The organism is Hafnia alvei, from assembly GCF_964063325.1.
GTDB classification, from domain to species: Bacteria; Pseudomonadota; Gammaproteobacteria; order Enterobacterales; family Enterobacteriaceae; genus Hafnia; species Hafnia alvei_B.
In genome coordinates this window covers 1,205,395-1,263,065 of record NZ_OZ061315.1, presented here as the reverse complement: position 1 = coordinate 1,263,065, position 57,671 = coordinate 1,205,395, and the positions used below count along the sequence as shown (strand labels likewise).

Here is a 57,671-nt window from a genome sequence, read left to right as displayed (position 1 = left end):
TGGGCCTGCGTTACGTGGTGATTACCTCCGTTGACCGCGACGATCTGCGCGACGGCGGTGCTCAACATTTTGCCGATTGTATTCGTGCCATCCGCGCCAAAAATCCTACCATCCGCATTGAAACGCTGGTGCCTGATTTCCGTGGTCGTATGGAACGTGCGCTAGATATCCTGACGGAAACGCCGCCGGACGTATTCAACCATAACCTTGAAAACGTACCACGTATCTATCGCCAAGTGCGCCCAGGCGCAGACTATAACTGGTCGCTGAAACTGCTGGAAAACTTTAAGGCTGCACACCCAGAGATCCCAACCAAATCGGGTCTGATGGTGGGCTTGGGTGAAACCAATGCGGAAATCATTGAAGTAATGCGCGACCTGCGTGCGCATGGCGTAACGATGTTAACGCTAGGCCAGTATTTACAGCCAAGCCGCCATCATCTGCCGGTGCAGCGCTATGTTAGTCCTGACGAGTTTGAAGAGATGAAGGCCGAAGCGATGGCGATGGGCTTTACCCATGCGGCCTGTGGTCCGTTCGTGCGCTCTTCTTACCATGCTGATTTGCAAGCCAAGGGCATTGAAGTTAAGTAAAGTTAAGTCTGTTTCCGTAGAAATATTTTTTTACAAGAGAACGGGCTGACAGCCAAGATTCTGAGGTATCGGCGAGACTCACTGCAATCTCAATACTTGGTAAACAGAATAGAAAAAACCGTAGAGGGCTCACTCTCTACGGTTTTTTTATTGGTCACTCAGCAGACGCTGAAAAACCGAATTAGTCTTTATGGTCAACGCGAGGTGCGGCGCTATCGGCATCCGCACTTGGTTTAGCTGTGTCGTCATTCATCGCTTTCTTAAAGCCTTTCAGCGCGGCACCTAGGTCACCGCCCAGAGTGCGCAGTTTGTTTGTACCGAACAGCAGAATAACCAGAACCGCAATCACCAACAATTTGGTAATACTGATACCTTCCATAAACACCTTCTTAATGAATACATCAGACGGCAGTACCGACTGACTAAAAAACGGTCGTAATAATGTGTCTATTAATATCCAATTTGTCCCTATTAGCAATGTGAATATGTAACAGAGTTAAACGTATTCTGACCAATAGAAATTGCTCTCAACCACAATTAACCATAGACGAAGGGCATACGCGTTGCAGCATTTTGGGCGGGATATAGAGTAAAAAGCCGCTCATCATGAGCGGCTTGGGTATCACGTCAGTCAGGTTTTCCCTTAGTGGGTCTCTGGCGCCGACACCGAAGAAATATAATTATTAAATGCAGTCGCCTCCTGAGCTAAAGCCTCAATATGCGCTCCAACCATCTTGAACTGCTTTAACAGCGGATTATTTTCTGGCAAAGAGCCCATTTCAACCAGCTTGCGTGTCAGCTGTTCATTCTTAAGCAGGAGAGCAGCTTCGCGCTGACGCGCCTGTTCGAGCTGCATGCGTATTCCTTCGCATTCTTGTTGCCATACGAGACGCTGTTGCTCAAAGCTTTCTTTAAGATCATCTAAAGCCGCTAGCGAATTACGCAGTTGCACTTCCAAATCAGACATCGCGTTTCTCATCCCTCGACAGGTTAGCCATAGAGTATACCTAATGGCCTCCGACGCACCAAAAAATAGATTGTACCCAGCATAATTCGAATTGCATTAAAGAGCTTCATCAGCGATTAGAGTGTGTGAACACAGCCAATAAAAATGCAGTTTGGAGCATGATAGGTATACGTTGGCAATCATAAATAGCTTATTAGCTAAAAGCTAATTTTGATTAAGGAATTTTATTCTCATAAGAAAGTTCTTATATTTCATAGTATTCCTTCAATATGCTGCAATTTCCATTGGCTGTCATACACATCGCAATAACCTCCTGCTTTTAAATGCTTTTGTGATCGCCATCGGCCCAACCTGCTAAATTCTGCCATCCCTACACCTTGTGCGGCAGCTATCCGAAGGTGTGAAATCTGCACACTATTTAGACTCCTATCGTCAAAGAAGTGGCGCCCTACACACTGATGCACCCCATTGCCGCTTCTCACCAATAACAAAAAGGATAGGACCAATGAACGACTCTATTGTTTTGGGAATCATCTGGCATCTGGTTGGCGCGGCCAGTGCAGCATGCTTTTATGCGCCGTTTAAACAGGTAAAAAGTTGGTCGTGGGAAACCATGTGGTCCATCGGCGGATTTGTATCGTGGCTGGTTTTGCCTTGGTTAGTGAGCTACATCCTTCTGCCTAACTTTTGGGCTTATTACGGATCGTTTAGCTTCTCGGTGCTGCTTCCGGTATTTCTATTTGGCGCCATGTGGGGCATCGGCAATATCAACTACGGCCTAACAATGCGCTACCTCGGCATGTCGATGGGGATCGGCATTGCCATCGGTATTACGCTCATTATTGGCACCTTAATGACGCCGATTATTCAAGGCCGCGTTGACGTTCTATTTGGAACTCCCGGTGGAAGAATGACGCTGTTGGGCGTGTTAGTTGCTCTTATTGGGGTAGCAACGGTCAGCTATGCGGGGTTACTCAAAGAAAGAGCCTTAGGGATCCGCGCTGAAGAGTTCAATCTGAAAAAAGGCCTGATTCTCGCCGTCATGTGCGGAATTTTTTCTGCGGGTATGTCGTTTGCCATGGATGCCGCTAAGCCAATGCATGAAGCCGCAGCTGCGTTGGGAATCGACTCTCTTTATGTCGCATTGCCGAGCTACGTGATCATTATGGGTGGCGGAGCCGTTATCAACCTCGGTTACTGCTTCATTCGCCTTGCTACGCTCAAAAATATCTCGGTCAAAAACGATTTCTCATTGCCACGTAAACTTATCATCACCAATGTGCTGTTCTCCATGTTGGCCGGTCTCATGTGGTATCTACAGTTCTTCTTCTATGCATGGGGACACGCCAAAATTCCAGCCCAATACGACTATATGAGCTGGATGCTGCACATGAGCTTCTACGTATTGTGCGGCGGAATTGTTGGCCTGTTGCTCAAAGAGTGGAAATGCAACAGCAAAAAACCGGTCAGCGTACTGTGCATTGGCTGCCTGATCATTATTTTAGCGGCCAATATCGTTGGCCTAGGCATGGCCTCGTAGGAAATCGCACAATGAAAAACCCTCTGAATATTTTACTTTTTGGGATTGGGCTTGATACTTATTGGCCACAGTTTCATGGTTTAAAATCACGTCTCGAAGGCTATGTGGGTGAGATTGAACAATGGCTGATGAACCAGCATCACGTTCGCAACGGCGGACTTATTGACTCCATCTCCTCGGCTGATGCCTTGCTAAAAACAGCTCGCCACCAGCCCGTTGATGTCGTTGTGCTTTATATTAGCACCTACGCCCTCAGCGCTACCGTATTGCCTCTGGTACAGGCGCTGGGCAAACCAGTACTCGTGCTCGCATTACAGCCTGACCTCGGTCTGCCCTATCAGCGCATTCGGGAAATGAGCGATCGAGGGCATCGAACAGGTGAATGGCTGGCGCATTGTCAGGCCTGTAGTGCCCCGGAACTGGCCAACGTTTTTAACCGTGCCAATATCAGTTTTCAGCTTTTAGTTGGCGCGCTGCATGACGATAAAGAGGTCTGGTCTGAGCTAGAAGAGTGGCTAAGGGCATACCAGATACGAACCGCTTTAGGTCACACTCAAGTCGGTCTGCTTGGGCACTATTATGACGGCATGTATGACGTTTACAGCAACCTAACCAACCTGTCTGCTCGTTTAGGCGTGCGCTTTAAACCACTAGAAATGTGCGAGCTAAATCAGCTACGACAAGAAACCACTCAAGCGGCCTTGAATAATAAGCGTGCTGAAATGGAGCTAGCATTCGTTATTGATGATCAGTGTTCTGATTCTGAGGTAACGCGTGCGGCCCACACCGCTTGCGCATTGGATTCTCTGGTAGAACGGCATCAACTCGGCGCACTGGCTTATTACTATGAGGGCAAAAACGGTAACGACTATGAAAATATCGTCACCTCTGTGATTGCGGGTAATACGCTGCTGACCCAAAAATCAATTCCAGTTGCTGGCGAATATGAAGTTAAAAATGTGATAGCGATGAAAATATTCTCCCTGCTCGGTGCAGGCGGTTCGTTCTCTGAACCGTATGGCATCGAATTTAGCGATGATGTTGTGCTCTGGGGCCATGACGGCCCAGCACATCCGCTGATGGCTGAAGGCGAGGTGAGGCTTGTTCCTTTGCCCGTTTATCATGGCAAACCGGGCTGTGGCGTATCCATTCAGATGTCGGTAAAAAATGGGCCGGTCACATTTTTATCTGTTATTGAAGAGCGCAACGGTGACGTCGTTTTACAATATGCCGAAGGTGAATCTGTCGCGGGAGAAACGCTAGATATCGGCAATACCAATAGCCGTTACCGTTTCAGTATAGGGGCAAGAAACTTCACTCGTGACTGGTCGATGGGAGGCCCCGCTCATCACTGCGCGATTGGTTTGGGTCACTGGGGATCACAGTTAGAAAAATTGGCTTCTGTCTTAGATATTCGCACCCAGCAAATCGCCTAGTCAGATGAGGGACTGAGGGCGATATTTTTCCGATACAAACGCACGGGCTGGTCAGGATAGTCCAGCCCGTCGCCAATATACTGCCAGCCAAAACGTTCGTAATAATCGGCAAAGGTCGCGTAGAGATAAAGTTCTTTAAATCCGGCTCGGCGGCTAAAGTCCTCCACGTAACGCTGTAGCTGAATGCCTAATCCTCGGCCTCGCTGGCCTTCATCAATATAGAGTGCGGCCAGCCATGGAAATAGGTCTTGGCGGCTAATCAAATCACAGCGCCATAATCCCACCGTCCCCACTGGCTTATCGTCTTGCAAAGCCACAAAAGTTATCGGCAAACCTTCAGGGCGCAGGCTACTACGCACAATGCTGGCAAAAAAATCTCGGCTATTTTCACTGCCAAAAGATTTGAATAACCAATCAGTTATCAACTCACGGTGCTCTGGAACTTCAGACAGCGGTAATATTTGGATCATATGAAATTATGGTTAGAAAACAATCAAGGTGAAGATACTACGCCGCATTGATTGAAATGCGAAATAAAAAACAGCCTAGAGGGCTAATCTCTGACTGATGCACACACAACGCCTGCCACCTAAACTTATGGCCGCTCGTAACCCACAGTACGAACAAATGCATAACAACGTGCGCGGTAGTCATATTCACTGCGCACGTTGCCATAAAAAAAGGGACACCTTTCATGCTTTGTCAGAAAAGCATCCCTCTCATTAGCTCAATGTTATAAAAGTTAAACAAGCTCTTACTTAGCAACTTTAACATTAATGCTCGATTAGGTTTTTATCAAAGTCATCAAATGAAATCTGTAAATCATGAATAAAGATTGTAAATTCTAGTTAGCATTCTCATCTTGGCTGATGAAAAAATAAATATGGCATCTTTTAATATTTACATTTCAGAAAAAACACATAATAACAATATTAAATGTACCTGAAACATGCTAACGACATTGCGTCACTTGGCAAAAATCATAAAATAGGAACATTCTTGTAAATCTGCGAGATCTTCATTATTTGATCTTTTTATATTAAGGTAATGATTCCGAGTTACCCTTCATTGTTGCAAACAAAAAACCGCCTTGTTAGAATCATTTGCAATTTCTACAGGCTCTTCAGATAAAAACCACCGATGGTGTTTTTGCATTTTATCCCTAGCAATCCTCCCCTCTTTTTCCAAAGGAAGAAGCAAATGCCTGACTCTATAAATCGAGACTTCACATAGTTCGGCTAATTGCCTTGTAGACAGCCCCTCTGTTCTATCTCTTTCTAATAAACGGAGAATCAATCCCTGTTCCGGCACGCTAACCATCATGTGGTTACTTAAATTCATTGCTGCCGCCAACACTCTAAGATTATCCTGTGGAACACGTTGTCCTTGGAACAATAAAGAAGGATGAGAAGAATAAGATTCAAGTTTCATTTGCCGAGCTCCTTGTTATCAAATGAGCCCCAGTATGCTTCCCGCCTGCATAGGCAGCAAGATTAGCCCAGGAAATCAATAATAACGATATTTTTACCTGATATTTATGTGTTTTTTATATTAAAAACCTAACCAAGCTAAAAAAACTTGATTTAGTATGGAGATTAACATGAGGTTCGATATAGAGGGATTTGTCACCTTTGATACTGAAGATGCGTCACTGGTCAATATTATTACCGGAGATTGTATCGAACTATCGCAAACCTCTAATCGTCTACTTACTGAGTTACTGCAGCACCGTAGTGATATTCTCTCTCGCGGGGAAATATTTCAGTCCGTATTTGACAAATATGGTGCTAGAGCATCTAACAGCAATCTAAACCAGTATATCTCTACGTTAAGAAAAAATATGAACCATCTCGGCATTCAAAAAAACATCATCATTACCGTGCCAAGAATTGGTTTTAAAATTGCTGAAGATGCCATCATTACGTGCGATCAAGAATACAATTCTTTTTTTACACCTACACCAATAAAGCAAGAAAAAACTGAAAAAATGGATTCTTGGTTGCGCCCTATAGCAATATCAGCAACAATAATCACCCTTCTTTTTTTGTTACTCACGGTTATTATTAAGTTCACAAATAACAATAAAGAGGTAGGAATTAAAAAGATCACAAAAGAAAGCTGTATTATATTTATACCTTCAAACCTTCCGTTTAATGATGTGATAAATAATGAGCAGTTGGGACATTTGTCCTTAGATAAGCTTGACTGTTCGAGTAAGAAAAAGCTCTACATTTATAAAAAACAGAGAAATAGTGTTCTAGGAACCAACATCCAGATTTTCATTACAGAATGTGATGAAGAAAAAAACAGGTGTACAAGTCACTATTATAGAGAAAAGAAAAATGCATAAGAAAATTTATCTATCTATCATATTTCTCTGCTCTACGGTGGTGATTTTATGGGCCGTATTAAAATATCATGCACCAGATAGTTTTATCTGCGACGCAGACTTCTCTATTGAGCAAAACATTAACGATATGCATACCATTTCAACAGGTATGCTCTCGATAGAAACATCACAAAACTATCTCTTTATTAATGTTGATGGTTTATTAACCCGCAACAATGAACGATACATTATTTCCCGAAGCATTCAGGTTACCTACAAAGCCTACAACAAAACCTTTCACCTCTATAAAGTGACGGCGATAAAGACCTCTCGATACGACTCCGACAACATTGATGATAATACCGCCTCTGAACTTTTTTTTAGTAACAGCGATAAAAACCGCATCATTTACATTAACAAATCTTATGATGGCGTCATGCTATTCGGTAACTCAATTTTTCCACAGTATGGTTGTCACGTAAGATAACTAGTTATTAATTAAAAGAAAAAACATAAAAACCACTCACCTCAAATAAAAATAATCATGGATATAAACCTAATACACACATTAGCCTGCATATCGAAAACCATTGATATGATAAACCCAAAGCTGAACATGCATCATGTTCGAACGGCATTCATTGCTTGGCATTTAGCCAAAGAAGCGTCGTTCTCACCCGCAAGCTGTCGTCAAACGCTTCTGGCTGCGCTGTTACATGATATCGGCGGCCTGAATGAGCAGTCCAGACTAGCGCCGCTCAGCTATTATGATAATGATCATAACAATCATGCGCTTATAGGTGGTTTGTTATTAGCTCATATTCCACTATTCAAACCGCTTAGCGATTTTGTTCGCTATCATCACACCAGCTGGGATTACGGCACCGGCAGCATTATTGACGGTGAGCAAGTGCCCGAAGAAAGCCACATTATCTACTTGGCCGATCGTATTGATGTGCTGCTGGCACAATATCGACACCAAGATCTGTTTGCTCTACGCGATGTGCTAACAAAGAAAATTCAGGAAGGCATCAATGTATTGTATAAACCTGAATTTATTCAAGCCTTTACGAAAATCGCTGCACGTGATGATTTTTGGTCTGTGATTCAATCCTCTAACTACCTAGATTACATTAGAGAAATCCCCCGGATTCATAACAATACAATCTCGTTGCATAACTTCCGCGATATTATGAATTTGCTGGCTTTTATCATCGATCAATTCAGCGAAGATGATGATTGCCATTCACTGGTAGTGGGACGTCTGGCGGGTTATCTGGCAAAAGAATCAGGTATTTCCCCCACACAGTGTCTAAAAACAGAAATCGCTGGCTTTTTGCACAACATAGACAGCCTCGATCGAAGTTCACCAAACTCCCCTCAGCATATTTGGGAGATACTTCAACCGATTGAAGGAATGAGTGATATCGCTGAATGGTGCATGTTGCTGTCATCCTCTAAAGAAGAAAGAACAAGCGGCTCTGCCGAACAAGATATTTTATCCGTCAGCCATCGAACCGCTTTGGCGCTAGAAAAAAAGCTTTCTACCCATGAACTTATCGCTGATTTAAAACTGGCCGTACGGCAAAGTGAAATACCACCAGCTCTTTTTCGTCTAGCCTGCGATCGCGCCGCCATGTTGGTGCAAATTTATCAGGTAACGACGCGTGAAAGACGCGCATTGGTGCAACATATCGATAAACTCAACCACGCGTTAAATCGCGAAAAGCACGAATAAAAACATACTTAGTGAATCGATATGCTCAGGCCATTAAGCGGACAGCCCGCCATCGAGAATAAGCGTTTGTCCCGTTAAGTAATGGCTATTTTCACCAATTAAAAACTCTGCCGCTTTAGCAACTTCATGCGGATGCCCTAAACGGCGCAGCGGGATCTCCTGTCGCATGGCTTTCAGCTTAGATTCAGGCATAGCTTGAGTCATACCGCTATCGATAAGCCCCGGCGCCAAGCAGTTGACCCGAATGCCAAAACGCCCCACTTCGCACGCCAACGAACGCGCAAGCCCCATCATTGCCGCTTTGCTCGCCGCATAGGCGGTCTGACCACGGTTTCCCTTGATAGCGCTCACCGAAGACATCAACACCACCGCCCCCTGCCCTTGCAGCATCATCGCCGGAAGCAATATGCGGTTCCAATTGATAATCGCCACCAGATTGGTCTCCAATACATCACGCCAAATCTCAGCGTCTTGATGTATATGCAGTGCGTCTCGCGTCACTCCAGCATTGTGAATAATGGCGCTCGGTGCGCCAAATTTATCGACTAATCGTTGGGCCAGCAGGGCAACCTGTTGTTCATTTTTCCCATCGCAGGCATAGCCTTGTACCCAGGTGTCAGTTTGAAGATTTTCGGCTCTTCTCTGCGTTCCCACCAAGCTTTCCGCGCTGCGACCCGTAAATACCACATTCCAACGGGGCAGTAATTCAGTGACCAGCGTCTGCCCGATTCCCCGACTGCCGCCGGTGATCAATACCCATTTCTGCGTCATGTTAGGCCACTGACTCCTTATCGATAAATTCACACACTTCGCGCAGCGTAATATTTGGATGCTGAATAAAGAGTTCGGCGGTTAGCGTCACACCGAATTCTCGCTTGGCTAAGATGATCAGTTCCACGTAGTCCAAACTATCCAAAGAAAGAAGCGCAAGAGGCGCATCGGGCTGTATCTCTTCGCACTCTAAATCTTTGGCATCGGCAATCATCTCACTCACTTTTTCATAAATAACATCATACTGACTCATATTTTTCCCTTATTATTCAGCGGCTAATTAGCCAATTTTTAACGTAATCGCATTGCTGATAAACGCATTCTGATAATGCGTATGGGCGGCAATACGCACCAGCGCGCTGCCCGGTGCATCGTTGATGAGTAACGCCGGCTCAATGTGGATAACCAGCGTTTCAGGTGAAATCGGATTGGCCCATGAAGCGAGCAAGCGACGATCGAACACCAGTTCCTGATGAGTCTGAACCACCGGAAACTGGGTAAAAATAGCCTCAAATGACGCCAGCGCATTCTGGGGGAAATAGTGGCAAAGCACCTGCTGGCGCAGCAGCCCACTATCATGAATCAGATAACGAAACAGCAGCGCGTCCAAAAATTGCCACTGCTGGGCATATGGCTGTAAGGAAGCAAACGTCTGCCCGTGGCGGATGATATCTTCAGCCTCAAGCGTTCCACTTTCTCCCTTATCACCATCGACCAGAGACTGCACCGCGCTCACCTGACATGACATGCTCGCCGTTCCTGAATCAGGATGAACGATGGAAGCCTTTCGTCCCGTACCGATCAGTTGATAGGGCGTATCGCACCACACCGGCTGGCGTAATCGCGCGACGCAGCGTAGATAAGCCGCCGACTCATCCAAGCCCAAAGCCGCACGCGCAATCTCCTGCTTGATGTCCAGCAGTGCGCGCATACCATGAACCCTAAGGCCTTCACCGCGCTGCCGCGCTAGCTCAAGATCAAAATGAATCGGGTTATAGTCACCGGAGAATTCGGCCCAGCGGTTGGCATCTGCCAAAGTGTATTGAACGGAAGTCACGGATGTTGCTCCAGAATCAATGCCGCATTCGCGCCGCCAAAGCCAAAACTCAGGTTCAGCGCACGCGCCACTCGCCCAGCCCGGTGTCCTTCAGCGATATAATCAAGATCGCACAAAGGATCAGGCTCCGTCAGATGCGCGGTTGCGGGCATAATCTGGTGCTGCATCGTCTGTAAACAGATAATGGCTTCAAAAGCGCCTGCGGCAGCAATCAGGTGGCCTGAATATGATTTGGTGCTCGACGTTGGGATCGCATACGCCGTTTGGCCTAAAGCCAGCTTCAGCGCTTGGGTTTCATTGAGATCGTTAAGCGGCGTAGAAGTGCCATGGGCATTGATATAGTCCAGATCTTCCGGTGCCAGCCCCGCTTGCTCTAACGCATGCTTGATCGTGGCCACACGGGCAACGCAGTCTTCCGCCGGAGAGGTGAAATCAAAGGCATCGGAGAAATTACCGTATCCGGTGACTTCGCCTAAAATGGCGGCCCCTCGTGCCAACGCGCTTTCTCGCTCTTCCAAACACAGCACGCTGGCGCCTTCTGAAAGCACAAAACCGTTGCGCTGGGCGCTAAATGGGCAGCTTGCACGCAGAGGATCGCTCGGCTCGTGACACAAAGCGCCGAGCACGTCGATGTTCCACACAGCACCATCGCCCGTTAAAGATTCACCGGCACCGGCGAGCATCATATTGGCGCGGCCGCTGCGGATAACCTCGAAAGCATCGCCAATAGCGACCGTTCCCGTTGCGCACGCGGCCACAACGGTATTTTGATAGCCACGCAGATTCCAATATTGGCTGCATGCAGCCGACGTCACGTTCGGCATGGTGTAAAAGCAGTTGAACGGAGAGGAAACGCCCTGCAAGGCAAACTCTCTGGCAGCATAATAGCTTTCGTCGAGTCCACCCCAGCCGGTTCCCATAATGGCGCCACACATCAGGGGAGAGTAGAAATCGAGCGGCGAATTTTCACCAAACGCCATGCTCATGGCCTCACGCGCGGCGCCTAGCGTCAGCCGAGCAAAACGCGGCAAACGCCGACGGATCGCGGCCGGAACGCCTTTTAGACTGGGTTCTTCCGCGATAAGCCCCAGAAAGTGCGCCTTGATACCCAGTTCGGTTTTATCCACGTAGCCATAGCCCAACTGATAATCCATGATGGCCTGCCAGCTGGCCTGCGCATTTGAGCCCAGCGGCGTGATTGCGCCATAGCCGGTCACCACAACGCGCTTCATCTCATTATTACGCTGCATTTTTGATTGTCCTTGGTTGCGAATTCCCGCCGCCCTGTGCCAGCCACAGCTGTAGCGTGGCATAGAGATAGTCGTACTGAGCCTGCGTCAGGCTGTTTTCCAATGTGAGCTGCACATCCTGCGCATCGAGCAACGTTTGGTAGTCCACTGCACCTGCTCGATAACGGCTTTCAGTTAACGCTAAACGCTGTTTTCCTAACGCTATCGATTGGTGTAAACGGCCACGCTGTTCATCTGCACTCAGCCGCTGCTCCATGGCGTTATCCACTTCAGAAAGCGCGGTATAAGCCGTCTGGCGAAACGCCACCGCCGCCTGCTTGATCTGCAAATTCGACTGCTCGATGGTGAGCTGCACGGTGTTCCACTGAATAAACGGCAACGCGACAGCGCTGCCCACGGTGCGGGTCGGATTGTTAAACCACTGACTGAAAACCTGACTTCCGGCGTTCATGGTCGCGTCCAGCGAGAGCGAAGGATAAAAACTCAGACGCGCGGCGTCGTAGCCCGCCAGCGCCGCTCGTAAACGAGACTCGGCTGCCTGAATATCAGGGCGCTGGCTAATGACCGCCAGCGGCGTGACCGCAGCGATAGCGACCTGTTGTTCGGTATTAAGCGTGGCGAGTTCATCGGCATGCTGTTCTGCGGGACGGTTAAGAAGCAGTGCCAACGCATTGCGAGAGGCTTCGCGCTGCTGCAACAGCGCCCGCAATGAATTCTGGCGACTTAAACACGTTTGGCGCGCCTGCAATACGTCGAGCAAACCGACTTTGCCCACCGCATGCCAAGACTCAATCTGCGCCAGCGTTTGCTCGGCAATTTCCAAACTATCGCGCAAATTACCGATCTGCTGATTAAGCAACGCGATAGTCCAGTAGATTTGCGCGGTTGTCCCAATGGTTGATAGCACCGTCGCCCGATAATCTTGCTCGCTCGCGGTGGCCTGCCACTCGCCTTGCTCACGTACCCGAGCCAATTTCCCCCACAAATCCAGCTCATAATTGATCGACAAAGACGCCGCGTAGCTCTCCTGCGCCGCCGAATGATGGCGCACCGATTGACTATTGCTGGCCGATCCTCCGAGCGAAACGTCTGGGGTTAAATTGGTGTTGGTGAGTCCAGCTGCTACCCGTGCCTGCTGAAGCGTAATCGCCGCGGCGGCTAAATCGTTATTGCTCGCAAGAACTTGGTTAACCACCCGCGTCAGACGCGGATCGTTAAACCCTTGCCACCAGTTTGCCGAGCCCGATGCCAACACGTTGGGATCTTGCGCCATTTTTTTCTGCCACTGCGTCGGATAAGAGATCTGTGGACGCTGATAGTCACTGCGCGTCAGGTTTCCGCATCCAGATAGCAGCAAAATGATGGAGATAACGTAATGAAGTTTCATTCGCGAGCCAGTGCCTCTGTGGGGTTGAGCTTCGCCGCACTGCGTGCTGGAAAATAGCCGAAGGTCAAACCGATGAGCGCAGAGAACGCGCACGCGATCGCCACGGGAAGCCACGTAAACGCCATCGAAAATTCATCGGTGATCAGAGCAAAAATCTGAGCCGCAATCCACGAGCCACCTACGCCGACAAGGCCGCCCAAGGTGCAAATCATCACGGCTTCGATTAAAAACTGGTGCATGATGTCGGAGGGACGCGCGCCCACCGAAAGCCGGATCCCAATTTCATGGGTTCTTTCCGTTACCGAAACCAACATGATATTCATCACTCCGACGCCGCCCACCAGCAGTGAAATAGCGGCAATCGCGGTGATCAGCAGCGACATCGAATCAGAGGTTTTCTGCATCGCCTTGGTGAGCTGATCGTCGGTTTGAGAGAAGAAGTCTTTCTTGCCGTGCTCACGCGTCAGCAGATGCTCAACGGTCTGCATCGCATCCTGAGGCGTTAGGGATTCTTGAAAGCGCAGAACGATGGCTTCTAAAGGTTTGTCGCCGGAAATACGCTGTTGCAGCGAAGTATAGGGCAGCCATCCCGCCATAAATCCGCCCACCACTTTTGGCCCTGGCTTCACGGCCACCCCCACCACGCGCCATGATGCACCAGCAATCTGCACAATTTGGCCGAGAGGATCTTCGCCATCTTGAAACAGGGTGTCGCGGCTGGTTTCATCCAGCACCAGAACCGGTTCTCCCTCGGCAACATCACGAGCGGTAAACCCATTGCCTTGAATAAAACGAATGCCCTGTAGCGCAAAGAAATCCTGTGATACGCCGGATAACATCATCGACGAGTCGTAGCCTTTGCGTACTGCGGTCGCCATGCTGCTCACCTGCGGAGATACGCCCTCTGCCCACGGCTGCTTTCGCAGACTCGCTACGTCATTGAGCGACAGCGCACGTTCCATATCGGGTCGCTTGCTGCCCCAGCCAGTACCCGGCCGAATTTCTAGCGTGGTGTTACCTAACTTGCCAATTTCATTCATGATGGTTTGGCGCGCCCCTTCCCCCACGGCCATTGAAGACACCACCGATGAAATGCCAATGATGATGCCAAGCATGGATAAAAAAGTGCGCATGCGATGCCCCAGCAGAGAACGCCAAGCCATCCGCATCGATTCATGAATGCTGCGCCACAGCGAAGCTCGACCATTATCTCGAACCACGGGAATATGCTGCGCCAAACGCTCTTCGGGGCAGGACTGATTGATTTCATCCGCGATAATGCGGCCGTCGCTGATTTCAACGATGCGCTGCGCCTGTTTAGCAACGCCGTGATCGTGCGTGACAATAATGACCGTATGACCATCCGCATGCAGCTGATGAAGAACGCCCATCAAAGCCTTACCGCTAACGCTATCCAAAGCGCCGGTAGGCTCATCCGCGAGGATCACCTGCGCGCCATTGATTAACGCGCGGCAAATGCTTACGCGCTGCTGCTGCCCGCCAGAAAGCTGCGCGGGGCGATAGCCCAAGCGACTTTTCAAACCCAATTTTTGCCCCAGCATCTGAATACGCGCTTTGCGTTCACTTTCGGGCATGGCGGTATACAACGCGGGGATAGCGATGTTTTCTTCTGCGGTCAGATAGGGCATTAGGTGATAGCGCTGGAATATAAACCCGAGATAGCAGCTGCGTAGCTCAGCAAGCCGATCGCTATCCGTTTCGTTAACGCTGATCCCGTTGATCAGAACCTCGCCCCGCGTGGATTTATCCAAGCAGCCAATAATGTTCATCAGCGTCGATTTTCCGGAGCCAGAGGCACCAATAATGGCAACCATCTCGCCTTGCGCAATCGTCAGCGTAATATCATTGAGCACCACGTGAGTTTGGTTACCGGCAACAAATTCGCGGTACACGTGGCGCAGCTCAATAATGGGATTCATCTTCGCCATCGCACTCATCCCTGTGCCCCATCCGCTGGCATCACCACACGATCGCCCAGCTGCAATCCATCAAGCACCTGAGCAAATTGACGATCGTTGATACCAATACGGATCTTGCGCTGCTGTGGCTGGCCATTTTCAAGTACGGTAATCAGGTAGCTGTCGGTGCTCAATGCCCGTCCCAGCGTCGAAACCGGCACACGCAGCACATTCTTCGCCTCAGCAACGCGCACAAAGACCTGAGCCGTCATGGAGGTTTTCAGCTCGCGCTGTGCGTTATCAACGGCAAACGTACCGTTGTAATACACCGCGTTGGCCTGCTGGCTTGCGGTGCTGCTGCCGCTTGCCTGCTCTTCCAAGGCTTCTTGAGGAGCAGGCTGAACAAAGCCCATCCGGCTGGTGTATCGTTTCTCAGGGTTGGCAATCACATAGAACCACAGCGGCTGACCGGGCTGTATTTTCTGAATATCCGCCTCTGAAATCCGCGTTTGAACCAGCATTTTATCGAGAACGGCTAATACCAGAATGGTGGGCGCCGTTTGTGATGACACAATGGTTTGCCCTTCATTGGTCACAATGCCCAGCACTTCACCGCTGATCGGCGCAATAATGCGGGTATAGCTCAGGTTAGCGTTGGCGGTTTTGACCACCATTTCAGCCTGCACAATCTGCGCATCATTCATCTCGACCTGCTGGCGCTGAGCGTCATATTGCGCCTGCGCCTGCTCCACATCGCTTCGCACGCCGGAACCATCGCGCATCATGGCTTGTTGGCGGTTCAGTTCCTGGCGATAGCGCACCAACATGGCCTGCGAGGCCAATTTTTGCGCTTTAGCGCTGGCTAACTGCGCGGTTGCATTGCTCAGATCGGACTCTTGCAGCGTGGGGTCGATCTCCGCCAGCAACTGCCCTTTCTCGACTTTGTCGCCCTGACGAACATACAGTTTTCGTAGCTGCCCATTAACCTGCGCCCCGACGTTGACCTGCATCGATGGCTTAAGCGTACCGGTCGCCAAAACCACTTTTTCAATGTCACCCCGATCAACCTGTTCGGTCATTACCGGTTCTGGCGCAGAAAAACCGCGCGACAGGCCGATCGCCGTCAGCAATATGATCGCCCCGGCAAGCAGCGCGAGTAGCCAGCGCGAGGTGACAAAAGCGCGCCATTGCTTCATGCCAAAAGCTCCACGTTAGCCATCGGTTTGGCCTCAGCTGGCGCTACAGGCGCAAGCTCGCCGTCTGACAGGTGATAAACCTGCGAAAACTGCGGCAGAATGTGCTGGCTGTGAGTCACCACAATCAAGGTTTTGCCGGTTTTACGGCAATGTTGTTGCACCGCGGCCATCACGGTGCGCGCGGTTTCGTTATCCAAATTGGCCGTGGGTTCATCCAGCAGCAAAATGGGACGCGAGCTATACAGCGAACGTGCCAGCAGCAGGCGCTGACGCTGGCCAAGCGAAAGCGCGGCATGGCTTTCACGTATTAGCGCATTGATACCGCCGGGCAGCTGATGGATCACCGGATACAGCGCCAGCGAGGTGAGTAATTCCTCAATGCGGCCGCGATCGCTGTCTCGATAATGAGGGTCGAACAGGGTGATATTTTCTAAAACGGACGCATTAAACAGAATGTCTTCTTGGCTATGCAGGGATACCAACGAAGCCAACTGCTGAGCCCGAACGGGTTTTCCATCCACCAGCACGTCGCCCTCTTGAGGGGTGAACAAGCCCGCGATCAGCCGCAGTAAAGTACTTTTCCCCGCCCCCGATTCGCCGACAATCGCGATTTGCGATCCCGCAGGCAGATCGAGAGAAATACCCGTGAAAATCGTTTTCGCCGGATCGTAATAGAATCGAACCCGCTCAAAGCGCACATGCGGCGCGACCGTACTTAGCTCGGTGCTTTGCGGTACCGCATGTTGATCTTCATTGGCCAAGAACAGGCTGTGAGCACGGGTATCAATCACATGCAGCTGTGATTTTTGAATAATCGAAAAGAAAATACGCGTCACATAAGAGCTAAAAATCTGACGTAGGAAGCTATAGGCAAAAAAATCGCCCAATGAGATCTGCTTGCTGTTCACCATGGGCAGAACCACCAGCATGAAGACCACCATCTCAAGGCTGCCCACCAGTTGATACAGCCCCTCTTTGACCTGCTGATAGACCTTCTGTCGCTGCAGGCAGCCAAACAGATCGCGGCTGAACCATGCAAACTGAGCCTTACGTTGGCTCTCAAGCCCGGCCGTTTTGATGGTTAAAACGCCTTGCAAGGTTTCCATAAAAAAGTCATTGAGCACTGCGCTTTTAAGCTGTAGCTGCTGGGTATACCAACGATCGCGCAGCACCGCCCAAATGCTGATCATCCCCATGGCTATCACCCCCACGCCTGAAATCAGCGCCAGCACGGGAGCAATCCAAAACATAATGCCCAGCGCGATAAGGCAGATAACCCAATCGCTTCGTAAACCGTTATCCAGCTCGATTTTCTGCAACAGGCCGCCCTGCCAGGCAATAAATCGGCTAAAGATGTCGCCCGGTGCGCGTTTTTCAAAAAACCGCAGCGGATTGGCGAGCAGTCGCGAAAAGCCCACGCTGCTATTGAGCAGGACAAAACGTTTGATAAAGCGCTCGCTGATCACGCGCACACCCAGCGCCAGCAGCGTTGAGGCTATAAACGCGGCAATAAACCAACCGTAGGGGAAGCGGCTGTTACCCACCTCAGCAAACGCCTGATTAATGGCGTTACTCACCATCGAAGGCATGAGGAACAACGTGAGAGAAACCAAAAACGTTATCAACATCAGCCCATACATGCCGGGCACCGCTGCCGTTTCTTTCAAACTCATCGCATGCGGCAATGCGTTTTTCGTCGTGCCTGCTTCGGCGCTCTTTTCGGCGGTAACCAACGTTTGTGGGTCGAGAATGAGCGCATAACCGCTGATTTCAGTTTTCAGCGAGGCAAAGGGCAACCATTGCTGGCCAATCGCGGGATTCATCACACACACCTGCTGGCCTTTGCGATAGGCCAACACCACATAGTGGCTCGCGCCATAGTGCAAAATGGCCGGCAGGGGCAATTCACTGAGCTCATGGTGCTCAAAAAGCACGGGAGCCGAAGCAATGCCAAGACTCGCCAAAATGGAGGATAAATCGTTCAGTGAAGTCCCATGATCCGAAGCAGGGAAACGCGCTCTCAGCGTGTCCAGATCGGTTTTTCGCCCCTGCGTTTGCGCCAGCATGGCAATGCACGCCAGCCCGCATTCGTTGGTCTCTTCCTGAAAAATCAGATCGGGTATTATTGGTTTCATCATCATCAGTTATTGATTGATAAAATACAGAGAGTGGCTATGCCAAAGCAGCCAATCATGTGGATGTTGCTGCAGCGCCTGCTCGATGATTGCTGGCAGTTTCTCCGCCACATCGCGCGCTTTTACCGGCTCATGAATATGGATACGCAGCCCGTCTTGCTCATAGAGATGATAGAAAACCACCTGTGCGGAAACGGCCCGCGCCAAACGCACAATACCGCTATGCAGCCCCGCGACGCGTCCAAACAGCCGGCAGCGTAGTTTCCCCGATGCAGCCTCTTCGGTTTGCACGGTATAGTCCGGCGTAATATCAGGAAAAATAATGAGGTTCTGCTGCCCCATCGCGACGTCGCTAAGTAATGCAGTGAGGCTGGAAGCCAGCTGTTTACTATCTTGATGAATAGAGCAGTAGGAAAGATTGACGCCCCCTAAGGCACGCGCGCGGGCGTTGTACTGTTCAGCGCTGGAAGAAACGATAACGCTAGCGCGCCCCGGCGTTACGCCAGCGCCTACCATCGCAGCGAGCACATCAGAAATACTGTGCAGCGGCGCCAATATGACCGCATTTTTTCGCAGGCGAAGCGGCGCCACGGCCTCATCAAGCTGCTGAGTACAGGCGGCAAGCTGCCGTAGCACTTTTGGGTTTTGTGCCCACGTTGCGCTGGCCTCTAGAATTTTGCGCCGAACCGCAATCCATGACGCATCGATGCGCCCTTTTTGCCCCGTTAAGCAGTGAAAGTTCTGGGTCGCAACCGGATTCTGATGACGAAACTCCCGCCCAAGCACGCCCAAAAAACAGAGCCCGCGAGCGATAGCCAGCACAAGGCGCACGTTACAAAAACGCAGCACCCAGCAAAAGAATGCTTTCAGCGCGGAAAATAAGCGATCAACGATTTGACGCAAATATTCGCCGATATTTTTGGTGCTGAAAACGATCCAAACCAGCAGAAACCGGGTCATCGCCATTACTTATCCTTTCCAAGCAAATTCAACATACGTGTTGAGAATTCAGGGAAAGAACTATCTTGAGCGACAACAAAACGCTTATTAATAATAAAGATCGGCGTGGCCGTAACGTCATAAAAATCTGTAATAGCTGACATTTCATCTAATCGATGCTTAACGGCTTCACTGGCTCGCACGTTTTTATATTCAGCAATATCAATGCTATTTTTAACCAGCCATTTATCTAATTCCGCGGTATCCGTTAGATTAATACCTCGGGCAATAATAGCGTTATATGCACTATCACGTACGGCAGGTTCTACGCCCATTTCTTGTAGCGTGGCAAAAATAGGGGCAAAGGCAGATAACCCACTTTTTTCCGTATTGATATGTATTGATTCAAATACCACACCGGCAGGCAGTTTTTTAACGAACTCCCTCACATTATCCTCATTCGCGGCGCAGTAATGACAGCCATAAGACATCACTTCAATAATGCTATTATTTTCTTTTATTGGGCTTTTCTCTGCCTGCGCAATAGTTAACTCTTTCTGTGGCGACGTTTGATTATCGTTATCACTGGAAAACGACTTGAACACAAATACATGGTAAAACAACACGGTCATCAAAGATGAGACAATGACAAGCAGCAATGAATAGCTAATAACCGTTGTGCGTTTAAACTGCATAATTTTAATGTCCCAACATTGATCGTCGAATAAATACATGGAGAGAAACTCTCCATGTATTGGTAACTATTTATTTAGAAAACGAGAGAGATTAACGATTTGGCACGCGGCACAGGTTCATATCGGCATCTTTCATGGTGGTCGTGGAACCATGTTTGTCAGTGCAAACTGTCACTAACTTACAAGATGCTACGCCGCCAACTACCACGGTTTCATAAGAGCTGCTACACGTTTTGCAGTTGCCACCCACGATCTGTGCGGCTTCCGCTGCATTAATGTGTTTCATATATAATCCTTACCTTAGTTTATTAAAAATATGCAATGAATTGCATGTACCTACCGATGAACATTGCACCAGTAATATTTAAAAATCGTTAATAACTCAGTCGTTCCGAGGTGTTGGCACAATACATTTAAAAACATTAAATAAAGCAACATTGCTGGTGACATTAAACCGCTTCATTAAACGTCGTTTGTAATAACTCAACCTTCTAACGTTAATATTGACTTCGTTCGCAATCTGCGAAAGTGATTTACCTTTAAATAGCTCTTCCATTAGCCACCACTCATCGCTTGAGATATAGCACCCGGCATCGGCAGTTAACCATTTCATTCGGGTGTAGCTCACCAATGAGGGACTAAAAACCGTTTGCCCTATTTCGCTGCATTTCAGCTCATTAAAAAACAGACTCACATTCTGTTTAGACTCACTTTTTAATAGCCAATGTGCGCCGGGCAATAGCGAGTGCAGCGCAAAAAAAAGTGGGATATTATTTTCGCTCAATAAGATAACGAGTTTCTGCCTATGATGGCGGTAGTACATCTTGATCATATTGAGCACATTAAACCGCCCCTGAGGGAAGCTTTCAAAATCACAAATCACCCAGCGCTGTTCTCGTTCATTCCTTTGCTGTTTAAGCACCTCAACGAGCTGATGTATATTATTGGAGCTGGTAAATTGGACTCGCATTGAGTCATCACAAGCATCCTGAATAACGAACTTCAAGCCTTGAGAGAAAAAGATATTTTTATCAAAGAAAAAGCACTGATAATTCATTTATAAATACCTTCTCAGCAAGTCACTGATAATTTAGCGTGTAGTTAGCTGTTGCAGTGAAAGCACCGGTCGTTAGCGTTCCATTCGCTAATGCCTGTGGTTCGCCCTCCACGAAGGCTTGGAAGTTCAACTGCATCACGCTATCGGTGATCGCCGTTGCGTTGGTTGGCGTATTAAGTTGAATCGGTGAACCATCGCTTTCTTCTAAGCCAATACCTACGCCGCTCGCGCCGCTTGGCGCCACGGACTTAATGGCCAAACGGTCGGTCATGTTCGAATTTCGGTCGCCGTCAAAGGTGACAGTTACCGAGTCAAATACGCTGGGGTTGCAGTCTTCTAACACAATCGAAAACGCAATGGGGGTGGTTTTCCCCGTGGCATAAAGCGACTTGGTAGAAATCTCACCAAAGTCCACCGGCACTTTTTCCGAGCCCGGAGCAATGCTGCAAGGCAAAGCGACAACCACGCCTTTAAACGTCATCGCGCCGCCCACCAGCTCTCCCGCCGCTTCAACCGCGCTACTGAACATCAGCGTTGCTAGTACAGCCAGTTCCATCAGACGCATACTCTCTCCTTACTGGAACTCTGCAACAACGGTTGCGGAAGCCTGAAAATCACCTTCCTCAATGTTGGTTCCGGCGTTTGCAATCGGCGCGGCGATGAGGTTCCAATCTCCCTCGTTATTGTTAAAACCGGGGACGTTATAAAATCTGTTCGGCGTAATGGTCGAACCGCTCTGATCGGTCAGTTTGATACCCAAATTTGAACGATCGCCCGAGCCGGTGGTTCCCAGATAATCACTGTTAAAGCTGGCTGGGCTGGCCTGCTGAATCGCCAATTTGATATTCAGGCTGCCGGTGGTAAAACTCCCGCCTTCGCACTTCACGTGAATCGGCACGTTATGGCTGTAGTTATTGCCATTGAGCTTGCTGCCCGTACCTGGAATGGTGCCGAAATCCACCACGATCGGCGTTCCCTGATTCACCACGCATTTATCAGGTACGGTAAGCACACCCGAGTTGATATAAATCACCGACATTGGCACTGAGCCAATACCGGAGGCCGTTGAACCTATCCGGCCATATAACTCGGCAATTTGCGTCCCGACCAGATTGACGCCGTTGATAATGGGTTTCGTGATCATAAAAGTGACACGCCCCTTCGACCCAGACTCAAAGTCGGTGTACTGCACCGATGGCGGCGCACAGGTGTTCTGGTACGCACGATTGCTTTCATTGTTGAACGGAACCGGTAGGTATTCGAGACGGTTACCACGGATGTAGATTTCAATTTTGACATCCATATAGTCGTTCAATCGCAGATAGCCGGGGTTATTGCCCGATTCAGCCAACGTCGCACGCGAGGTGAAAAATACCGGCTGATTCGTCATCGGCGTATTGCAGTAGGCTGTCCCGGCATAAAGCCCACCTAATGCAAACTCCGAGCTAATCAGAGAACCCGCCACGTTAGAGGTAATATCCTGATTCCCCACATCGATGTTGTATTGATGTGGGCCACCGACCGGGATAATTTCGCCATCGATATAAGCCTGCGCGCCAACGGGAAGTAGCGATAGAACGAGCGCGCACGTTTGGCGTGAGAATAGGCCAGACAGTTTCATTACAAATACTCCATTTTCACGCGCAGCAATCCTTGAAACTCACCGGCGGTGACCGAGTTTCCCGTCGATTCCAATGCGGCCATAAAGGTCAATACGCTATCGCCGTATTTCACCAGAGAAGGCGTCTGGGTCTGATTAATCGCCAGCTTATTGCCAGACATATCCATCAAACGAATGCCTGCGCCTTGCACCATACCGGTGGTGTGTAATAGCGCGGGGTCGGCTACGTCGGACTCACCGATAAAGGTCATCTGCACGGCTTGCTCGCCGGTGGTATAGGCTCGCCAATCGCTTCCGGTCGTCTTAGACGCCAAGCTACTCCGCGCCATTGATGCCCCTTTGAGGCAATCGCGTAGATAGATTTTGATCAGCACCGGCTGGCTGCGATCGCCAGCACGATGAAAGCTACGCGCCGTCATTTCGCCCATATCGATATCTTGCGTCCGGCTCTCCCCCGCCATCACGCACGGAGAGGCATATACAGAACCATGGAACCGAACAATGCCGCCATCTTCACCAGCATGATCCCGATCTTGATGTTGTGGCAACAGCGGCACCGTAGACTGAGCCTGAAATACGACGCCCAGTGCCAGAAATGCGCATAACGCGAATCGATTTTGCATTGTCGGGTCCTTATGGTTATTCCTGCTGCGCGCTAGGTAACGCTTTACAGGTGCTGCCTGAACAGCTGAACTTCAGTTCTGGATGGCCGCCATAATCATTGACATACATCATGGAGAACGCGCTCACCGACGCATCGGTAACCGCAAAATCAAGGCTCGATTTCGGGGCAACCATAATTCCTGGGAAGCGAGTTATTTTGCTGCCCGCGCTGTTCGTTAAACCAATAATCGTGACGTAGTACGGCGTTGGGTTTTGCGCCGTCATCGTGCTGCCGCTTTTCTGGAACACCACTTGGTTTTGCCAGATCTCATTTTTACTGGTGGGGATAATGGCCGCCGGGCGATAGAAAAGCTTGATACGTGACTGCATAGCGAGCTGCAGCATGTTGGGCTTGTTCGGCTTAGGCGGGATTTCACGCACGTTGAGATAAAACAGGCTTTCGCGATCCTGCGGCAGCGTGTTCACCGCACTGGTTTTGGTTACGCGTGCAATCCCTTTCTGCCCACCGTTGATTCGCTGTAGCGGCGGTAACACCATTAACGGCGAGGTGATCTTGTGACCTTCCGCGTCCTCTACCCATGACTGAGCCAAAAAAGGAATATCTGGGCTCGTGTTGGACAGGTTGGCGCTCGATGAGCTCTCTTTTTCGGTAATAATGATCCGCGTGCGATCCAATGAAACGCCCGCCTGCGCGTAGCCGGTTAGAACCGTCAGAGCCATCGCCGCTATCCAGCCGCATCCGCTTTTTTTCTTCATGCTCATTTTTAGCCTTTTATGACAGTTATGGATTTGTTGCTTCGCCATAGATTGGTGGCTTCGCCATAGATTCGTTGCTTCGCTTTAGCCGCATCGCTTAATGGCAAGGCAGCAAAACAGAATTCGAATAATTCGACGCCTGTGCCGGAATAGTGACTTTGCACTGTGTTTTGCCGTTCCAGACTACCTTGAGCGTCTCATCAGGATTAACGCCGGCAAGCCACGCCTGACCGTCATCAAGCACCATCGCTACGCTGACACCGTCGCCATTAAAGACTTCAGCGCCGAAAGGCGGTGTGCTGCTATCAGAGCGACGAATGTTTGCCATCATCTTCATCCCTTTTGCCATTCCGAAAGACTGATAGCCGATAGCGCCTTCGGTCAGCGTGGTCGTGCTAATGGCTTTCGACGGCTCGATATCACTGTCCATCGCATCAACGTCAACGCGGGTATCAAAGCTGTTGTAGCTGACTACGTCGGGTACTACCGCGATGCCAAATCGGTTGGTTCGCGATTTGCTTCCGTTTAGCGGAACGCCTGCAATGCCGTTGGTATCTACCATCATGCGAGCCGTATTGAGCGTGGCTCCGCTGTTATGCAGCGCGGCACCGTGGCGTGTCGCCGTGAAACCACCGCGCAGCGTGCTGCTTAGCGCCACATAATGGCTTTGCTGATAGCTGAGGTTGCTGTTGATTTCTGCCATCTGCGAACGGTGCTGGTAATAGCCATCCATATTAGCGTTGCCGCTTTGGCTGGCCCCTGCGCGCACTCGCCATAGGTTGTTGTTGTCGCTATTGTCGGTGTACGACATCATCGGGCTGGTTTTGCCATTATTGGTTTGCATATCCAAACCGGCCCAGCGGCTATCGCCAACCGGCACAGAGATTGAAATCGCAATCGAATCATCACGCCGATCTTTGTAGTCGGTGCGATACGCCGAGAGATTGGCCGTAATACCGTTAATTTCGCCGACGCGGAAAGTTCGTCCCAGTGACACGCCATAGCGATCTTGGCTATTTCGATCCCAATAGTTTTGGTGGGTATAGGTCAGAAAAGTGGTCAACGTTTTGCTCGGCTCATCAGCCCAGAACGTTTTGTTACCGGTGATGGTGTATAGCTCTTTCTCACGCCCGACGTGGTCGTAATCCTGATAGCGTTCATCCATGTATTGCGCCATCGAGCGGAAATCTTGCTGCGAGAATCGATAGCCCGCAAACGTGATGGAGCTGTTGTATTCGTCGAAGGTTTTGGCGTAGCTGAGTTTGTACGACGTTCCTTTCAGGCGCTCCCCGTCACGGTTTTGGCTCCATGATTCGGTGGCATCCACGGAAATAGCCCCAAACATGCTGAGATCTCGCCCAATCCCCATCGACATGGCGTTGTACTCTTCACCCGCCGTTTGCAAACCACCATACAGAGACCATGCGTTAGAAATCCCCCACGAGAAATCCCCCGAGACAAAGCCCGGCCCTTGGGTTTGGTGGGTATAACGAGAAGGCTGCCCCGCGGCGATGTTGTAACGCACGTAGCCTGGGCGCGTAAGGTAAGGGATATTGGCGGTATTCACCTGAAAGGTAGATACCGAACCATCCTGCTCTTCAACTTTGACGTCCAACGTTCCACGCACCGAGCTGCTCAGATCCTGAATGTTGAAGGGACCGGCTGGCACGGTAGTTTGATAGATAATTCGACCGCTCTGGCTCACCGTTACTTTCGCGCTGGTGCGCGCCACGCCGTGCACTTCTGGCGCATAGCCTTGTAGGCTTGGCGGTAACATACGCTCGTCGCTGGACAGATTGACGCCGGTGAAACGCAGCGTATCGAAGACCTGCGAGTTAAGGTAGATTTCGCCCAGCGTCAGTTTGGCCGCCATCATAGGCAGCGGACGGTAGGCATAAATCTGGTTCCAATCAAAATCAAATTGATGAGTTGAGTTGTAGTAGCTGGTCTGATATTCACTGCGAAAACGCCAGCCAGCCAAATTAAACCCCGCCTGACCATAGCCGGACAAAGAATTGTAATCTTCACTGTGATCGAGCTGATGGGTAATCTGCCCTGTCAGGCTGTAATCAAAAATGACGCCAGCAATACCGTTATCCCAACGCTCCGGTGGCGTCCAATTGGGATCGTTATATTTCATCCACGCCTGCGGCACCGTAATATCCAGCGTCCCCGCATAGTTGCTAAGCTTAGCCCCCGATAAACTCTGCAAGACAAAGCAGTTTTCCGTAACCTGCTCAACTTTAAGTCTGGCCTCTTCCTTCAATGCCAGCTTATCCAGCACGGCCTGACTGATGCAGGCTTGCGTACTTTTACCATCGGGTAACAGCGCGTAATGCACCTTGTCTTGGCCTATTGGCTGGCTGTTAATTTTGATATCCAACAGGTAATCACCGGCAGCAACATAGTTGTCTGAAGCAAAACGGGATAAATCAACATGGGTGCGATCGGACGCATCCAATACGTCGGTATTAAATTCAACGAGATCGTCTGCATATACCGTATTGGCATAACAGAAAATAATCACCTTTAAGGCCACTATTTTTAATTTTGTTTTTAGTGTTACCGACATGACAATTTATCCCGAATTAATCGACGGAATACGCCGAATACCCCAAATGGTATTGGTTAATTTTTTAGTTATAATCAATAAAAAAACGTGCAATAGCATAAAACTCACCGGCTTTAATATGTTTATTAACCGGAACCAGCGAGGCGGTAAATCTCAGAATATTATTCCCGTTACTTAAATCATATCCGGGAGAAGGTTGTCCTATTGTCAGCATACTTCCATGCTGATTACGTAAATGAATCCCAAAGCCTTCCCCTTCTCCGGTAACTAATAGAGCCGAGGCATCATGAGGAGCTGAATTGCCAATAAATGTGATAGTGGCATAAGGAAAACTGTCATCATCAGCCACTTTATTTTTAATAACTCTGCACCCGGTAAGGTGAATATTAAAATCTTTGGTGAGGTGACTTTCACTATCCATATTAATGTCACGTGCAGATACTTCACCAAAATCAACCCAGATCTCACGCGAATCAGGATCAATGCCACAGGCAGTTTCAATCAGCTCACCAGACATTTCTACTTTCCCTGGTGTAATACTGGACGCCAGCGTGTCAGCGGAAAAAAGCAGCGCATATAAAAAAAGCATCACTGATATTTTTTTCTTTATTCCTGACATCATGCTCGCTATCCCTACTGAATATTTCGCAGATAGAATACGGGGGATAAACTCCCCCCGTATGCACCACTTCTAGGCGATTACTGGTAATCGATCTGGAAGTTGATCGTTGACTGGAAAGAACCTGCGGTTACAGGGTTTGCAGTCTGATCCGCGCTGTCTGCTTTAACATAGGCAACGAATGGAATGGTGTTAGCACCGTTAACCAGCTGTACAGCCGTGGTGCCCTGGCCCCAAACCACATCCTGACTTGCGCTGTCTTTCAGACCGATACCGGCATTAGCCGCGGTGCCTGAAGTGAACGCAGCCAAAGTTGCATCAGCTGGGTTTACGCTAGTTGGGGTGTAAGAAACAACGGCGCTAGTCGCAACCGTAGTATCGCAGTCCTGCAGTTCGATGTTTTTCTGCACGTTACCGGCATGAGCGCCGTTAGCCAGAGCTGAAACTGGGATCTGACCAAAATCAACAGATACTGGGCTAGAATTAGGTGATAAACCGCAGGCAGTATTCACCAATTCACCTTGGAATTGGATTTGGCCATTGGTGGTATCAGCCAGAACAGACATAGAACTTACAGCAGCGGTAAATGCTACGGCTAAAGCAACTTTATTCAATTTCATAAAAATTTCCTGCGTAATATAAATATCCTAAAAAAAGATAAAGAGCATTTAAGCCACAGGACGCAATCCAAGCGACAATAGAAGCTCTCTGTGTTATTGGTATAAATCCTTTTAAATAATTAAAGACGCTATGTGTTTATCATAATTATTATCCTGCTCCATCGGACGAACAAAATGCTATCAAATCCCATTCATCGTTAAAAGCCTTACACCCAAAGAGGATTAAGTACGTATTTAAAACTCGCAACAATGCTATATGCGCTATTTTAATCTCGCGAAGTATTTGGAATCATCCTAGTCGCGCCATTTTTTAATCTCGGAAAATACTTAGATATAGTTTTTCCTATAAAGTTAATACACGTCAGCACACCACATACGTGTATTAATAATTAATAGAGAATGAGAACCGTTAAACGAAGTCGTATTATGAAGATGCATTAAGAAGATATATTAAGAAGTGATATTAAGAAGTAGCAATAAACTTGGAGGCTGTTTGTTGTCTCTAGAGAACAGCCAGAAAACTGGCTGCTCTAGAACATCTAATAGCGACAGGGCTTATGGCAGCTCGTTACCGGCTGCGCGATAAATTTCATACCATTCTTCACGCGTTAACGTGATATCGCAGGCCTGACAAATTTGTTTAAGGCGCGAAGTGCTCATCGTACCTGAAATCATCTGCATATTGGCTGGATGGCGTAAAATCCACGCCGTCGTAATGGTGGTATTGGATACGCCATAACGCGCCGCAATCTCATCAATTTTCTGGTTCAGTTCAGGGAACTTAGGATTACCGAGGAATACGCCTTCAAACATACCGTATTGGAACGGAGACCATGCCTGAATAGTCACGTCATTTAAACGGCAATAATTCAATACTTCGCCGTCGTGATCGAGACTCGACGCGTTTTCCATATTAACGTTAATGCCGCTGCGGATCATACCGCTGTTGGTGATGCTCAATTGAAGCTGATTAGCCAAGATCTTTTGGCTCATAAACTTTTGCAGTAAGGCCATCTGCATTGGGCTTTGGTTGGAGACACCAAAACGACGCACTTTCCCGGTATTCAGTAAGTGATCGAACGCCTCTGCCACTTCTTCCGGTTCCATCAGCGCATCGGGACGATGCACCAGCAGCATGTCGAGATAATCGGTATCTAAACGTTCTAAGATGCCGTCTACCGATTTTAAAATGTGCTCTTTAGAAAAATCGAACAAGCCTTTACGGATCCCACATTTAGACTGCAGGAAGACCTTCTCACGACGGTCATCATTGAGCTTGGCTGCGCGAGCAAAAATACGCTCGCATTCGCCGCCGCCATAGATATCTGCGTGGTCGAAGAAGTTTGCGCCCAAATCCAGCGCGGTTTGCACAAAAGTTTCTGCCTCTGCGGCTTTCAACTCATCCATACGCATGCAGCCCACCACAATGGCAGGAACATGCAGGGTAGAACCACCTAATTTAATTTGTTTCATCAAACTGCCCTATCTGGTTAACGGTGCGTTATCACGGACACCGCTATTGATGATGACGAAAATCGTCGCAAAAAACTTAATGTAATACCTTGGTTTATACCCAAAATAATTTGAGTATCAAGTATGAAGGGTATGCATCGCTCGCTCTGGTTCAGTCACAAAGCGCTGGCGATACTCTCGTGGTGTTAGCCCAGCATCGCGGGTAAACACCACGGAAAAATAGTTGCTGTCTTCAAATCCACAGCGCGTCGCAATTTCGCTGATACGATAGTCGCTGCGCCTCAGCAATCGCTTAGCCTGACATAAACGCAGCTGACGCAGATAATGGCTGATCGACATCCCAGTTTGCTGGCGAAATAGCTGTTTCAGCGAGCGCTCCACCAGCTGATGTTCTGCGCAGAAAGCCGCTAAGTCAAAATGGCTTTCGAGTCCACCTTGCAGCGATGCCATCAGCAAATCAAGTTGTTCGCCAGCCGGCAGTAAATAAACACTCTCCGCCGTGTAACGATAACGTTTTAGCACAATGGCTAACTGTAGCAGCAGAGCTTCGGTCAGCTGAATAGAAAGTGCGTCGGTTTTGCGGCTCTCTTGCGCCAGCTGAGCAATAATCGGCCTCGCCTGCGCTAAACCTCCGGTGCTTAAACGCCAGTGATTTTGTCGAGTAGACTCGTCGAACGGCGGCAATAACAGATTCCATTGCGCGTTTAAACGTAAGCGCTCAGGGCAATAGATGATATTGTCGAGAACCAGATCGTTCACCGATTCGTAGCTATGGCAGTCCTCGGCGTTGATGTAGAAAATATCGCCGCAGGTTATCCGATACGGGCGATCGTTGAGCACGTGCAAGCCGTTGCCGCGCCAAACAATCACAATCTCGCAAAACTGGTGGGAATGCTCGGCAAAAACCTGCTGCGGATACCGATCCGCCACGGCGACCGGCATCTGTTCTGAAGGAAAATAATCCCGACTCTCCAGCACTAACAGCTTTCGCATTCCCAGCCTCCCACGCTTATTAAGCCAGAAAGTATTACAGAATCATCGTGGTTTTACGTTGACGGCTTTCTCGATTCCGCACATTGCATTCAGCCGTTAAGTAACAAAATATCACTTGGATTAACGTTATCAGATAGCTATCCCTGATAACGCAAGGCTCGGGGAGATTGGTCGAACTCGCGTTTGAAAAGCGTAGAGAAATGATTGCTGTCACCAAAGCCACACTGATAAGCAATATCCGTCACGCTGCTATCGCTGTGGCAAAGCTGGTGACGAGCTTGCAAAAGCCGCAGGCGCGTCAGATAACGCTGCGGCGTCATGCCGGTGTGATTCTTGAGCTGGCGGTGTAAGGTGCGAAGCGGCAAAGAGAAACGGTCAGCTAATTCGGTCCACTCCACAGATTCGGCGTAGTGATGCTGCAACCAGTCCAATAGCTGGCGCAAACGCCCTTCCTGATCGTCCCCCACCTGAGCAGAACACCCCTGCCAAAGCTGTACAATAAGCTGCATAAAGACGCTTTCATGCAATGCAATATCCTCGGCTCGCTCGCTGGCTGGTGTTTGTTCGAGTTTCGCCATCAGCATTTTTACCTGCGCTAACACCTGCTGGCTGATACGCCAATGGGAGGGATAAACCCCTTCGGATTCTTGCGGTAAAAATTGCTCTACGCCCGATAAAAACTTAAACGCATCCGGCGCTCGAAAGAGCACGTTAGTAAGAAAAAGGCCGTCGGTATGCTCAAATAAATGGCGATCGTGATCGCGAACGAAACATACACAGCCGCTGTTGAGCGTATAGGGATTACCGTTAAAAACGTGCACGCCGGCCCCCTGCTCTACAATCACAATTTCATAGAAATCATGATGATGCTCAGGAAACTCCGGCTGCGGAGCGCGAGGTTCTATGGCCACAGGAGCATAGCCAGAAGAGAAAAAATCGATACTGTGCAAAACCGTCATCGTCAGACTCCTTATCTTATCGGGGTATCAACGCGGGTGATTTTTCCAGCGGTTTGCTATGGCTCGATAGTAGAAGAAGGCCGAAAAATGAACCTTAAACTTTTGACGTCAAAACGGCTTTTAGCGTTCGTTTATTTAAGAATGCGCGGCCAATATTAAGAAATGCGGCGAACATCACAGGCCAGCGCATCTAAGAACTGTGACCTACTTCACTTTCACCTTTGCTGTATTGCCATCGCCATAATTTCGCTGGCATTCATGAGAAGGTGCCCTTGTTAGCAAGTTTCTACACTGGCCGTCATTGATAAATAAGAATGTTCAACGACGGACGGTTCAACATGACGACACGCCATATTGCCGCAATCGATCTTGGTGCCTCCAGCGGACGCGTGATGCTGGCGAGTTACCATGTCGGTACTCAACACCTTACGCTAAAAGAGATCCGCCGCTTTACCAATCGGCTGGTACCCCGCGACGGTTTTGATACCTGGGATCTCGACGCTCTTGAGCACGAAATTCGCACCGGGCTTGAGCAAATTGATGCTGAAAATATCCCGCTGGACAGCATTGGCATCGATACCTGGGGCGTGGATTTTGTGTTGCTGGATGCCAACGGCGAGCGGGTCGGCCACCCAGTCGCTTACCGAGACGATCGTACCCACGGCCTCATGGCGCAGGCCCAAGAGCGCTTAGGTAAACCGTTTATCTATCAGCGTACCGGCATTCAGTTTTTGCCCTTCAATACCCTTTATCAGCTGCGTGCGCTCAGTGAACAGCAACCAGAGCTGCTGGATCGGGTAGAACATCTATTACTGATCCCCGACTATCTGCATTACCGCTTAACCGGGCAAATGAACTGGGAATACACCAATGCCAGCACCACGCAGCTGTTGAACATCAATAGCGGCGATTGGGATACTGATTTGCTGGATTATGCCGGCGTTCCCGCCCGCTGGTTTGGCAAACCCACCCAGCCCGGTAACCGCATCGGTTGCTGGCAAAGTCCTAAGGGGCAACAGGTTCCTGTGGTTGCCGTTGCCACCCACGACACCGCCAGCGCGGTGATTGCCACTCCGATGCAAGACAGCGATTCAGCCTATCTCAGCTCAGGAACGTGGTCATTAATGGGCATCGAAAGCCGCACACCGCTCACCGACAGCCGTGCCTTGCAGGCCAATATCACCAATGAAGGGGGTACGGAAGGCCGCTATCGAGTGCTGAAAAATATTATGGGCTTATGGCTGCTGCAGCGCGCAACCCAAGAGCTGGGTGTTCAGTATCTTCCCGATCTGATTGCAGAGGCGGCTCTGCGGCCTGCACACCATTTTTTGATTAACCCAAACGACGAGCGCTTCATCAATCCGCCCAATATGTGTTTGGAAATTCAAAACGACTGCCGCGAGCGTGGTGCTCCGGTGCCCGAAACACCGGCAGAACTGGCGCGCTGTATCTTTGACAGCTTGGCGAAACTCTATCAGCAGGTAGCCGAAGAGCTCTCCGCGCTGCGCGGTAAGCCGATCAGCCATTTGCATATCGTCGGCGGTGGCAGCCAAAACCGTTTCCTCAATCAGCTGTGCGCCGATCTCTGCAACATCGAAGTCAGCGCAGGTCCGGTGGAAGCCTCAACGTTAGGCAATATCGGCAGCCAGTTAATCGCGCTGGGTGATATTGCCAATGTGCATGATTTCCGCAGCGTGGTGGCACATAACTTCCCGCTGGAACATTTTTTACCTAACCCATCTCACCACTCTTTATCCGCATCGCTTAGCAACGGCGCTGCGCAAACATCTGCCCAATTCAAAGGAACATGTGTATGACCACTTCAATCGATCAGGCTTGGGAACTGGCTAAACAACGTTTTAACGCTGTTGGCGTAGACGTCGAAAATGCGCTGAAAACCATGGAGAGACTGCCGGTTTCGATGCACTGCTGGCAGGGTGACGACGTCGCCGGTTTTGAAAATCCTGAAGGTTCACTAACCGGCGGTATTCAGGCCACCGGCAACTATCCGGGCAAAGCGCGCAACGCCGCAGAGCTGCGTGCCGATTTAGAGATGGCGTTAACGCTGATCCCCGGACCTAAACGCCTGAATCTGCACGCAATTTATTTAGAGTCGGATACGCCGGTCGCGCGTAATAAAATCGAACCACGCCATTTCTCTAACTGGGTTGAATGGGCTAAAAAACACCATTTGGGCTTAGACTTTAACCCTTCCTGTTTCTCTCATCCGTTGAGCGCAGATGGTTTTACCCTCTCCTCCGCTAACCCTGAAACACGCCAGTTCTGGATTGAGCACTGCCAAGCTAGCCGCCGCATTTCAGCCTATTTTGGCGAGCAGCTGGGTACGCCGTCCGTCATGAATATCTGGATCCCAGACGGCATGAAAGATACGCCGATTGACCGCTTGGCACCGCGTCAACGCTTAGCTTCGGCGCTGGATGAGGTCATCGCTGAAAAGCTTAACCCCGCACACCATATCGACGCCGTCGAAAGCAAGCTTTTTGGCATCGGCGCTGAGAGCTATACCGTGGGCTCGAACGAGTTTTATCTCGGCTACGCCGCCAGCCGCCAGACCGCTCTGTGTCTGGATGCCGGTCACTTCCATCCAACAGAAGTGATCTCCGACAAAATCTCCAGCGCCATGCTTTATGTGCCCCGTTTGCTGCTGCACGTGAGTCGCCCAGTACGCTGGGACAGCGACCACGTGGTCTTGCTTGACGATGAAACGCAGGCCATCGCCAGCGAAATCGTACGCCACAACCTGTTTAACCGCGTGCACATCGGGTTGGACTTCTTCGATGCTTCCATCAATCGCATTGCGGCGTGGGTGATTGGCACCCGCAATATGAAAAAAGCCCTGCTGCGCGCATTGCTAGAACCTACAAACCATTTGCGCAATTTGGAAGAAAGCGGTGACTACACGGCGCGTCTGGCTCTGCTGGAAGAACAAAAATCGCTGCCTTGGCAGGCGGTTTGGGAAATGTACTGCCAGCGCAACGACGTTCCCGTTGATGCCAGTTGGCTCAAAGCAGTACGCGAATATGAAGAACAAATTTTGTCTCAGCGTTAAGTGATAAATAAAAGGAATAAAAACTATGCAATCTATCATCGATTCCTGGTTCGTTCAGGGCATGATTAAAGCCACCAGCGACATGTGGCTCAAAGGCTGGGATGAACGCAACGGAGGCAACGTCAGCCTGCGTTTATTAGAGGAAGAAGTAGCGCCGTTTCGCGCCGATTTTGCCTCACAGCCGCGCTGCGTTGAGCTGACGCAGCCCGCCACCGAACTCGCCAATAGCTGGTTCTTAGTCACCGGCTCAGGCAAGTTTTTCCGCAACGTACAAATTGCGCCGCAGGAAAATCTGGTGCTGTTACAGGTTAGCGCCGATGGCATGGCCTACCACATCCATTGGGGATTAACTAAAGGCGGTCTGCCAACGTCTGAACTGGCCGCACATTTCCAATCGCATATCGTGCGTATGCAGGTTACCGGCGGCGATAACCGCGTCATCATGCATTGCCACGCCACCAATTTGATTGCGCTTAGCTACGTGCATGATTTAGACAACGCCAAGTTTACCCGCCTGTTATGGGAAGGCAGCACCGAGTGTTTAGTGGTGTTCCCTGACGGCATTGGCATCGTACCTTGGATGGTGCCGGGCACCGACGGTATCGGTACGCAAACCGCTGAGCAAATGCGCCAGCACGGCTTAGTGCTGTGGCCTTTCCACGGAATTTTCGGCAGTGGCCCAACGTTAGACGACGCTTTCGGCCTGATCGATACCGCGGAAAAATCAGCGGAAATTATGGTGAAAGTTCTGTCTATGGGTGGCAAAAAACAGACGATCTCCACGCAGGAGCTGATCGCGCTCGCCGCACGCTTTGGTGTAACGCCGATGGCAGCGGCGCTTGAAGATTAACCGCTAAGAAAGACCGGTCGCATGCGCTTCTTTTCAGGAAGCGCATCACAACGGTTTTTCATTTTCAGGAGCAATATCATGAGTTTCATGCTGGCATTACCGAAAATCAGCCTGCACGGCAACGGCGCTATCGTCGATATGGTGAAACTGCTTGGCGACAAAAAGTGGGGCAAAGCGCTGATTGTTACCGATGGTCAGTTAGTGGAAATGGGGTTGTTAGACAGCCTGTTTAGCGCGATGCAGCAGCAAAATCTGCCGTACGCGCTGTTTAAAGATGTATTTCCAAATCCAACCGAAGAATTAGTGCAGGCAGGTTTCCAAGCCTATCAGCAAAACCAGTGCAATTACCTGATCGCCTTCGGTGGTGGTAGCCCAATTGATACCACCAAGGCCATTAAAATTCTGACCGCCAATCCCGGCCCTTCCACCGCCTATTCAGGCGTGGGCAAAGTGAAAAATGCCGGTGTGCCGCTGGTCGCCATTAATACCACGGCGGGAACCGCCGCTGAACTCACCAGCAATGCGGTGATCATTGATAGTCAGCGTCAGGTGAAAGAGGTGATTATCGACAGCAATATTATTCCTGATATTGCCGTCGACGATCCGGCGGTGATGCTGAATATTCCCGCGTCGGTAACCGCCGCAACTGGTATGGATGCGTTAACCCATGCGATTGAAGCCTATGTTTCCGTGGGCGCTCACCCATTGACCGATCACTCCGCGCTGGAGTCCATTCGCATGATCGCCGAATGGTTACCGCTGGCGGTGGAGAATGGGCAAAACCTTCAGGCGCGTGAAATGATGGCCTATGGGCAATACCTGGCAGGGATGGCCTTTAACAGCGCCGGACTGGGATTAGTTCATGCATTAGCGCATCAACCGGGGGCGACTCATAATCTGCCACACGGCGTATGTAACGCCATTTTATTACCGGTGGTTGAAGCCTTTAATCGCCCTAATGCGGTTTCTCGCTTTGCCCGAATCGCGCAGGCAATGGGAGTAAATACGCAGGGAATGGATGAGGAGCAGGCCAGCCATAGCGCTATCGCAGCCATTCGTGAGCTCTCGGCACGCGTTGGTATTCCTTCTGGATTCCATTCGTTGGGTATCAAAGAAAGTGATATCGACGGATGGTTGGACAAAGCGCTGGCCGATCCCTGTGCGCCGTGTAACCCGCGTAGCGCAGATCGTGAACAGATTCGGGCGCTCTACCTACAGGCGATGTAAGGAGAAAATATGATCCGTAAAGCCTTTGTCATGCAGGTTAATCCCGATGCCCACGCAGAGTATCAGCGCCGCCACTCACCGATTTGGCCAGAACTGGAAGCCGAATTAAAAGCGCATGGCGCACACAACTATTCAATCTTTTTGGATGAGAAACGCCATCTGCTGTTTGGCTTCGTCGAAATTGAATCCGAAGCGCGTTGGAATGCAGTTGCGCAGACCGAAGTCTGTCAGCGCTGGTGGAAACATATGGCCGATGTCATGCCAAGCAACGCCGACAACAGCCCAATGAGCGATGAGCTTAAAGAGGTGTTTTATCTTCGCTGAGAGGATCTTATTTTTTTACTAAAAATGAGCAAAACAGCAGGTGACCTACTTGCTGGATGACTATATGATCCCTGCGTCTGTTTCGGGCGCAGGGATCCGTCTATTTAAATCAGGCATTCCCTTCGACATGGTCGTCTAACTAATGAGTCCTATTCTATTTTAATGGATATAGGCTGGCGTGCTCACCAATGATTTCAATACTCAAACACCCTTCGCGATTTGGCATTATGCTGCTATTGCTCTTCTTAGCGGGCTGTTCAAGCAAACATCATTATAAAAAGTATGACACCCATGCCTACGACGATGTGATCGAAGATGCTGCCGATGACTATAAGGTCGATCCAAAACTTATCGCCGCGATTATTCAGGTGGAGTCCAGCTTCAATCCAGAAGCCGTCAGCCCTTCGAACGCCATCGGTCTCATGCAGCTCAAAGCCTCAACCGGCGGGTGTGATGCCTATCGTTATAAAGGTAAGCGCGGCTGCCCTGACGACGATGATTTACTCGACCCCGAAACCAATATCGATTTAGGTGCTGCTTACATCAGCGCGATCCAGCATCAACAGCTGAACTGGATTGACGATCCTGTGACTCGTCGCTATGCAACTGAGGTAGCCTACGCCAACGGCGCAGGCGCACTGCTGCGAACTTTTTCAAGCAATCGCAAAACCGCGATTCAGATGATCAATCAGCTTTCACCAGAAGCCTTCCACTGGCACGTTCGCCAATACCATCCTGCCGCGCAGGCTCCGCGTTATATGGCGAAGGTGGAGCAGGTTTATAATAGTTTGTGAGAGTTGGAGTAATACCCCCTCCCAACCTCCCCCTTTGACTGAGGGAGGGGCAGATCGAGTTCTCGCATCCAACGCCGAATCGGTTCCCTCCCCAGCCAAGGGGAGGGTTAGGTGCGGTCATACAACACGATCGGCTTTAACAACATCAATCCTCTTCACCTCTGCCGTTTGCCGGTTCTCCCACATCACCGTGAGTAAGCGCTGCAGCCCGATAAAGGCGAACAATAAAATCCCTATCGCGATTTTGGTCCACCATGAGCTGAGCGTGCCGTCGAAGTTGATATAGGTTTGAATCAATCCCTGAATCGCAACGCCAAACAGCGTGCCCAAAACGGTTCCCACTCCGCCGCTAAGCAGCGTGCCGCCAATCACCACCGAGGCGATGGCATCCAGCTCTACGCCCATTCCAGCTAGCGCATAGCCCGCAGAGGTATAAATAGAAAATACGATGCCCGCTAACGTTGCCAATCCGGTTGAAAGCATATAAATACGGATGGTGGTGCTGCGGGTGGAAATCCCCATCAGATTAGCCGATGTGGCATTACCACCAATGGCATACACTTGATTACCAAAGCGGGTACGGTTGGCCAAAAAGATCCCCAGCACAACCACCGCCAACATCAATAGCGCCATGGCGCTCAAACGCCCTCCTCCCGGAATTTTCCACGCCAATGAGGAGAGCGTGGTGTAAATCGGATGATCGATAGGCAACGACTCTTCCGAAACCAAATAGCTAGCACCGCGCAGAAAAAACATACCGGCTAGCGTGATGATAAACGCCGGAATTTTCAGCGCATCAATTAGCCATCCCATGAAAGCACCGAAGCCGCATCCCATCACCAGCACCAACGGAAAAGCCACCAGCGGCGACATGTGATAATCGCCAATCATGCGCGCTAAAAATACGCCGGTAAAAGCGATCACCGAACCAACAGAAAGATCGATACCGCCTGACAAGATCACAAACGTCATCCCAACGGCAACAATACCGAGAAAAGCATTATCCGTGAGGATGTTGCAAATCACGCGCGTGGTGGCAAAACCGGGAAACTGGCTCAAACAAAACAGATATCCCAACACAAAAACCGCCAGCGTAATCATTAGCGGTAAATTACGTTTAAGCATGGCGCGGCTTCCTTCTGATTGCGGCGAGAAAACGCGGTGACTGGAACACTAAAACAACCAATACCACCACGGCTTTAACCACCTGATTCAATTCCGGTTGGAATCCTGAAAGCAAAATGCCGGTGTTCATTCCTTGGATAATTAACGCCCCAAGTAGCGATAACAGGAGATTAAATCGGCCTCCCATCAGCGATGCACCACCGATAACCACGGCTAAAATGGCATCCAGCTCCAGCCATAACCCGGCGTTGTTGGCATCAGCGCCGCGTATATCCGCCGTCACAATAATCCCCGCAATCGCCGCGCATAGGCCACTCAGCATGTAGGTTCCCATGACGATCAGCCGCGTATTCACCCCCGCATTTTTCGCCGCCCGAATGTTAATCCCTACCGCTTCAATAAAAAGCCCAAGCGCGGTTTTACGCGTCAGTAACCAGAAGGCGAGCAAAGTCAGTAACGTGATAATCACCGGCGTGGGGAGCAAAAATAGCGAGCCGCTGCCCAGCCACGATAGCGAGGGGGAATTGAATGTGACAATCTGCCCTGCCGTAATCAATTGGGCTACGCCTCGCCCTGCAACCATCAGAATCAGCGTGGCGACAAACGGCTGAATTTTGAGGAGTGCCACCAAAATGCCATTCCATAGCCCAGATAAAACGCCGACGCCAAGCGCAGATAAAATCACGATTGGCAAACCATAACCCTGAACCGTTAACGAAGCGGCGGTCGCCCCTGAGATTGCCATCACCGCGCCCACAGAGAGATCGATACCGCCGGTTGCAATCACCAACGTCATACCTATCGCCAACAGCGCCACGGGTGCACAGCGGTTGAGAATATCGATTAGGCTGCCAAACAAGCGTCCATCTTGAATGTGAATAGAAAAGAAATTATTGGCGACCACGCTATCAACCAACAGCACCACAACCAACGCCACAATTTGCGGCATGCCCGTTGGCCAACGTAGCCGTGAGGTTTTGGGTAGATTGGCATCGGGTAAAGAACCGGACATGGAGTTCATCTCCTTATGCCGCAATGGCATTCATAATGGCGGCAACGGAAAGCTGCTCCAGCGGAATTTCGGCGATTTGCTGGCGATCGCGCAGGATCACCACCCGATCGGCATAGCCCACGAGTTCTTCAAGCTCCGATGAAATCACCAGCAGCGCTAAACCATCGGCGCACAGGGTTTCTATCAGGCGAATAATCTCGGCGTGAGCGCCTACGTCAATCCCGCGAGTCGGCTCGTCTAAAATAAGAAACTGGGGTTTGGTGAGCAGCCAGCGCGAAAGTAAAACTTTTTGCTGGTTACCGCCGGAAAGAAACTCGATGGGCTGTTCGGTGCTCGGGGTACGGATCCCCAATTGACGAATGAAGCGTTCCGCAATGTGCTGCTGCTCTTTGCGGGCGATGGGACGCAGCCATCCACGCTGCGCCTGAAGCGCTAGGATAATATTTTCACGCACGGATGCCGCCGCGATAATACCATCGGTTTTGCGATCTTCAGGGCAGAACCCCAATCCGTAACGCGATGACTGGTGTGGCGAACGTAGCGTTCTTTGCTTGCCTTTAACCTGTGCTGTGCCGCTGTCTGCCGGTTTGATACCAAAAATAACCTCAGCCATTTCCGTACGACCAGAGCCGAGTAACCCGGCTAACCCCACAATTTCACCGGGGCGAACTTTGAGGTTAAAGGGCGCGATAACCCCTTTTTTGCCATAGTTTTCAAACTCAACCGTTGGATTTTCACTGAGTAAGGTGCGGCCCGCGCGCTGTAAAGCATTGTTGTCCAGCTCACGACCCAGCATCATTTTAACTAATTCGATATAAGGTAATTCTTTGGTGTTTCGAGTGCCCACAAACTCGCCGTTGCGCAGCACCGTGATGCGATCGGTAACGGCATAGACCTGTTCGAGAAAATGGGTCACAAAAATCAGGCTTATTCCTTGATCGCGTAAATGGCGCATCAGAGTAAAGAGCATTTCGACTTCGCTGGTGTCGAGACTGGCGGTGGGTTCATCAAGGATGAGCACCTTGGCAGAAAGATCGATAGCGCGGCAGATCGCCACAATTTGCTGCATGGCGACAGAAAAGCGCCCGAGCGGCTCCGTGACATCCAGCGAAAATCCGTAACGTTGCATAAGTTCTGTGGCGCGGCGGATCATTTCACCACGTTGAATAAAACCAAAACGGCGTGGCTCTCGGCCAATAAACAGATTGTCTGCCACCGACATATTGGGCAGCAGGTTAACTTCTTGATATACGGTGCCAATACCCAAGATCTGCGCATGAGCCGTATTCTTTGGAAAGACCTCGGCGCCGTCTAGCCATACGGTACCGCTATCTCGTTGGTAAACACCGGTTAGCGCCTTAATCAGGGTTGATTTCCCTGCGCCGTTTTCTCCGAGCAGCGCCATAATTTCGCCGCGACGTAGGCTGAAAGAGACGTTATTGAGCGCCTTCACGCCGGGAAAATATTTACTCAAGCCGTCGGTACGCAGTAACACATCATCATCGCCGTCGCCGTGCATGCCATCGCTCCTAGCTTCGCTGAAAATAATGGGCAGAAGCGATAGCCTCTGCCGTTGAAATGACCAATAGGATTGAAAACGGGATATGGAATTAATATCCCATATCTTTTTTCTTATCTAACTCAGCTTGCGCGCTGTCAGGTAGGAACAATTTGGATTCAGCTTTGGTAATTTTCGGTGGTAACGTGCCGTCTTTTTTGTACTTCTCTAACGCATCAAACGCAGGCCCGGCCATGTTTGGCGTGAGTTCTACGTTGGCATTGGCTTCTCCTGCCAGCATCGCTTTATAAATATCAGGTACGCCATCGATAGATCCAGTCAGGATATCTTTGCCCGGTTTAAGCCCCGCTTCTTTGATCGCCTGAATAGCGCCTATCGCCATATCATCGTTATGTGCGTAAACCATGCAGATATCTTTGCCGTTGTTTTCAGCTTTAATAAAACTCTCCATGACCTCTTTGCCCTTGCTGCGGGTAAAGTCTCCTGATTGAGAACGTACAATTTTGATGTTTGGCGCATCGGCAATCGCTTCAGCAAAGCCTTTTTTGCGATCGATTGCTACGCTCGCACCGACGGTTCCCTGTAGCTCCACCACGTTACATGGCTTTCCTGCAACCTGTTTCACCAGCCAGTCGCCGATCAGTTTGCCTTCCAACACGTTGTCTGCGGTGACAACGGTCATATACAGTGATTTGTCTTTCACGGTGATGGCGCGATCAAGTAAGAAAACCGGGATATTCGCCTCTTTGGCTTCCTGTAAGACGGGTTCCCATCCAGTCTGAACAACTGGGGCAATAAAAATGGCATCAACGCCTTGAGCAATAAAGGAGCGAACGGCTTTGATTTGGTTTTCCTGCTTTTGTTGGCCATCCGCAATTTTCAACGTAATACCGCGCTTTTGTGCTTCGCTTTTTGCCACGCTGGTTTCAGCGGCGCGCCAGCCTGATTCCGATCCGACCTGAGAAAAACCAACGGTCATCGACTGAGCCAACGCAGCTGAAGAGAGTGCAGCAGAGACGGCTGTAACCAAAAGTAAACGCTTCCACATACTGAGATCCTCATTGAGCAATGATTGGATAAAAAGCAACCGAACAGGGATCACTATAGTCAATGCATTGAAGTGAGATTTGGGTTACATCACAGTATTGAAAAATTAACAAAGTGAAAACATCTCGGCTTTATCTAACTTTTTCTTGAGGTTATGGACGGTTTCACTTCATCACGCTACGGCTGAGAGAGAGAAATCCAATGAGAACGGGGAGTTGCATTCACAGCAATGAAAACGATTACACTTATTCATGCCGTATATGTACTTTTTACGTCACAGAATCAGAGATGCTGGGTAATCTAGCTTTTGTAATTTTTGCGAGATAGATCTCGATACATCGAGGATATATGCAAAGCGGAGTGGAAAACTTTGATGTAAAGGCCTGTGACACAACATCACAGGCCTTTACTTTTTGATTTAACAGTCTTTATTTTTTATTCTTTCGCTTTGCTAAAGCGACGGCGCACAACCACAAAGAATACTGGGACAAAGAAAATAGCCAATAGCGTTGCCGTCAGCATTCCCCCCATCACGCCTGTACCTACAGCGTTTTGCGCGCCTGAACCCGCACCAGAACTGATAACCAACGGCAGAACACCCAGAATAAATGCCAGCGACGTCATTAAGATTGGCCGCAAACGCATTCGTACCGCTTCTAAAGTGGCATCGATCAGCCCTTTGCCTTCTTTATCCATCAGGTCTTTAGCAAACTCGACGATTAAGATGGCATTTTTAGCTGAGAGGCCGATCGTGGTTAACAACCCAACTTGGAAGTAAACGTCATTGTTCATACCGCGTAACGCCGCTGCCAATAAGGCACCGACCACGCCAAGCGGAACAACTAGCATTACCGAGAACGGTATAGACCAGCTTTCATACAGCGCCGCCAAGCACAGGAATACGACTACCAGCGAGATGGCATACAGGGCAGGAGCCTGATTTCCAGACAAACGTTCCTGATAGGACATTCCCGTCCAGTCGTAGCCAATACCCGACGGTAACTTAGTCACAAGTTGTTCCATCATTTGCATGGCATCACCGGTACTTTTGCCCGGTGCCGCTTCGCCCAGAATTTCCATCGACGGTAAACCGTTATAACGTTCTAAACGCGGCGAGCCTGTAATCCAACTTGCGGTCGCAAAGGAAGAGAAAGGCACCATTTTTCCACTGTCGCCACGTACATACCAATTATTGATATCATCAGGCAACATACGGAAACGTGCATCGGCTTGGGCATAAACCTTCTTCACACGTCCGCGATCGATAAAGTCGTTAACGTAGGTTCCGCCTAGAGCAGTCGAAATAGTTTGGTTGATATCCGATAGCGATACACCCAACGCCTGCGCCTTTTCCTGATCCACGTCCAGCTTGTACTGCGACGTGTCTTCCAGTCCGTTAGGACGCACTCGCACCATCACTTTTGGATGCTGAGCGACCATTCCTAACAGTTGATTACGCGCCTGAGTGAGCTGTTGATGACCGAGGTTTGCCTGATCGATAAGCTCGAAGTCAAAACCAGTCGCGGTACCGAGTTCAATAATGGCCGGTAAGTTGAACGGAAACACGAGGCCATCTTTGATCTGCGTGAAAGATTTCATCGCGCGGCCAATGATCGACATCACGTCGTTTTCTTTCCCCGAACGTTCGTCCCACGGCTTTAAGCTGACAAATGCCAAGCCGGAGTTTTGTCCCGAGCCGCTAAAGCTAAAACCGTTAACCGTAAAGACCGACTGAACGTTAGCGTGCTCTTTAGTCAGGTAATAATTCGTCACCTGATCTAACACCTTCTGGGTTCTTGCTTGAGTCGCCCCAGCAGGCAACTGCACCATGGTCATAAAGACGCCCTGATCTTCTTCGGGCAAGAATGACGTCGGTAGGCGCAAGAACAACACGCACATGCCGACGACAATCAATACGTAGATGACAAGGTAACGCCCCGTGTTTCGCAGGATCCCCCCCACGCTATCCGTATAATGGTGCGTGCTCTGCTCAAATTTGCGGTTGAACCAACCAAAGAAGCCTTGTTTTTCACCGTGGCCTTCAGCAGAAACGGGTTTGAGCAACGTGGCGCACAGTGCCGGCGTTAAGATAAGCGCCACCAGCACAGACAGCGCCATGGCGGAAACAATGGTGATGGAGAACTGGCGATAGATCGCACCGGTTGAGCCGCCAAAAAATGCCATCGGAATAAACACCGCCGACAGCACCATGGCAATCCCGACCAACGCCCCCTGAATCTGGTCCATCGACTTTATCGTGGCTTCTTTTGGCGGTAGATGCTCCTCCGCCATAACGCGCTCAACGTTTTCCACCACGACGATGGCATCGTCAACCAGCAAACCTATCGCCAACACCATCCCAAACATAGTTAGGGTGTTTATCGAATAGCCAAACGCGGAAAGGATTGCAAAAGTTCCTAGCAGAACAACAGGCACCGCGATAGTGGGGATAAGCGTTGCGCGGATATTTTGCAAGAACAGATACATGACCAAGAAGACCAAGATAATGGCTTCAAACAGGGTTTTGACAACTTCGTGAATCGAGATTTTTACAAACGGCGTGGTGTCATATGGATAGACAACCTTCATGCCCTGAGGGAAATAGGGTTGTAGCTCTGCCAGCTTGGCTTTAATTGCGGCTGCCGTATCCAACGCATTGGCGCCTGTTGCCAACTTAATCCCTAGGCCAGCCGCAGGTTGTCCGTTGATTTTCGCCACGATGTTGTAGTTCTCACCGCCAAGCTCAATGCGAGCCACATCTTTCAGACGTACCTGCGAACCATCCTGGTTTACCTTCAGCAAGATTTTGCCAAATTCTTCGGGGTCTTTTAATCGCGTCTGCGCAATGATGGAAGCGTTAAGCTGCTGATTGCCCACAGCGGGCGTGCCGCCTAACTGCCCTGCCGCAATTTGGTCATTCTGAATTTTTAGCTGGTTAACAACGTCAACCGTGGTCAGTTGATACTTGTTCAGTTGATCGGCATTCAGCCAAATACGCATCGCATACTGCGCACCAAACAGCTGAACATCACCAACGCCGCTGCTTCGGCTGATGGGATCTTTGATGTTTGAGGCAACATAGTCAGAAATATCATCCTGAGTCAGGCTTTTGTTGTCTGATATAAAACCTGCAACCAACAAGAAACTGCTGCTGGACTTTTCAACGCTAATCCCTTGCTGCTGGACTTCCTGTGGCAGCAACGGGGTTGCCAGTTGGAGCTTATTCTGAACCTGAACCTGAGCAATATCGGGGTCTGTCCCCGAATTGAAGGTTAAGGTAATGGTTACACCGCCCGCAGAGTCACTGGTTGACGACATGTACATCAGATTATCGATGCCGTTCATGTTCTGTTCGATAATCTGCGTCACCGTATCCTGCACGGTTTTCGCATCAGCTCCCGGATAGGTCGCCGTTATCGCAACCGCAGGAGGGGCAATCGTTGGGTACTGGGCAATCGGCAGTTTTAAAATCGCCAATCCCCCTGCCAACATAAGAATAATGGCAAGTACCCAAGCAAAGATCGGGCGCTCAATAAAAAACTTAGACATACGCTCGTTTTACCTTGTATGAATTATCGCCGTAGCGATTACTGTCCCTGAGACGCATTCGCCTGCAGATCCTGCTCTTCCGCTTTTACCGTCATTTCAGGGCGTACTTTCTGTAGCCCGCTGACGATCACGCGATCACCGCTGTGTAATCCTTGCGTCACCAACCATTTGTCACCGATTGCCTGTGCGGCGGTCACACTACGCACTTCAACCTGACTCTTGGCGTTAACTAACATCACAGTGGCCTCACCACGTGGGTTGCGTGTTACCCCCTGCTGCGGAACCAGCAATGCATCTTTTTGCATGCCTTCATCAATGCTCGCGCGCACAAACATCCCCGGTAAGAGATCGTGTTGAGGGTTTGGGAACAACGCGCGAATCGTTATCGAACCGGTGCTTTCATCAACGCTGACGTCCGAGAATTGCAGCTGGCCTTTGAGCGGATAAGGCTGACCATTTTCCATCACCAGCGTGACCTGAGTTTGCAGTGCGCTTTTTTCAAGGCTGCCTTGGATGACGGCCTGCTTAAGACGGATGAAGTCGTTGCTCGATTGGGTGACATCAACATAAATAGGATCAAGCTGTTGCACGGTTGCTAGCGCATTGGCCTGTTCAGTGGTCACCAGCGCGCCTTCGGTAACGTTAGACTGTCCAATGCGCCCATCGATAGGAGAGGTCACCTTGGTGTAGGCTAAATTGATTCGAGCCGTTTCAACATTGGCTTTTGCCGCCTGTACATCGGCATCGGCTTGCTGCGCGTTTGCCACCGCCGTGTCGAATTCTTGTTGGCTAACATAGTGGTCGCCAACCAACGGCTTATCACGCTGAACGGTTAAATGTGCCAGTTTTGCTGCGGCAACGGCTTTGGCGAGCTCACCTTGGGTGCTGTCATAAGCCGCTTTGTAAGGGGCAGGATCGATTTGATACAACGATTCGCCACCGCGAATATCACTCCCTTCAGTGAAGTTACGCTTGAGAATAATTCCACCTACCTGCGGGCGAACTTCAGCAACACGGTAGGCAGCTGTACGTCCTGGTAACTCGGTCGTCACTTGCAAAGGTTCAGCTTTCAAAGTCACAACCCCCACATGAGGCTGCGGCAGAGGCGCTTTAACCTCGTTATCATCACACCCAGACAACACAAAGCAGGCGGAAAGGAGAATCACTGAGGGCAGGAGAATAAACTCACTGTATTTCTTCATTGCTATTCCTTAAATATTTCGACACGACGCCAGGCGTACATAAAAATGGTAATAAGCTGTACGGGTATAATTCACACATCGTTCTTCTGATGGTTATAAACAACGTAATCTGATAGAAAACAGCAGGTGTAACACCACTGACAAATCACATTAGTGATTAACATTAAATAAAAACCAAGCCTACACGGCGGTATGAAAACAAAGTCGCAGGCTGCTATTTTTGAGGAAAAATAGAATAACATCCAGATAAAAAACAAGAACACCCACCTAATTGTGTAAGTTTAATTATCAAAATCACTTTATCTTTACGTTCAGCTTTACGTTTGAATCTAAATAATTCCCCAGAAAAATACATCACACATTAAATATATAAATTAATTATCATGCACCACCTATATCTGCATATCTAATATGATTGCGAATAAACACGTTGGCTAGTTTTATTACAACCATTAATGGATGGCCACATAATAAAATCAGAATGACAAACTGAACGTGTAGCGAATAGAATGAGGCCCATCCTACAAAACCCTATCCTTCTCTGTAAATCACAGTCTTGGTTATTTGGTATCACTATGGCACGTAAAACTAAAGAGGATGCATTTGTTACTCGTCAAAGAATAATAAATGTAGCAATCAGTGAATTTTCAATACGTGGATTTTCATCTACAACGTTAAGTGATATCGCCTGCTCTGCGGGGGTTACTCGAGGTGCGATTTACTGGCACTTTAAAAACAAAGAAGAGTTATTCAACGAGATATGGCAACAGTCTGCACATTACTCATTGTATATATCGGAAAAAATACACAGTGAAAACAAAGATAATCCTTTAAATGCATTGCAAGAAACCCTCACCTATCTTCTACGCGCAGTGGTTAGCGACCCCCAACAAAAATCATTGATGGAAATAATATTTCATAAATGTGAATTCACAAAAGAAATGACACCTAGACATGAAATACGGCGCATGGTTTATTTTGAGGAGGAGCGTTTAACGAATACGTTAAAACGTTGTGTTACATTAAATCAATTGCCATCGACATTAAACATCCCCCAGTCAATAGTTATAATTCGCGCATATATGAGTGGGCTTATAGAGAATTGGTTATTACCTTCAGAAAACTACGATCTCGGCAGCAACGCTTCAGGGTTAGTGAATAACTTAATTACACTTCTTAAATTACAATAAAAATAAAAAGGCCGCAGATAATGCGACCCAATTAAAAAATGAATACTAACTGCAAAAAACATTAACTACCACGATATGTTGAATAGCCATATTGGCTAAGCAACAAAGGCACATGCAAATGTTGGTTAGTTTTAATGACATGAAACTCAACAGGTATTTCTGGGAAGAACGTCTCTTGTTTAAGTTTAGAGAAATACTCCCCCGTTTTGAACGTCACTTTATAATCACCCAGCGCCATGCTTTGACCCTGCGGATAAAGTGCAGGAATACGCCCATCGTTGTCAGTCACCCCACTCGATAAACTGACCCAGCGATCGCCTTCTTTATGCTCTAGCGTGACGGCAACACCGGCAGAAGGTAGCCCAGTCTGTTGATTTAAAATATGCACGCTAAGCGGATTTTTAGCCGGCTCCGCAGATACCGCGGTAGACAAAGAGATAAGCGAGGTTAGAAGCGCGATTTTCAACAATTTCATCCGTTAATCCTTTTTGTTTTGTCTTGAACCGTGAATCTAGCACGCGAAAAACGCGATCTGCCTTTATCACAAAAAGTTTAACAATGAACGCATGACCATGATGAAACCGCAGTTCTGTGGTGTGTAATACTATTTGCGATACTGCTCGTCCGTCACTTTCTCCATCCATTCCACCACGCTACCATTCAATGATTCGGCAATAGCAATGTGCGTCATAGCGGTTTCTGATGTCGCACCATGCCAGTGTTTAACACCTGCAGGGATCCACACGATATCGCCTGGGTTAATTTCCTGAATCTCTTTGCCTAATTCCTGTACCCATCCACGACCTTGGGTAACGATCAGCGTTTGTCCCAATGGATGTGTATGCCACGCGGTGCGTGCACTAAGTTCAAAGGTTACCGTGGCACCGCCGACTCGCGCTGGGTCTTCAGCCTGAAACAGGCCATCAATACGTACGCTGCCGGTAAAATAATCGTCTGAGCCAACCAGTGAAGCTTGCGAACCGTTATGGATAATTTTCATATTTTCCTCTTCTTTAAACTCACACAGCTAAGCCGAACAAAAGCGGAAGCCGTCGGTATTCTGTTTGGTCTAAACGTTACCCCGATTCACACTGCGCAACTAGATAGCTAAATGCGCAAGGAGCTATGAGTAAAATTCATAAATAGGCCTATACTTGCGCTATCTTGAGCCAAAAGACCTGCAAAATGCTGAAAGAAAACTTTAATGATCTGATCTCTTTTCTCGTTGTTGCCAGAGAGCGCAGTTTTACCAAAGCCGCGGCGAAATTAGGCGTGTCACAGTCGGCGCTTAGCCATTCCATTCGCGGGCTTGAAGAGCGTCTCGATATTCGTTTACTCACGCGTACCACGCGCAGCGTAGCGCCAACGGAAGCCGGCGAGAAACTCGCCAACAGTCTTGAACCACGGTTTAGCGAAATTGAAAGCGAGTTAGATGCCTTACGTGACATGCGCGATACCCCTGCGGGAAATATTCGCATTACCGCCGGAGAACACGCCGTAGATTCTGTTCTGTGGCCATTTTTAAAATCATTCCTTGCCAACTATCCCGATATCAACGTTGAAATCGTGGCTGATAATTCCCTAACCGATATCGTCAATGGGCGCTTTGATGCCGGTGTTCGCCTTGGCGAGCAAGTGGCTAAAGACATGGTTGCCGTGCGTATTGGCCCAGATATGCGAATGGTCGTGGTAGGAGCACCTCAGTATCTCCACCAGCAGGGCAGCCCTTCAAAACCGCAAGAACTGCAGAACTATCGCTGTATCAACATGCGTTTACCCACTCGGGGTGGGTTATATGCGTGGGAGTTTGAGAAAGAGGGTCAAGAACTCAGGGTTCGTGTCGATGGACAACTGACTTTTAACAGCTTACGCCAGCGCATTGATGCAGCCGTGGTTGGCTTCGGCTTAGCCTATGTACCTGAGGATTCAGTACAAGACGAGCTCGCCGATGGTCGATTAGTTCAAGTGCTTGATGAGTGGTGCAACCGATTTCCTGGTTACTATCTTTATTACCCAAGCCGCAAACAACACACCACAGCATTTTCCTTATTTGTCGACGCTCTGCGCTACCAGTCTTAACATTTGACCAGCGGCAAAGCCCCCGCGGAAGAAGTGCCTACATGCGCGTTGAGCGACAGCCGTGGTCGGAACAGCGCATAGCAGCGGTTTAGACGCGGTGAGGATGATCGCCCTCGGTGCCGATTCCGTATTAGTAGGCCGCGACTCTTTAGTGCAGGAAGGCTGGAGTTAATTTATTCGTCAAACTCCCCCCAATCATGGGGGGTGGAATATCGCCAACGGCTGAATTATTGCGTTTTATTGGCGTCAACTTCCTCGATTTCAGGCTGAATACGAGGATATTTCCATAGCCAGCGACCGCTAACCATCCGCCAATAGAAGCATACGCCGCGCACCGCCCAGTCAAAGAACATCCCAAGCCAGACGCCAACAACCCCCATGCCGAGCACAACGCCTAACGTATAGCCAGCCACTACGCGACAGCCCCACATTCCGATCATCGAAATCCACATAGCAAAACGGACATCGCGTGCGCCTTTAAGCCCTGCAGGAAGCACCCACGACGCAGCCCAGATCGGCATAAACGCGGCATTAAGCCACAGCAGTATTTTAACCACATCGATAACGTCAGATTCTTGCGTGTAGAAGGACGCAAACAGGCCCGCAAAAGGTGCCGTTCCCCAAGCGATGATGGTCAAAACGATGGTTGATAGCCAGAAAACATAGCGAAGCTGACGTTCAGCTTGGCCTATTTGTCCTTTACCTAAGCGTCGTCCAACGATGATCGTTGAAGCAGAACCCAACGCATTACCGGGCAGGTTGATTAATGCCGCCACTGAAAAGGCGATAAAATTACCCGCAATAACGTTGGTGCCCATGCCCGCCACAAACATCTGGGTGAGCAGTTTACCGCCGGTAAACAGCACCGACTCAATACTGGCAGGAATACCAATACCCAAAACTTCCCATAAAATATTCAGTTTCAGCGGTTTAAAATAACTTTTCAGCGAAATACGCAGCGCAGGGTTAAAGCCCTTTAAGAGAACGTAAATAATGCAAGCCGCACCGATATAACGAGAGAGCGTTAACCCAAGGCCTGCACCGATAAAACCAAGCCCTCCCCAGCCAAATATGCCGTAGATCAGAACACTACTGATCATGATGTTCAGGATATTCATCCCGCCGTTAACCAGCAGCGGGATTTTAGTATTACCCGCACCGCGCAACGCCCCGCTACCGATAAGCGCAATGGCTGCAGCAGGATAACTCCACACCGTGGTCTGCAAATAAGACAGCGCTAGCGCTTTCACCTCTGGCGTCGCGTCACCCGCGATCACGTCAATAATATATTCACCTGCCAGATGAATACCGGCTGCTAGCAGCAAGGCGACAGCCGTCATCAATACCAGCGATTGCCTTGCGGCGGCGCGCGCCCGACGACGATCGCGCGTCCCCAAACTGAAGGCAACCACCACGGTCGTACCTAAGTCAACGGCGGCAATAAAGGAAATAATCACCATATTAAAGCTATCGGCAAGCCCAACGCCTGCCATGGCTTCTTTGCCAATCCAGCTAACGAGAAAAGTACTGAGGACGCCCATCAACAACACACAGGCATTTTCTACCAAGATAGGAACCGCAAGCGGCGTTATTTCTCGCCAAAATAGCACACGATAACTTTTTCTTTTCGCATACCAACGCGTATTGGCTACGCGCTGGCGCAGTACTGCATGTAAGTTCAAGATTAGCCTACAAAATTGGAGTGAAACCACGTTTCAAATAATGATTTATAGATACTTATTCTGCAAAGTATTTTTTGTATCCTACTGTTGTTGCGAGAACGCGGCGGAGGCAATTTATGACGTAACAAAAGGGAATAGAAAAGAGCTTACATAAACTAAGGTATTGTAAAAAAAGAGGATTAGCGTGAGGGGGATAATAATTTCGGTAGCAGGGTTATAACGTAGAAAAGCATAATGAGATATTGGTATACGTTTTTATTATTAATAGAAAATGATATTTGAGACACGCTAAATTTCAATAACCGAACATCGCATGACTCAGAAAAGCGAGGGCAAGCTCAAAGCCTGCCCCTCATCGACGTGGTTATACAAACGCCGCCAATGGATCTGCCGCCGCAAAAGCAACATCGCGCTCCGCTTTTGGTGGGTAGATCAGCTCATTGGTAATTGAGATTTTAATCTTTTTAGCTTCGTCGCGAACCGACTCAACTTTTTGCTCCCAGCCCTGCGTGAAGACCGCACCCCACGCGCCTAAATCTAGGCAGGTCACATAGTTTTCCTGACGGTAAGCCACAGCAGATACGCCAATAAGATCGGCTGCAACGTTATTACCGGCAAATTTCCCCAGCTGAATCGCATGCTGGCAAGTCATCAGCGCCTTATGCCCTAAATTATCGGTTGCTGCATGGGCAACGTCTCCCGTGGCATAAACACCCGGTAATCCTCGAACCTGCAAGTTTTCATCAACCAGCAAACGGCCTTGGTTATCGCGTTCAGCCTCTAGCTGCTGTGTTAACGCACTGGCTTCTACACCAACGGTCCACACCACGGTTGAAGCATTAATGCGGGTTCCATCCTTCAACGTCACGCCATTGGCATCAATAACTTCAACTTCCGCATTCAGCTTCCACTCAATACCTAACTCTTCAGAAGCTTGGGCGATGACATCGCGTAATTCCGCGCTGAAACGACTGCCGATTTCGACACCACGTTCAACTACGATTACTTTAGTCTTCGTATCCTCACCTAATAACGCTTTAAGGCGTGAAGGAAGCTCCGTTGCCAACTCAATCCCGGTAAACCCACCACCGCATACCACGACGGTATTACGCGCTTCACTCGGCTTTTGATTTGGCAAATTTAACAGGTGATTTTCAAACTTCTGCGCCGATTCTAATTGATCAATATCGAAGGCATATTTCTGCGCGCCCTCAACCAATGACTTCTTCACACGGCTACCGCTTGCCAATACTAAACGGTCATAAGATACCGAAGCGGCACTCCCTGAAGCATCACGATATGACACTATTTTATTTTTTGAATCAATATGTTCTGCATTTCCCTGAAGGAAATTAACACCAATTTCACCAAACAATGGCAGCAAAGGAGAAACCAGCGTGGCCACTTTATCTTCATAAAACCGCGGACGAACGCGCAGCTCTGGCTGCGGTGCTAATACGGTTATTTCGATATCACGACGATTATTCAGATGCGCTAAACGCGCCGCGCTGATAGCGGCCCACATGCCAGAAAAACCAGCGCCAACGATAAGAATACGGTTATTCATGTTTTGCTACCTTTTGATTATTTGCTCATCCACTTCAATAACTACGACTATACATGTCGCCGTTAACTCCGACAACAGGTTTCGGAGTTAGTGTTAATCTTCACGCGGACAATTAGCATAATTATTTGATTTTAAATAAATTAAAATAATACACCGAACTAGCCAGCATGCATGCCTTTGCAGATTGTGCGGTTCCATGTATTCTTACTAAGAATTTACTAAGCGGAGTTTGATATGGCATTCTATAGTTCAGGCGTGGAATATGGCCTTCATAGCCTGTTATGCATGGTCGACAGCAAGGGCGACGATCGTGAAATGAATGTGCGCGAGATGGCTGAGCTTCAAGGAGTTCCCTTCGATTACCTAGCCAAAATTTTTACCCGTCTTTCACGTGCTGGGTTAGTGGTCAGCAGCGAAGGTAAAGGGGGAGGATTTCGTTTAGCGAGAGCGCCGGAGCTTATCACCATGCTTGACGTTGCGCAGGCCATTGATGGTTCCAAGACAGTGTTCGAATGCAAGGAAATTCGCCAGCGCCTAGCCGTTTTTGAGGAATCTCCTCCGGCTTGGGCGTGTGAGGGCCCATGCAACATTCGCGCGGTGATGGATAGCGCGCAGCAGCGCATGGAGGAAGAGTTAGCTCGTCACACGATTTTAGATTTGGCACGACGTACATTCCGTAAAGCGCCAGACACTTTCGCCATCGAAATTCAGGACTGGATTTCTGAACGCCGCAGTTCGAAATAACATTTCAGGAAATTTTCGCCGGATACGTCTGAAGTAAGTAAAAGACGCCCGAGAGCGTCTTAAAAAATTTATTGCGTATAGAGTTATTTTCAGAAAGGAATAATCTCATGCCACGCTATTATTTCTAAGATCATTTAAACTTTGGCGTTGTTGACCATTCTCATCAAAGTTATCCTGATTAAGCCAAGAGACAAGCGCATTCCGAACTTCTGGCCATTCTTCATCGATAATTGAAAACCACGCGGTGTCTCGGGTTCTTCCTTTATACACCGTTGCATTACGGAATAGGCCTTCGAATTTGAACCCCAATCGCAGCGCTGCTTTATGCGATCCTTCATTCAGGGAATCGCATTTCCATTCATAGCGGCGGTAATGGAGATTATCCATAACATATGACATCAACAAAAACTGTGCTTCCGTCGCCATACGGGTGCGCATTAAGGCTCTTGAATAAACTACCCACCCCATTTCAATCACGCCATTTTTCGCATCAATACGCATGAGCGCAACAGTACCAATCGCCTTACCCGTCGCTAAATCAATAACCGCATAGTGCAGTGGATCCACAGAAGCTAAGAGTGTATTGAAGTGCCGATCGAAGTCCTCTCTATTCTTAAATGGCCCAGCAGGAAGATACGTCCAATCCTTCTCTGAGCCAGGCAATTGATAAGCATCAAACAGATCATCGCCATGGGCAGCGGATATCCTTTCTAACCGACAATACTGCCCGTTAAGCACAGACTGGGCTGGCACTTCACATCCGTGCCAATGAGGTAAACTACGCCCTACAGGCTGATTGAACTGATTATATTCTTCATTCATAACTGATCTTTTCTCTGTGCAAGGTGTCGTGGTGATATTGTATCGCACTATCATCAAAATAATAGCCATATGAAAATGAATTAAAATATCAGCCTTATATTTATGCATAAAAAAAACTCCCAATATACTTTGCAGCAATCTCCCGCAGAAAAATCACTTCCTATAATAAAAACAATCTTTAATGGTTTATCCTTTTTAAAAATTTAAAAAGCCACTTCATTTAAAAACATCATTACCCAACGAGTAAAAATTAATTCGGAAGTTTATTTATTCTTTAACTTAATTTTAGTATTTAAACTTAATTTTTATGCCGTAAGTAATATTTCCATTTTTTGGAGATAAAGTTGACACCGTAGAAATAAATAAAATAAAAATCATATATTTCAATAAATTAAACTCTGGCACAGACCTTGCTATATCCATTAGGACAATACCTAACCTAATGAGGCAACGAAGTATGAAACTGCACGATAAAGGCTATAACACTAAAATCATCCATGCAGGACAGCATCCAGACGCAACAACCGGTGCGCTAGCCACACCTATTTTTCAGACTTCTACATTCGTATTCGAGAGTGCTAAGCAAGGAGCGGCTAGGTTTGCCCTCGAAGAGCCGGGATATATCTACACACGCCTCGGGAATCCGACACAAACCGCACTCGAAGAAAAAATTGCCGTACTAGAGGGAGGTGAAGCGGCGCTTGCCACTGCATCAGGAATGGCTGCTATTTCGTCAACGCTGTTAACGCTGTGCGGACAAGGCGATCATATTGTAGCTTCTGAGGCAATATATGGCTGTACCCATGCATTATTGTCACACAGCATGCCTAAATTCGGGATAGAGGTTACTTTCGTTGATGCAGCCAACATTGAGAATATCAAAGCAGCAATAAAGCCAAATACCAAAGTAATTTATATTGAAACTCCAGCTAACCCTACGTTGTCCATTATTGATATCGAACAAAGTGCCAATCTGGCTCACGCCAACGATGCATTATTAGTTGTCGATAATACGTTCATGTCACCTTATTGCCAGAATCCACTTAAATTTGGTGCTGATATCGTGGTTCACAGCGTGACTAAATACATTAATGGGCACGGCGATGTGATCGGCGGCGTTATCGTTGGTGACCAAGAATTCATCAATCAAGCGCGTTTTGTCGGCGTTAAAGATATAACGGGTGGCTGTATCAGCCCTTTCAATGCGTGGCTTACGCTGCGTGGATTGAAAACATTGGCCGTCCGCATGGAGCGCCATTGTCAAAATGCCATGCAGGTGGCGAAGTTTTTATCCTCGCATTCAGCTGTCACAAAGGTTTATTATCCCGGCCTGCCAGATCACCCAAACTATGAATTAGGCAAAAAACAGATGTCGAATTTTGGCGCTGTGATTAGCTTCGAAATTAAAGGGGGCGTTGAAGCTGGGCAAACTGTGATGGACTCCGTTGAACTTTGCCTGCTTGCTGTCAGCCTTGGCGATACTGAAACATTAATTCAGCACCCTGCGTCCATGACGCATTCACCTATGTTACCAGAGGAAAGAATGAAAGCCGGTATTACCGATGGGCTCATAAGAATATCTGTAGGGCTTGAAGATCCTGAAGATATCATCGCTGACCTCGAGCAAGCTTTCAATAAGGCGATTTATTAACCTTCGATAATTTATCCTCTTACTGGCCACTGCATCAACACCATAGGCAAAGCTATCATCATGCAGTGGCTTTCCTAAGAGGAAACAGTCGAGTGCGCGCATATAAAACAGATAGGCACCGGCTGCAATTTTGACTCTCTCGATTATTCAGACAGGAGTAACTCATGTCGACCATTGCTTCCTTAAGTGAAACAAAGCGGCAATACAAAAGCATCCCCCTTACAGCTTATGATATTGGCTGGATATTGCTGTGCATCGGCATGGCTATTGGGGCAGGAACCGTGTTAGTACCTGTACAAATTGGTCTGAAAGGTATTTGGGTATTTATTGTCGCTTTTTTAATCGCCTATCCAGCGACCTACATGCTACAGAATCTTTATATGAAAACGCTCTCTGAGAGCGATATCTGTGAAGACTACTCCAACATTATTACCCAGTATCTTGGTAAAAACTGGGGGATCGCGCTAGGGATCATCTATTTCATCATGCTGGTCCACGGCATGTTTATCTATTCTATTTCAGTGATTTACGATAGTGCGTCATATTTAAAAACGTTTGGGGTAACAGACCAAATTCTGTCTGACTCCGCAGTTTATAAACTCATCGTTTTTATGGTGTTAGTGTTCATTGCTTCCCGAGGTGAACGCCTGCTGTTTAAAATATCAGGGCCAATGGTTGTCATCAAAGTTGGCATTATTATTTTGCTCGGCTTAGTCATGATCCCCCACTGGGATTTAAACAATATTACGGCATTTCCTGAAATGGGTGTTTTCTGTCGTGATGTGTTATTAACGGCGCCCTTTGCTTTCTTCTCTGCTGTCTTCGTACAGATCTTAAACCCTATGAACATTGCCTATAGAAAAAGAGAGGAAGATAAGCAGCTAGCCACCTATAAAGCAATCCGTGTGCATCGGATTTCCTATATTATCCTCATTAGTATAATTATATTTTTTTCATTCTCCTTTACCTTCTCA

The 57,671-nt window shown here is 48.9% G+C and carries 54 protein-coding genes (2 of these 54 only partly in view); 17 read left to right on the top strand and 37 right to left on the bottom strand.

The window, feature by feature from the left end:
• Positions 1–590, top strand: the 3' portion of a protein-coding gene (lipA, locus tag AB3Y96_RS05990; RefSeq protein WP_139130937.1) for a lipoyl synthase. The gene continues 376 nt to the left of window position 1, outside the view; only the last 590 of its 966 coding nucleotides appear in the window; the start codon falls outside the window, past its left edge; the stop codon is at positions 588–590.
• 181 nt (positions 591–771) lie between these two features.
• Here lipA and tatE read toward each other — a convergent pair whose 3' ends face one another.
• Positions 772–969 (bottom strand): twin-arginine translocase subunit TatE, encoded by a 198-nt coding sequence (gene tatE, locus AB3Y96_RS05985; RefSeq protein WP_025800642.1) that lies wholly within the window; start codon positions 967–969, stop codon positions 772–774.
• Between the two features lie 264 nt (positions 970–1,233).
• Positions 1,234–1,557, bottom strand: coding sequence for a hypothetical protein (locus AB3Y96_RS05980; protein ID WP_025800639.1), 324 nt, complete (start codon positions 1,555–1,557; stop codon positions 1,234–1,236).
• Between the two features lie 505 nt (positions 1,558–2,062).
• On the opposite strand from AB3Y96_RS05980, the gene rhaT reads away from it, so the two are divergent.
• A complete protein-coding gene (gene rhaT, locus AB3Y96_RS05975) occupies positions 2,063–3,097 on the top strand; it encodes an L-rhamnose/proton symporter RhaT (RefSeq protein ID WP_072308981.1) in 1,035 nt (344 codons plus the stop codon).
• A gap of 11 nt (positions 3,098–3,108) precedes the next feature.
• Positions 3,109–4,533, top strand: coding sequence for an arabinose isomerase (locus AB3Y96_RS05970; RefSeq protein WP_072308980.1), 1,425 nt, complete (start codon positions 3,109–3,111; stop codon positions 4,531–4,533).
• On the opposite strand, the gene AB3Y96_RS05965 is transcribed toward AB3Y96_RS05970, so the two are convergent.
• Both AB3Y96_RS05965 and AB3Y96_RS05960 read right to left on the bottom strand, forming a co-directional pair.
• Positions 4,530–5,003, bottom strand: coding sequence for a GNAT family N-acetyltransferase (locus AB3Y96_RS05965; RefSeq protein WP_367298730.1), 474 nt, complete (start codon positions 5,001–5,003; stop codon positions 4,530–4,532). The genes AB3Y96_RS05970 and AB3Y96_RS05965 overlap by 4 nt on opposite strands.
• A gap of 595 nt (positions 5,004–5,598) precedes the next feature.
• The gene (locus tag AB3Y96_RS05960) at positions 5,599–5,964 is read right to left on the bottom strand and encodes a FaeA/PapI family transcriptional regulator (RefSeq protein ID WP_072308978.1); all 366 of its coding nucleotides are present in this window, start codon (positions 5,962–5,964) and stop codon (positions 5,599–5,601) included.
• Positions 5,965–6,133: 169 nt separating this feature from the next.
• On the opposite strand from AB3Y96_RS05960, the gene AB3Y96_RS05955 reads away from it, so the two are divergent.
• The 3 genes from AB3Y96_RS05955 (at position 6,134) to AB3Y96_RS05945 (ending at position 8,600) form a co-directional block, all read left to right on the top strand.
• Positions 6,134–6,883 carry a helix-turn-helix domain-containing protein gene (locus tag AB3Y96_RS05955; protein WP_072308977.1) on the top strand — a complete coding sequence of 250 codons (750 nt, stop codon included), beginning with the start codon at positions 6,134–6,136 and terminating at the stop codon, positions 6,881–6,883.
• Complete coding sequence (locus tag AB3Y96_RS05950) at positions 6,876–7,349, top strand: hypothetical protein (RefSeq protein ID WP_168780296.1); 474 nt, start codon at positions 6,876–6,878, stop codon at positions 7,347–7,349. The genes AB3Y96_RS05955 and AB3Y96_RS05950 overlap by 8 nt, the downstream gene beginning before the upstream one ends.
• Before the next feature lie 108 nt (positions 7,350–7,457).
• Positions 7,458–8,600 (top strand): HD-GYP domain-containing protein, encoded by a 1,143-nt coding sequence (locus AB3Y96_RS05945; protein WP_367298729.1) that lies wholly within the window; start codon positions 7,458–7,460, stop codon positions 8,598–8,600.
• A 33-nt stretch (positions 8,601–8,633) separates the two neighbouring features.
• On the opposite strand, the gene AB3Y96_RS05940 is transcribed toward AB3Y96_RS05945, so the two are convergent.
• The 22 genes from AB3Y96_RS05940 to rhaS form a co-directional block, all read right to left on the bottom strand.
• Positions 8,634–9,371, bottom strand: coding sequence for an SDR family NAD(P)-dependent oxidoreductase (locus tag AB3Y96_RS05940; protein ID WP_367298728.1), 738 nt, complete (start codon positions 9,369–9,371; stop codon positions 8,634–8,636).
• A gap of 1 nt (position 9,372) precedes the next feature.
• On the bottom strand, positions 9,373–9,624 hold the full coding sequence (locus tag AB3Y96_RS05935) for a phosphopantetheine-binding protein (protein WP_367298727.1): 252 nt from the start codon (positions 9,622–9,624) through the stop codon (positions 9,373–9,375).
• A 27-nt stretch (positions 9,625–9,651) separates the two neighbouring features.
• The gene (locus AB3Y96_RS05930) at positions 9,652–10,428 is read right to left on the bottom strand and encodes a MaoC/PaaZ C-terminal domain-containing protein (protein ID WP_367298726.1); all 777 of its coding nucleotides are present in this window, start codon (positions 10,426–10,428) and stop codon (positions 9,652–9,654) included.
• Positions 10,425–11,678 (bottom strand): beta-ketoacyl synthase, encoded by a 1,254-nt coding sequence (locus tag AB3Y96_RS05925; RefSeq protein ID WP_367298725.1) that lies wholly within the window; start codon positions 11,676–11,678, stop codon positions 10,425–10,427. The genes AB3Y96_RS05930 and AB3Y96_RS05925 overlap by 4 nt, the downstream gene beginning before the upstream one ends.
• The gene (locus tag AB3Y96_RS05920) at positions 11,668–13,065 is read right to left on the bottom strand and encodes a TolC family protein (RefSeq protein ID WP_367298724.1); all 1,398 of its coding nucleotides are present in this window, start codon (positions 13,063–13,065) and stop codon (positions 11,668–11,670) included. The genes AB3Y96_RS05925 and AB3Y96_RS05920 overlap by 11 nt, the downstream gene beginning before the upstream one ends.
• Complete coding sequence (locus AB3Y96_RS05915) at positions 13,062–15,005, bottom strand: ABC transporter permease (RefSeq protein ID WP_367300279.1); 1,944 nt, start codon at positions 15,003–15,005, stop codon at positions 13,062–13,064. The genes AB3Y96_RS05920 and AB3Y96_RS05915 overlap by 4 nt, the downstream gene beginning before the upstream one ends.
• Before the next feature lie 14 nt (positions 15,006–15,019).
• A complete protein-coding gene (locus tag AB3Y96_RS05910; protein WP_367298723.1) occupies positions 15,020–16,180 on the bottom strand; it encodes an efflux RND transporter periplasmic adaptor subunit in 1,161 nt (386 codons plus the stop codon).
• Positions 16,177–18,315, bottom strand: coding sequence for a peptidase domain-containing ABC transporter (locus AB3Y96_RS05905; protein WP_367300278.1), 2,139 nt, complete (start codon positions 18,313–18,315; stop codon positions 16,177–16,179). The genes AB3Y96_RS05910 and AB3Y96_RS05905 overlap by 4 nt, the downstream gene beginning before the upstream one ends.
• A gap of 9 nt (positions 18,316–18,324) precedes the next feature.
• Positions 18,325–19,275, bottom strand: coding sequence for an ABC transporter (locus tag AB3Y96_RS05900; protein WP_367300277.1), 951 nt, complete (start codon positions 19,273–19,275; stop codon positions 18,325–18,327).
• A gap of 5 nt (positions 19,276–19,280) precedes the next feature.
• On the bottom strand, positions 19,281–19,949 hold the full coding sequence (locus AB3Y96_RS05895) for a DsbA family protein (protein ID WP_367298722.1): 669 nt from the start codon (positions 19,947–19,949) through the stop codon (positions 19,281–19,283).
• Between the two features lie 91 nt (positions 19,950–20,040).
• The gene (locus AB3Y96_RS05890) at positions 20,041–20,235 is read right to left on the bottom strand and encodes a DUF4762 domain-containing protein (protein ID WP_072308969.1); all 195 of its coding nucleotides are present in this window, start codon (positions 20,233–20,235) and stop codon (positions 20,041–20,043) included.
• Between the two features lie 96 nt (positions 20,236–20,331).
• On the bottom strand, positions 20,332–21,006 hold the full coding sequence (locus tag AB3Y96_RS05885) for a LuxR C-terminal-related transcriptional regulator (protein WP_367298721.1): 675 nt from the start codon (positions 21,004–21,006) through the stop codon (positions 20,332–20,334).
• Between the two features lie 22 nt (positions 21,007–21,028).
• Positions 21,029–21,571: a fimbrial protein gene (locus tag AB3Y96_RS05880; protein WP_367298720.1), complete on the bottom strand. Its 543-nt coding sequence runs from the start codon at positions 21,569–21,571 to the stop codon at positions 21,029–21,031.
• A gap of 9 nt (positions 21,572–21,580) precedes the next feature.
• Entirely contained in the window at positions 21,581–22,627 is a 1,047-nt protein-coding gene (locus AB3Y96_RS05875) for a fimbrial protein (RefSeq protein WP_367298719.1), read from the bottom strand.
• Positions 22,627–23,250 carry a fimbrial protein gene (locus AB3Y96_RS05870; protein ID WP_072308965.1) on the bottom strand — a complete coding sequence of 208 codons (624 nt, stop codon included), beginning with the start codon at positions 23,248–23,250 and terminating at the stop codon, positions 22,627–22,629. The genes AB3Y96_RS05875 and AB3Y96_RS05870 overlap by 1 nt, the downstream gene beginning before the upstream one ends.
• Positions 23,251–23,266: 16 nt before the next feature.
• Positions 23,267–24,013 (bottom strand): molecular chaperone, encoded by a 747-nt coding sequence (locus AB3Y96_RS05865; protein ID WP_072308964.1) that lies wholly within the window; start codon positions 24,011–24,013, stop codon positions 23,267–23,269.
• A 91-nt stretch (positions 24,014–24,104) separates the two neighbouring features.
• Complete coding sequence (locus AB3Y96_RS05860; protein WP_367298718.1) at positions 24,105–26,579, bottom strand: fimbria/pilus outer membrane usher protein; 2,475 nt, start codon at positions 26,577–26,579, stop codon at positions 24,105–24,107.
• A 64-nt stretch (positions 26,580–26,643) separates the two neighbouring features.
• On the bottom strand, positions 26,644–27,201 hold the full coding sequence (locus AB3Y96_RS05855; RefSeq protein WP_072308962.1) for a fimbrial protein: 558 nt from the start codon (positions 27,199–27,201) through the stop codon (positions 26,644–26,646).
• A gap of 77 nt (positions 27,202–27,278) precedes the next feature.
• Complete coding sequence (locus tag AB3Y96_RS05850) at positions 27,279–27,818, bottom strand: fimbrial protein (RefSeq protein WP_072308961.1); 540 nt, start codon at positions 27,816–27,818, stop codon at positions 27,279–27,281.
• Positions 27,819–28,373: 555 nt separating this feature from the next.
• Entirely contained in the window at positions 28,374–29,291 is a 918-nt protein-coding gene (locus tag AB3Y96_RS05845) for an aldo/keto reductase family oxidoreductase (protein ID WP_040045643.1), read from the bottom strand.
• 117 nt (positions 29,292–29,408) lie between these two features.
• Positions 29,409–30,284 (bottom strand): HTH-type transcriptional activator RhaR, encoded by an 876-nt coding sequence (rhaR, locus tag AB3Y96_RS05840; protein WP_367298717.1) that lies wholly within the window; start codon positions 30,282–30,284, stop codon positions 29,409–29,411.
• Positions 30,285–30,421: 137 nt separating this feature from the next.
• Positions 30,422–31,243 carry an HTH-type transcriptional activator RhaS gene (rhaS, locus tag AB3Y96_RS05835; protein WP_061554021.1) on the bottom strand — a complete coding sequence of 274 codons (822 nt, stop codon included), beginning with the start codon at positions 31,241–31,243 and terminating at the stop codon, positions 30,422–30,424.
• A gap of 338 nt (positions 31,244–31,581) precedes the next feature.
• Between rhaS and rhaB the strand changes: the two genes are divergently transcribed.
• The 6 genes from rhaB (at position 31,582) to AB3Y96_RS05805 (ending at position 37,508) form a co-directional block, all read left to right on the top strand.
• Positions 31,582–33,060 (top strand): rhamnulokinase, encoded by a 1,479-nt coding sequence (gene rhaB, locus AB3Y96_RS05830; protein WP_072308959.1) that lies wholly within the window; start codon positions 31,582–31,584, stop codon positions 33,058–33,060.
• A complete protein-coding gene (locus AB3Y96_RS05825; RefSeq protein WP_063585689.1) occupies positions 33,057–34,313 on the top strand; it encodes an L-rhamnose isomerase in 1,257 nt (418 codons plus the stop codon). Before rhaB ends, AB3Y96_RS05825 begins: the two co-directional genes overlap by 4 nt.
• Before the next feature lie 25 nt (positions 34,314–34,338).
• Entirely contained in the window at positions 34,339–35,163 is an 825-nt protein-coding gene (gene rhaD / locus AB3Y96_RS05820) for a rhamnulose-1-phosphate aldolase (protein ID WP_072308958.1), read from the top strand.
• 78 nt (positions 35,164–35,241) lie between these two features.
• Positions 35,242–36,390: a lactaldehyde reductase gene (fucO, locus tag AB3Y96_RS05815; RefSeq protein ID WP_367298716.1), complete on the top strand. Its 1,149-nt coding sequence runs from the start codon at positions 35,242–35,244 to the stop codon at positions 36,388–36,390.
• A gap of 9 nt (positions 36,391–36,399) precedes the next feature.
• A complete protein-coding gene (rhaM, locus tag AB3Y96_RS05810; protein WP_072308956.1) occupies positions 36,400–36,714 on the top strand; it encodes an L-rhamnose mutarotase in 315 nt (104 codons plus the stop codon).
• Between the two features lie 188 nt (positions 36,715–36,902).
• Positions 36,903–37,508, top strand: a complete 606-nt coding sequence (locus AB3Y96_RS05805; protein ID WP_025800606.1) for a transglycosylase SLT domain-containing protein — start codon at positions 36,903–36,905, stop codon at positions 37,506–37,508.
• A 117-nt stretch (positions 37,509–37,625) separates the two neighbouring features.
• On the opposite strand, the gene yjfF is transcribed toward AB3Y96_RS05805, so the two are convergent.
• From yjfF to AB3Y96_RS05775, 6 genes are all read right to left on the bottom strand, one after another.
• Positions 37,626–38,633: a galactofuranose ABC transporter, permease protein YjfF gene (gene yjfF / locus AB3Y96_RS05800; protein ID WP_072308955.1), complete on the bottom strand. Its 1,008-nt coding sequence runs from the start codon at positions 38,631–38,633 to the stop codon at positions 37,626–37,628.
• Positions 38,626–39,645 (bottom strand): galactofuranose ABC transporter, ATP-binding protein YtfT, encoded by a 1,020-nt coding sequence (gene ytfT, locus AB3Y96_RS05795; RefSeq protein ID WP_072308954.1) that lies wholly within the window; start codon positions 39,643–39,645, stop codon positions 38,626–38,628. The genes yjfF and ytfT overlap by 8 nt, the downstream gene beginning before the upstream one ends.
• A gap of 13 nt (positions 39,646–39,658) precedes the next feature.
• Positions 39,659–41,164: a galactofuranose ABC transporter, ATP-binding protein YtfR gene (ytfR, locus tag AB3Y96_RS05790; protein ID WP_072308953.1), complete on the bottom strand. Its 1,506-nt coding sequence runs from the start codon at positions 41,162–41,164 to the stop codon at positions 39,659–39,661.
• A 91-nt stretch (positions 41,165–41,255) separates the two neighbouring features.
• Positions 41,256–42,212, bottom strand: a complete 957-nt coding sequence (gene ytfQ, locus AB3Y96_RS05785; RefSeq protein WP_367298715.1) for a galactofuranose ABC transporter, galactofuranose-binding protein YtfQ — start codon at positions 42,210–42,212, stop codon at positions 41,256–41,258.
• A gap of 434 nt (positions 42,213–42,646) precedes the next feature.
• A complete protein-coding gene (locus AB3Y96_RS05780; RefSeq protein ID WP_367298714.1) occupies positions 42,647–45,760 on the bottom strand; it encodes an efflux RND transporter permease subunit in 3,114 nt (1,037 codons plus the stop codon).
• A gap of 38 nt (positions 45,761–45,798) precedes the next feature.
• A complete protein-coding gene (locus AB3Y96_RS05775) occupies positions 45,799–46,962 on the bottom strand; it encodes an efflux RND transporter periplasmic adaptor subunit (RefSeq protein ID WP_072308950.1) in 1,164 nt (387 codons plus the stop codon).
• A 575-nt stretch (positions 46,963–47,537) separates the two neighbouring features.
• Between AB3Y96_RS05775 and AB3Y96_RS05770 the strand changes: the two genes are divergently transcribed.
• Positions 47,538–48,152 (top strand): TetR family transcriptional regulator, encoded by a 615-nt coding sequence (locus AB3Y96_RS05770; protein WP_072308998.1) that lies wholly within the window; start codon positions 47,538–47,540, stop codon positions 48,150–48,152.
• A gap of 61 nt (positions 48,153–48,213) precedes the next feature.
• Here the strand turns inward: AB3Y96_RS05770 and uraH are convergent, their stop codons facing one another.
• Positions 48,214–48,627 (bottom strand): hydroxyisourate hydrolase, encoded by a 414-nt coding sequence (uraH, locus tag AB3Y96_RS05765; protein WP_367298713.1) that lies wholly within the window; start codon positions 48,625–48,627, stop codon positions 48,214–48,216.
• Between the two features lie 129 nt (positions 48,628–48,756).
• On the bottom strand, positions 48,757–49,152 hold the full coding sequence (locus tag AB3Y96_RS05760) for a cupin domain-containing protein (protein ID WP_367298712.1): 396 nt from the start codon (positions 49,150–49,152) through the stop codon (positions 48,757–48,759).
• Between the two features lie 185 nt (positions 49,153–49,337).
• Here AB3Y96_RS05760 and AB3Y96_RS05755 point away from each other — a divergent pair, with 185 nt between their 5' ends.
• A complete protein-coding gene (locus AB3Y96_RS05755; RefSeq protein ID WP_072308947.1) occupies positions 49,338–50,231 on the top strand; it encodes a LysR family transcriptional regulator in 894 nt (297 codons plus the stop codon).
• A gap of 227 nt (positions 50,232–50,458) precedes the next feature.
• Here AB3Y96_RS05755 and AB3Y96_RS05750 read toward each other — a convergent pair whose 3' ends face one another.
• Complete coding sequence (locus AB3Y96_RS05750) at positions 50,459–51,913, bottom strand: EmmdR/YeeO family multidrug/toxin efflux MATE transporter (RefSeq protein ID WP_367298711.1); 1,455 nt, start codon at positions 51,911–51,913, stop codon at positions 50,459–50,461.
• Between the two features lie 364 nt (positions 51,914–52,277).
• Positions 52,278–53,480: an NAD(P)/FAD-dependent oxidoreductase gene (locus AB3Y96_RS05745; RefSeq protein WP_072308945.1), complete on the bottom strand. Its 1,203-nt coding sequence runs from the start codon at positions 53,478–53,480 to the stop codon at positions 52,278–52,280.
• 234 nt (positions 53,481–53,714) lie between these two features.
• On the opposite strand from AB3Y96_RS05745, the gene AB3Y96_RS05740 reads away from it, so the two are divergent.
• Positions 53,715–54,224 carry an Rrf2 family transcriptional regulator gene (locus AB3Y96_RS05740; protein ID WP_072308944.1) on the top strand — a complete coding sequence of 170 codons (510 nt, stop codon included), beginning with the start codon at positions 53,715–53,717 and terminating at the stop codon, positions 54,222–54,224.
• A gap of 105 nt (positions 54,225–54,329) precedes the next feature.
• On the opposite strand, the gene AB3Y96_RS05735 is transcribed toward AB3Y96_RS05740, so the two are convergent.
• Positions 54,330–55,046, bottom strand: coding sequence for a GNAT family N-acetyltransferase (locus AB3Y96_RS05735; RefSeq protein ID WP_072308997.1), 717 nt, complete (start codon positions 55,044–55,046; stop codon positions 54,330–54,332).
• Between the two features lie 457 nt (positions 55,047–55,503).
• Here AB3Y96_RS05735 and megL point away from each other — a divergent pair, with 457 nt between their 5' ends.
• Positions 55,504–56,697, top strand: coding sequence for a methionine gamma-lyase (megL, locus tag AB3Y96_RS05730; protein WP_367298710.1), 1,194 nt, complete (start codon positions 55,504–55,506; stop codon positions 56,695–56,697).
• Between the two features lie 164 nt (positions 56,698–56,861).
• Positions 56,862–57,671 carry the 5' portion of an amino acid permease gene (locus tag AB3Y96_RS05725; RefSeq protein ID WP_072308942.1) on the top strand. It continues 474 nt past the right edge of the window, so only the first 810 of its 1,284 coding nucleotides appear in the window; it begins with the start codon at positions 56,862–56,864; its stop codon lies off the right edge, out of view.

Bases quoted from the DNA above. Each gene is read 5' to 3' on its own strand.
- tatE (WP_025800642.1), bottom strand. From the start codon at position 969: ATGGAAGGTATCAGTATTACCAAATTGTTGGTGATTGCGGTTCTGGTT.
- AB3Y96_RS05980 (WP_025800639.1), bottom strand. From the start codon at position 1,557: ATGTCTGATTTGGAAGTGCAACTGCGTAATTCGCTAGCGGCTTTAGAT.
- rhaT (WP_072308981.1), top strand. From the start codon at position 2,063: ATGAACGACTCTATTGTTTTGGGAATCATCTGGCATCTGGTTGGCGCG.
- AB3Y96_RS05970 (WP_072308980.1), top strand. From the start codon at position 3,109: ATGAAAAACCCTCTGAATATTTTACTTTTTGGGATTGGGCTTGATACT.
- AB3Y96_RS05965 (WP_367298730.1), bottom strand. From the start codon at position 5,003: ATGATCCAAATATTACCGCTGTCTGAAGTTCCAGAGCACCGTGAGTTG.
- AB3Y96_RS05960 (WP_072308978.1), bottom strand. From the start codon at position 5,964: ATGAAACTTGAATCTTATTCTTCTCATCCTTCTTTATTGTTCCAAGGA.
- AB3Y96_RS05955 (WP_072308977.1), top strand. From the start codon at position 6,134: ATGAGGTTCGATATAGAGGGATTTGTCACCTTTGATACTGAAGATGCG.
- AB3Y96_RS05950 (WP_168780296.1), top strand. From the start codon at position 6,876: ATGCATAAGAAAATTTATCTATCTATCATATTTCTCTGCTCTACGGTG.
- AB3Y96_RS05945 (WP_367298729.1), top strand. From the start codon at position 7,458: ATGATAAACCCAAAGCTGAACATGCATCATGTTCGAACGGCATTCATT.
- AB3Y96_RS05940 (WP_367298728.1), bottom strand. From the start codon at position 9,371: ATGACGCAGAAATGGGTATTGATCACCGGCGGCAGTCGGGGAATCGGG.
- AB3Y96_RS05935 (WP_367298727.1), bottom strand. From the start codon at position 9,624: ATGAGTCAGTATGATGTTATTTATGAAAAAGTGAGTGAGATGATTGCC.
- AB3Y96_RS05925 (WP_367298725.1), bottom strand. From the start codon at position 11,678: ATGCAGCGTAATAATGAGATGAAGCGCGTTGTGGTGACCGGCTATGGC.
- AB3Y96_RS05920 (WP_367298724.1), bottom strand. From the start codon at position 13,065: ATGAAACTTCATTACGTTATCTCCATCATTTTGCTGCTATCTGGATGC.
- AB3Y96_RS05915 (WP_367300279.1), bottom strand. From the start codon at position 15,005: ATGAATCCCATTATTGAGCTGCGCCACGTGTACCGCGAATTTGTTGCC.
- AB3Y96_RS05910 (WP_367298723.1), bottom strand. From the start codon at position 16,180: ATGAAGCAATGGCGCGCTTTTGTCACCTCGCGCTGGCTACTCGCGCTG.
- AB3Y96_RS05905 (WP_367300278.1), bottom strand. From the start codon at position 18,315: ATGAAACCAATAATACCCGATCTGATTTTTCAGGAAGAGACCAACGAA.
- AB3Y96_RS05900 (WP_367300277.1), bottom strand. From the start codon at position 19,275: ATGACCCGGTTTCTGCTGGTTTGGATCGTTTTCAGCACCAAAAATATC.
- AB3Y96_RS05895 (WP_367298722.1), bottom strand. From the start codon at position 19,949: ATGCAGTTTAAACGCACAACGGTTATTAGCTATTCATTGCTGCTTGTC.
- AB3Y96_RS05890 (WP_072308969.1), bottom strand. From the start codon at position 20,235: ATGAAACACATTAATGCAGCGGAAGCCGCACAGATCGTGGGTGGCAAC.
- AB3Y96_RS05885 (WP_367298721.1), bottom strand. From the start codon at position 21,006: ATGAATTATCAGTGCTTTTTCTTTGATAAAAATATCTTTTTCTCTCAA.
- AB3Y96_RS05880 (WP_367298720.1), bottom strand. From the start codon at position 21,571: ATGCGTCTGATGGAACTGGCTGTACTAGCAACGCTGATGTTCAGTAGC.
- AB3Y96_RS05875 (WP_367298719.1), bottom strand. From the start codon at position 22,627: ATGAAACTGTCTGGCCTATTCTCACGCCAAACGTGCGCGCTCGTTCTA.
- AB3Y96_RS05870 (WP_072308965.1), bottom strand. From the start codon at position 23,250: ATGCAAAATCGATTCGCGTTATGCGCATTTCTGGCACTGGGCGTCGTA.
- AB3Y96_RS05865 (WP_072308964.1), bottom strand. From the start codon at position 24,013: ATGAGCATGAAGAAAAAAAGCGGATGCGGCTGGATAGCGGCGATGGCT.
- AB3Y96_RS05860 (WP_367298718.1), bottom strand. From the start codon at position 26,579: ATGTCGGTAACACTAAAAACAAAATTAAAAATAGTGGCCTTAAAGGTG.
- AB3Y96_RS05855 (WP_072308962.1), bottom strand. From the start codon at position 27,201: ATGATGTCAGGAATAAAGAAAAAAATATCAGTGATGCTTTTTTTATAT.
- AB3Y96_RS05850 (WP_072308961.1), bottom strand. From the start codon at position 27,818: ATGAAATTGAATAAAGTTGCTTTAGCCGTAGCATTTACCGCTGCTGTA.
- AB3Y96_RS05845 (WP_040045643.1), bottom strand. From the start codon at position 29,291: ATGAAACAAATTAAATTAGGTGGTTCTACCCTGCATGTTCCTGCCATT.
- rhaR (WP_367298717.1), bottom strand. From the start codon at position 30,284: ATGCGAAAGCTGTTAGTGCTGGAGAGTCGGGATTATTTTCCTTCAGAA.
- rhaS (WP_061554021.1), bottom strand. From the start codon at position 31,243: ATGACGGTTTTGCACAGTATCGATTTTTTCTCTTCTGGCTATGCTCCT.
- rhaB (WP_072308959.1), top strand. From the start codon at position 31,582: ATGACGACACGCCATATTGCCGCAATCGATCTTGGTGCCTCCAGCGGA.
- AB3Y96_RS05825 (WP_063585689.1), top strand. From the start codon at position 33,057: ATGACCACTTCAATCGATCAGGCTTGGGAACTGGCTAAACAACGTTTT.
- rhaD (WP_072308958.1), top strand. From the start codon at position 34,339: ATGCAATCTATCATCGATTCCTGGTTCGTTCAGGGCATGATTAAAGCC.
- fucO (WP_367298716.1), top strand. From the start codon at position 35,242: ATGAGTTTCATGCTGGCATTACCGAAAATCAGCCTGCACGGCAACGGC.
- rhaM (WP_072308956.1), top strand. From the start codon at position 36,400: ATGATCCGTAAAGCCTTTGTCATGCAGGTTAATCCCGATGCCCACGCA.
- AB3Y96_RS05805 (WP_025800606.1), top strand. From the start codon at position 36,903: ATGATTTCAATACTCAAACACCCTTCGCGATTTGGCATTATGCTGCTA.
- yjfF (WP_072308955.1), bottom strand. From the start codon at position 38,633: ATGCTTAAACGTAATTTACCGCTAATGATTACGCTGGCGGTTTTTGTG.
- ytfT (WP_072308954.1), bottom strand. From the start codon at position 39,645: ATGTCCGGTTCTTTACCCGATGCCAATCTACCCAAAACCTCACGGCTA.
- ytfR (WP_072308953.1), bottom strand. From the start codon at position 41,164: ATGCACGGCGACGGCGATGATGATGTGTTACTGCGTACCGACGGCTTG.
- ytfQ (WP_367298715.1), bottom strand. From the start codon at position 42,212: ATGTGGAAGCGTTTACTTTTGGTTACAGCCGTCTCTGCTGCACTCTCT.
- AB3Y96_RS05780 (WP_367298714.1), bottom strand. From the start codon at position 45,760: ATGTCTAAGTTTTTTATTGAGCGCCCGATCTTTGCTTGGGTACTTGCC.
- AB3Y96_RS05775 (WP_072308950.1), bottom strand. From the start codon at position 46,962: ATGAAGAAATACAGTGAGTTTATTCTCCTGCCCTCAGTGATTCTCCTT.
- AB3Y96_RS05770 (WP_072308998.1), top strand. From the start codon at position 47,538: ATGGCACGTAAAACTAAAGAGGATGCATTTGTTACTCGTCAAAGAATA.
- uraH (WP_367298713.1), bottom strand. From the start codon at position 48,627: ATGAAATTGTTGAAAATCGCGCTTCTAACCTCGCTTATCTCTTTGTCT.
- AB3Y96_RS05760 (WP_367298712.1), bottom strand. From the start codon at position 49,152: ATGAAAATTATCCATAACGGTTCGCAAGCTTCACTGGTTGGCTCAGAC.
- AB3Y96_RS05755 (WP_072308947.1), top strand. From the start codon at position 49,338: ATGCTGAAAGAAAACTTTAATGATCTGATCTCTTTTCTCGTTGTTGCC.
- AB3Y96_RS05745 (WP_072308945.1), bottom strand. From the start codon at position 53,480: ATGAATAACCGTATTCTTATCGTTGGCGCTGGTTTTTCTGGCATGTGG.
- AB3Y96_RS05740 (WP_072308944.1), top strand. From the start codon at position 53,715: ATGGCATTCTATAGTTCAGGCGTGGAATATGGCCTTCATAGCCTGTTA.
- AB3Y96_RS05735 (WP_072308997.1), bottom strand. From the start codon at position 55,046: ATGAATGAAGAATATAATCAGTTCAATCAGCCTGTAGGGCGTAGTTTA.
- megL (WP_367298710.1), top strand. From the start codon at position 55,504: ATGAAACTGCACGATAAAGGCTATAACACTAAAATCATCCATGCAGGA.